Raw genomic sequence first — 53,366 nt, 5'->3', positions numbered from 1 at the left:
CCGGGGGCCGAGGCGCGGATCCCGGGGGCGGGGGGACGCACCCGGGGGTTGGGCCCCCCCACCCCCCCGGTGAGGGGGGGGGTGGGGGGGGCCCCCCCCCCCCGGCGGGGGGGGGCGCCCCGGGGCCCCCCGCCCCCGCCCGTCACGCTGCCGGTCTCGTCACCCGTGAGCCGTCCGAGGCCGTTGTAGCCGAAGGTCAACTCGAGGAACGAGTTGGTCTGCGAGCCGCCGACGTACGGCCGCATGCCCGCGGGCACCAGCTCGACGAGGGCGACCCACCAGCCGGCCGACACCACGACCGCACCGAGCGCGGCCAGCAGGTGCAGCAGCCGCTTGCGCAGCAGGACGGGCGCCGCGACGAGGTACACCCCGGCCAGTACGGGCAGGATGACGAACGCCTGCAGTTGTTTGGTCAGGAAGCCGAAGCCGATCGCCACGCCCGCCCAGACGACCCAACGGACGCGGCCCGTCTCGACGCCGCGCAGCGTCAGGTACGTGGCGAGGGTCAGCAGCAGCACGAGCAGCGCGTCGGGGTTGTTGAAGCGGAACATCAACGCGGCGACCGGGGTCAGCGCGAGGACTCCACCGGCGACGAACGCGGCGACGCCCGAGAAGTGCCGCCGCACTGTGGCCCAGACGAGTCCGACGGTCGCGACGCCCATCAGGGCCTCGGGCAGCAGGATGCTGAACGACGACAGTCCGAACACCCGGACCGACAACGCCATGACCCACAGGCTCGCGGGCGGCTTGTCGACCGTGATCGAGTTCGCGGCGTCGGACGAGCCGTAGAGGAACGCCTCCCAGTTCTGCGAACCGGCCTGCACCGCGGCCGAGTAGAACGAGTTCGCCCAGCCGTTCGCCGACAGGTTCACCAGGTAGAGAGCCCCCGTGGCGACCAGCAGCGCGAGGAACGCCGGTCGCTCCCACCGTGCCGCGTCCTCACGCCCGCGCGCCAGGCGACGAGCGAGCGGACGGAGGCGCGGGCCGGCCGACCCGGACGGCGAGCGTCGATCGGTCAGCGGCACCGGCGTCGTCCCGGCGCTCATCGACCGACCACCGTGACGTCGTCGTCGGCGGCGACGCGGGTGGCGAGGTCGGACACGGGGTCGGCGACACCGACCCGCTCGTCGGCCGGTCCCGGCGTCACGTGCGTCGCCTCCGACCGGAACACCCAGACGCGCAAGAGCACGAAGCGCAGGACGGTCGCGACGAGGTTCGCGGCCGTCAAGACCAGCAGCTCGGCCTGCGCGTCGGCCGCGGGAGTCGCGGCGTGCAGCACGACGAGCGACCCCGAGGTCAGCGTCCAGGCGAGTACGAAGACCATCAGCCCTTGCAGTTGGTGTCGCGCCACGCCCGACGCCCCCCGTACCCCGAACGTGAACCGCCGGTTGGCGGCCGTGTTGACCACGGCCGTGACGAGCAACGACACGAAATTCGCCGCCTGGGCCGGCATCACCTGCTGCGCGCCGAGGTAGAGCAGCGCGTACGCGGCGGTCGAGGCGACCCCGACGACGCCGAACCGCACGACCTGCGAGAAGAACGTCGGAGGCGCGGGCGGCTCGAACGGACGCCTCCCGATCGCGTCGTACACCGCTTGGACCGGGACCGCGCCCCGGGCGATGCCCGTGCCCACGCGCAGCATCCCCTTGAGGTCGGCGGCGGCCGTGGAGACGATGTCGACCGAGCTGTCGGGGTCGTCGACCCAGTCGACCGGCACCTCGTGGATGCGCAGGCCCGAGCGCTCGGCGAGGATCAGCAGTTCGGTGTCGAAGAACCACCCGGTGTCCTCGACGAGGGGCAGCAGTCGCTCGGCGGCCTCGCGCCGGATCGCCTTGAAGCCGCACTGGGCGTCGCTGAACCCCACCCCCATCGTGCGACGCAGCAGGAAGTTGTAGCTGCGCGAGACGAATTCCCGCGTGCCGCCGCGCACGACCCGCGACGACCGGCTCAGCCGGGTGCCGATCGCGAGGTCGGAGTGGCCGGAGAGCAACGGTGCGACGAGCGGGCCGAGCGCAGAGAGGTCGGTGGAGAGGTCTTCGTCGAGGTAGACCAGCACGTCGGCGGGCGAGGCCGCCCAGACCTGCTTGAGGGCACGGCCTCGGCCCTTCTCGGCGAGGTGGACGGCGGTCACGCACCGCAGGCGTCGGGCGAGGTCGTCGGCGAGGGCCGGCGTGCCGTCGGTGCTGGCGTTGTCGGCCACGGTGATGCGCCAGGTCTCGGTGACGTGGCGGGTCAGATGGTCATGGAGGCTCGTGATGCTGGCCTCGAGGGTGGCGGCCTCGTCGAAGACGGGCACCACGATGTCGAGACGCAGGATGTCGGTGTCAGGCATGGGACCACGATCGGTCGCCACGCCATCAGCGGCCTCGCATCAGTCGATGGCGACGCCGCGGAGATCCTATGGGCCTTCCATGACGGGGGTCCCGCGGTTCAGACCGCCAGGGCCAGGGCTCCGAGCAGACGGTCGAGGGTCGGCACTCCCGGTGAGCGGAAGACGACCTCGCCGTCGTCCCGCGTGACCACGATGGTGGGCGTGCTGCGGACGTCGCGCCGTTCGGCGTCGGCGGGCCGGGCGGCGACGTCGGCCTCGTCGACGACGAGCGAGGGCACGAGGCCATTCGCCTCGGCGACGACCGCCCTGGCCGCGTGGCAGGGACCGCAGAAGGCCGACGTGTAGAGCTCGAGCATCATGCCGGGGACAACGAGGAGGCGCGAGGGAATCTTCCCCCGCGCCTCCTGCGGTCTGGTGAGTCGGTGCGGCCGGGGCCGCCGACGTCAGTTGTCGCGGTCGTCGTTGCGGTCTTCCGGGTCGACGACGGGGTCGCTGTCCTTCGCGTCGAGCGAGTAGTGGACCTGCAGTTGTTCGCCGACCATCTTGGCCTCGGTGGCGGTGTAGACGATGCCGGTCTCCATGCCGTCGACCAACACGAAATCGGTGATCTGCTCGTCGTACGAGCCGTCGGTGCTGATGCGGGTGTCGGTGGAGCCGTCGCTCGGACCGCCGTCGAAGAAGACGACGTACTCGGAACCCTCGGCCACGGTGGGCTTGCTGTCTGTCATGTCCACAGGTCTACCAGGAGGCACGGAGTCGGCGCCCAGCTTCGTTCGGCGAAACCGCATAGCCACGCTATATAGCTTGGCTATACACTTGAGGGATGACTCCCCAGCCGACAGACATCTTGGAATCCCTCCTGACGTCGACCCATCGCCTGACGCGCATCGCCGCGCAGGAGACCGGCCGCACCACCTCACCCGCCGTGTGGCGCACGCTCTCGATCCTGACGACCGACGGCGAGCTCCGCGTCGGAGACCTCGCCCGGGCCAGTCGCGTGTCGCAGCCCACCATGACCAAGCTCCTCCGAGGCCTCGCCGAGGACGAGCTCGTCAAGCGCATCGCCGACACCGACGACTCCCGAGCGTGGCTCATCGCCATCACCGACAAGGGCACGGCGGCGCTCGTCGAGTGGCGGGGGCAACTCGCCGACTCGCTCGGCGGCCTCTTCGCCGACCTGGACGACGACGAGTGGGCCGTGCTCGAGCACGCCACCCGCCTCCTGGCGTCACGGGTCGGCCATCGCGCCGCCGGCCACGCCGACGTCCACTCCGACGCCGAGGCGGTGTTCGCGTGAGCGCCTCCGCCTCGAGCTCCTCGTCCTCTTCCGGCACCGCGCACGGAGCCGGGCCCAGCATCCTGAAGCAGCCGACCGCCGTGTGGGCCATCGCCTTCGCCTGCGTCGTCGCCTTCATGGGCATCGGGCTCGTCGATCCGATCCTCCCCGCCATCGCCGAGTCGCTGAAGGCCAGCCCGACCCAGACCGAACTGCTCTTCACGAGCTACCTCGCCGTCACGGGCGTGGCGATGTTCTTCACGAGCTGGGTGTCGAGTCGACTCGGCGCCAAGCGCACCCTGCTGATCGGGCTCGCCCTGATCGTGCTCTTCGCCCTGCTCGCCGCCACCAGTGGCGACGTCTGGTCGATCATCGGCTTCCGTGCCGGCTGGGGGCTCGGCAACGCCCTGTTCATCTCGACCGCCCTCGCGACGATCGTGGGCGCGGCATCCGGCGGCACGGCCTCGGCGATCATCCTCTACGAGGCGGCCCTCGGACTCGGCATCGCCATCGGCCCCCTGATCGGCGGCCTGCTCGGCTCGGTCAGCTGGCGCGGCCCGTTCTTCGGCGTCACCACCCTGATGGCGATCGCCTTCATCGCGATCGTGCTGTTCCTCAAGGGCGGCGCCATGGAGAAACCCACGCCCACGACGCTGTCGGCCCCGTTCCGCGCCCTGGGCCGCCCGGCCCTCGGCGCCCTCGCAGCGACCGCCCTGTTCTACAACATCGGATTCTTCGTCCTGCTCGCGTACACGCCGTACCCGCTGGGCTTCGGGGCTCTCGGCATCGGGTTCACCTTCTTCGGCTGGGGCGTCGGCCTCGCGATCACCTCGGTCTGGGTCGCCCCGCTGCTGACCGCGCGCCTGCGTCGGACGACCGTGCTGCGCATCGCACTCCCCCTGCTCGCGCTCGACCTCGTCGCCGCCGCGGTCGTCGTCCGGACGCCGGCCGCCCTCGTGGTCTGCGTGGTGGTCGGCGGCCTGGTGCTCGGCGTGCTCAACACGGTGCTGACCGAGTCCGTCATGGAGGCGACCGACCTGCCCCGCTCGGTGGCGTCCAGCGCCTACTCGGGCGTGCGCTTCCTCGGCGGCGCCGTGGCCCCGCCCGTCGCGACGCTGCTCGCCGACACCATCGACCCCAGTGCCGCCTACGTGTTCGCCGCCGCGAGCGTCGCCATCGCGTTCGTCGTCGTGGTCGCCGCCCGAGGGGCCCTGCGCCGGGTCGACGACGGCCCCGAACCGGCTCGCGTCGAAGCCGAGGCCATCGGAGCCGGCGAGGCGATCTGACCGCACCGCACCGCGCCTCCTGCCCTGGTCCCGTGCAGGAGGCGCGGTGCCGGAAGGGCACCGGACTAGACTCGCGGAATGGCTACGAGCAACGACCGACTGGTCTGGATCGACTGCGAGATGACCGGGCTCGACCTCTCGGTCGACGAACTGGTCGAGGTGGCCGTGGTCGTGACCGACTTCGACCTGAAGCCCGTGCACCCCGGCTTCGCCATCGTCATCAAGCCGGACCAGTCCGCCCTCGACAACATGGGCGAGTTCGTCACCGAGATGCACCGCTCGTCCGGCCTCATCGACGAGATCCCGGACGGCGTCAGCCTCGCCGAAGCCGAGTTCGAGGTGCTCGAGTACATCCTGAAGTACGTGCCCACCGAGCAGCACGCGCCCCTCGCCGGCAACACCATCGGCACGGACCGCGCGTTCCTCGCCAAGTACATGCCGCGCGTCGACGGCCACCTGCACTACCGCAGCGTCGACGTGTCGTCGATCAAGGAGCTGGCCCGCCGCTGGTTCCCCCGCGTGTACTTCAACGCTCCGCAGAAACACGGCGGACACCGGGCCCTGGCCGACATCCTCGAATCCATTCGCGAACTCGAGTACTACCGCCGTGCCGGATTCGTCGCCGACCCGGGTCCCACCACCGAGGACGTCCAGGCGATCTCGAAGGCCGTCGTGGACGAATGGGCCCCCCGGCTGTAGTAGAGTCTTCTCGTTGCGATCGCCTCGGCAGTCGACAGCATCGTCGGAAACGACACATGGTGGGTATAGCTCAGCTGGTAGAGCGCCTGGTTGTGGTCTAGGAGGCCGCGGGTTCAAGCCCCGTTACTCACCCAAAATGAAATCCCCTGCCCTCCGATGGGCAGGGGATTTTTTGGGTTCTGGGGCTTTTTGGTCTCTGATGCGCGAGCGCATCCGAGACGTCGAGGGTCAGGACTTCGCTGCGCTCGTCACGTTCAGGGCGGTGCGATGGCGACTCAGCTTCGCTCGTCGGCTCAGGGGGCCAGGACGTCGGCGTGGGAGGGTGGTGACGTGGACGACGAACGACCGGCAGCAGGCATCGACCCGGCGGAGGTGAGCGCGGAGGCGTTCGACGCGATGGTGGTCGACCAACTCGATCTGCTGCCCGACGACATGGTCGACGGGCTCGACAACGTCGTGTTCGTCACGGAAGACCGCCCCGAGGACGGCACGCTCGACCTGCTCGGCCTCTACGACGGCGTCGCCCTGACCGAGCGTGGACAGTACGGCTTCGGCGAACTACCCGACCGGATCATCCTCTACCGCGAACCGCACCTCGCCGCCGTGGACGACCTCGACCAGCTCGCCGACGAGATCCACGTCACGCTCGTCCACGAGATCGCCCACTTCTACGGGATCGACGACCACCAACTGCACGAACTCGGCTGGGCCTGACGGAGGCCGCCGTCAGCCGATGATCTGGTACGTGAACCGGTAGGCGTCGGCCGGGAGGCCCTCGTCGAGGTCACCGACCATCTCGACGTCGAAGGCGTCGGGTCGCGAGACGACGAAGAACTGGGACGACGCAGCCGTGTTCGACGCCGGACAGATCGAGACCACCGGCGCCGTGGTGAAGGGCTTCGAATAGCGGACCCGCACCTGCGTTCCGGGACGACGGGCCCGACCCGAACCGAAGCCGAGCGTTCCCCTCAGATCGGACCCCGACAGGGTGGGAGCCGGTGCGCCGTCGCCGTTCCGCCCCATGGCCGACGCCACGGGCGAGGGGCCACCGAGGGCACCCAGCAACCGACGTCCCACCGCGAGGTCGCCACCCCAGGCCCAGAGCGGCCGAGCCTCGACCTCTCGTCGGTCGACCACGTCGACGGCCGAGCCGGTCGTGGCGATCCGTGTCGTCGGATCGACGGCGAACCGCGAGCCGTACCCGGCCCCCAACTCGACCCCTGCCTGCGTGAAGCGACCGAGACGGGTGCCCACCAGGGCGAAGTCGTCGCCCTTGGTCAGCCGCACCAGCACGGTCGACGCTCCGACCTGGGCAGGGTCCGCGCCGAGCAGGGCACCGCCGAGCAGTCGGATGCCGCCGTCGATGTCGACGCCACGACGTCGCCTCTCGTCGTGCTCGATCAGGGGACCCGGGCCACCGTAGATCGTCGGGGCGACGAACTCGATCTGCCGGACGTTGCCGATGCGCACGGTCGCGTCACCGTCCGATCCAGCCCGCTGCAACGTCTCGATGTGCGGGGCGATCAGCCTCACGAACTCGACGAAGTACTCGGCGGTCGAACCCCAGGCGAGGTCGAGGGAGACGTTCGCACTGCCCTCGATGTGCAGGTTCACGCAGGTGAACGTGTTCGTGTTCGACCCACCCGACGCCGGTGACCGCACGACGACCGCGGCCGCGTCGGCCGACCCGCAGTTGTTGACGAAGAGATCCGACCAGAGGTTGTTGTTGACGCGCTCGACGAGGAGGGCCGTTCCGGCCACGCCGGCCAACTGCACCCTGTCGAAGCGCGACTCGAACCCGTTCACGACCTGGACGAGGGGTGCCGCCGAGCCGTTGCCCTGCAGGGTCAGCCCCTCGAGCGTGACACCGTTCCCGTCGACGACGAGCATCGGCCTCGTCGAACGGGCGAGGTGCCGGATGGTGACGCCACCGTCGGTGGAAGCCCCGTACCGACTGACGTCGGCCCCCGTGCCCTGGATCGAGACCAACAGGGGCACCGTGACGGAGTCGACGACGTACGTGCCCGCCGGGACGAGCACACGCCCCCGGACCACCCTGGCCGCCTCGACGGCCGCGGCGAAGGCGGCGGTGTCGTCCGTCAGACCGTCGCCGACGGCACCGTGGTCACGGACGTCGACCCCCGTGCGGTCGTCCGACGTCCCGACCTCCGCAGCCGGTGCCGCCCCGGAACCGTCGGCGGATGGCCCGTCGGAGGGCGGCCCGTCGTCGGCGCGAGCGACATGGGCGCCGGGGGCGACGGCCGCGACACCGGCCGCCGCGATGCCCGCCGCACCGACGAGCAGGAAACCGCGACGCGATCGGTTCGGCGTCTCGTCGAGTGGATCGGTCATGACGGCAGGGTACACGAGCGTGGGTAATATATGCCTCACCACATGTCGTCAGAAGATCGGGTGCACACCATCGACCAGAACATCGCCTCTCGCCGTCCCGCCCCCGCCCACCGTCTCGACATCCAGGCCCTCCGGGCCCTCGCCGTGACGATGGTGGTCCTCGAGCACGTCACGGGGCGGCCCGCCGGCGGATTCGTCGGGGTCGACGTGTTCTTCGTCGTGTCGGGGTTCTTGATCACGGGGCTCCTGCTGCGCGAGGCCGATCGTCACGGACGGATCTCGATCGCGGCCTTCTGGCGACGACGCATCCGCCGCATCGTGCCGGCGAGCGTCCTGGTGCTCGTCCTGGGCACGGCGGCCACCTGGCTCGTCGTCGGCTCGTCCCGCGGGGCGTCGGCGGCGATCGACGCGCTCTGGTCCGTCGCGTCCCTCGCGAACTGGCACTTCGCCGCCACCGGGACCGACTACTTCGCCGCCCAGGGCCCCGAGTCGCCCTTCCAGCACTACTGGTCCCTCGCCGTCGAGGAGCAGTTCTACCTGGTCTGGCCCGTCGTGGTCGTCGCCGCGGTCGCCGTCGCCCGGCGACGGAAGGGGCCGACCGTCCCGAGGGTCGCCCTGGGGGTCCTGCTGCTGGTGCTCGTGCTCGGATCGCTGGCGTGGGCCTGGCACCAGTCCACGACGTCGCCGACCGTCGCCTACTTCTCGAGCCTGACCCGCGCATGGGAGCTCGCGCTCGGAGCGCTCCTCGCGACGGCGGCCCCCACGATGACCCGGCTCCCCGCCGTCCTCCGTCCGGCCCTGGCGTGGGTCGGCCTCGTCGGCGTCGTGGCCTCGGCCTGGGTCACGACGAGCACCGTCCCGTTCCCGGCCCCCGGCGCCCTGCTGCCCGTGGCGGCCACGCTGCTCGTCCTCGCCTCGGGCACGGGGTGCGCCGGCACACCGTGGCTCGGGCCCCTCGCCGGCCGGCCCGTGATGATCGTGGGAGACCTCTCGTACTCGATCTACCTCTGGCACTTCGTCGCCCTGGTCGTCGGCACGTCGTTGCTCGGCGACGAACCGGCCCGGCTCTGGCCTGCCGTCCTCGTGTCCACCCTCGTCCTGTCCGCCCTGACCTACCACTTGGTCGAACGGCCACTCATCACCTCGCCCCTCCTCGAGCCGGGACCACCCGGGCACGCCTGGCGACGGTGGAGACGAGACCATCGATCGACCTACCGGCGCGGAGGGGCTGCGCTGCTCGCGGTGGCCGCCCTCACGGCCACCGTCCTCGCCGTGGACGCCGTCCGCCCAGCCGCCGCTCCACCCGTCCTGCCCTCCGCGGCGAGCGACGGGGGCACCGACGGCGCCGCAGGGGGGACGACCGGCGAGCCCGGCGAGCCCGGCGGGACGGACGGTTCCGACGGCCTCGACGTCCCGTCGGTCGACGAGTGGTCCGGCGAGGTGGGCAGGGCGTTGTCGGCGACCTCGTGGCCCGAGCTCGACCCGAGCATCGAGTCGGTCCTCGACGGGACGCGGACCGGCAGCCCGCACCTCGCCTGCGGCGACGCCGAGGCCCAGGGCCTCACCCCGGACGACTGCTCGTGGACCTCTCCCTCGGCGAGCACCACCGTCGTGCTCGTCGGGGACTCGACGGCGATGCACCACCTCGACGCGCTCGTCCCCCTGGCCGAGTCGGCCGAGAACGGGTTCACCCTCGTCAACCGGGCCAAGTTCGCCTGCCCGTTCGTCGACATCCGCGTCCAGAACGACGTCACCGGCATCCTCGAGTCCTGCCGGGCGCACAACGACGAGACCCTCGCCCTGATCGACGAGACGCACCCCGACGTCGTCCTCGTGACCAACTCGTACCAGACGCTCTCCGAGGACGGAGGCGGCACGATCACGCCCGATCGGTGGTCCGAGGGCTTCGGCGCCTACGCCCGGCGCCTGGCCGACGCCGCAGGGTCCGTCGCCGTCCTCACGCCGCCGCCGGACGACGCCGACATCGCGTCGTGCTTCCGGCGCGGGGGCAGTCCCGTCGACTGCATCTCCCGGACGTCCCGGACCTGGATCGACCGCGCGGCCGCCGATCAGGACGTGCTCGAGTCGGTCGGCGGCGTGCTGGTCGACCTGCGTGTGCTGACCTGCGTCAGCGACCTCTGTCCGGCGTTCGTCGGCGACGTCCCCGTGAAAGAGGATCGCGTCCACCTCACGACCGCGTTCGCGGTGGCCGTGTCACCCGTCCTGGGCGACCTGCTCCGAGCCCGGGGCGTGCTCTGAGGTCGGCGACCACCCGGCCGAGACGACCACGTCAGCGAGCTCCCGGGGCGACCAGCGCGCGAGGTGCCGATCCTCCTGAGCGGCCCACACGTCCCACCACGGTTCGAAGGCGGCACCGTCGCGGTCGAGGGCCCGCCGCCGACGGGTGTCGGCGTCGAGCTCCAGCCAGACGCGGACGTCGGCGAGCGACGAGGAGGCGCGGGTCACCGCCCCGGCCCCTTCGACGATCAGCGAGACGGCCGGGTCGAGCACCTCCCACGCCCCCGCGCGGTCGTGCTCCCAGTCCCACCGCTGCCATCCCGGAGCGACCGGCGACAGGATGGACGTCTCGAGCGCCCGGGAGGCCGTCTCGAGCCCGTACCAGCCCGGGTAGACGTCGTCGAGGTGCACGAGCCGTGCAGGGCCCAGCCGGTCGTCGGGCCACGCGGCGGCCACCGCACGGCCGAGCGTGGTCTTGCCCGAACCCGAGCGGCCGTCGATCAACAGGACCACGCGACGCGAGCCGACCCGCGCCTCCTCGGCTCGGCGGAGCAGGACGTCGACGGCCTCGTCGACGACGACGTGCTCAGGCAAGGACGAACTCCCACGTGCCGGCCAGGACGGCCGCGGTCACCGAGGTGGCGGCGATGACGACGCCGACGGCGACGAGGACGACGTCCCGCAGGCCGAACGACGACGGACGCGCCCAGGTGCGCGGGGCGTCGCTGCCGAAGCCCTTGGCCTCCATGGCGGTGGCGAGCTTGCTGCCGCGTCGGACCGACAGCACGAGCAGCGCGAACGCCTGCTGCCCGAACCGCCGCAGCGCACCGATCGGACCGCCCGAGTCCGCGACGCCCCGGGCCCGTCGGGCCAACGCGAGCTGGCGCCAGTCGTCCATGAACAGCCCGACCAGACGCAACCCGGCGAGTCCCCCCAGCACGAAACGCGCCGGCAGCCGCAACACCTGCCCGAGACCGTCGGCCAGGTCGGTCGGGTCGGTCGTCGCGAACAGCACGATGCCCGGCACGCCGACGGCGAGGATGCGCAGGCCGATCGCTCCGGCGAGGGCCAGCGACCCCTCGGTCACCGAGAGGAACCCCCACTCGACCACCGACGCCCCGCCGTCGCGTCCGTAGAGGGCGATGGCGACGACCGACGTCGGGGCGGCGATCCAGAGCGGCGCCGTACGGGCGAGCAGCTGCCGGGCCGACAGACCGGCGAAGGGCAGCAACAGCCCCTCGAGCAGCAGAGCGGTGCCGGCCGAGACCCAGTCGATCGACAGCAGGAGGGCGAGCGCGAGGACGACGGCGGCGAGCAGCTTCGCGACCGGGTTGACGCGCCCGACCACGCCGGTCGCCACGACCGGGGTGAGCACGCTCATCGACGCGCCTCGACGGGGTCGGCGCGGCGGGCGTGGGCGCTCAGGTCGAGCACGTCGTCGGCGAGGGCCGCCACGAACTCCGCGTCGTGGGTCACGGCGACGACCGCGCGGCCCTCGTCGAGCAGGTCGGCCAGCAGGACCACGAGCTCGTGCCAGGTGCGGGCGTCCTGCCCGAAGGTCGGTTCGTCGAGCACGAGCACCGACGGGCGCGAGGCGAGCACGGTCGCGACCGAGAGCCGGCGCTTCTCGCCGCCCGAGAGCGTGAACGGGTTCGCACCGGCGAGGTGGTCGAGCCGCAGGCGGTCGAGGAGGTGGTCGACGCGCGACGCGACCTCCCTCGGGGACGCGCCCAGCGCCTCCGGCCCCACCGCCAGCTCACGACGGACGGTCGCCGTCAGGAACTGGTGCTCCGGGTCCTGGAAGACGGTGCCGACGCGGGTGAGCAGCTGTCGGGGCTTCCATCGGATCGGAGACGGACCGGCGCCGTCGGCGAACGACGGCGTGGCCTCGAGGACTCCGGCGACGGGGGCGAGCAGCCCCGCGACGGTGAGGGCGAGCGTGGACTTGCCCGAGCCGTTCGTGCCGGTCACCGCGAGCGCCCGCCCCTCGACGACCGTGAGGTCGATGCCCGTGGCCACCGCGCGGCCCTTGGGCCCCTCGTGCCCCACGTCGAGACCCGACGCCGTCACCAACCGGTCACCGGTCGTGCGCGACCGGACGGGCGCAGGAGGCGCGGCGCCGGGCACCCAGACCCCGGCGGCGACGAGGCGGTCGCGTTCGGCACGCAGCACGTCGTCGGGGCGACCGTCGGCCAGGACTCCCCCACCGGAGTCGAGCACGACGACGCGGTCGACGACGGGCAGCCAGACCGACACGCGGTGCTCGACGACGACGAGCGTCGCCTGCGTGTCGGCGACGACGCGGGCCACGGCGTCGCGCACCTCGACGACGCCCTCGGGGTCGAGGTTGGCCGTCGGCTCGTCGAGGAGCAGGAGGCCAGGACGCATGGCGAGGGCCCCGGCGAGCGCCAGTCTCTGCTTCTGGCCACCGCTCAGCTCGGACGTGGACGCGGACGGCGGCAGGTCGAGCCCGACGGCGTCGAGGGCGTGCCCGACGCGGCGCCAGATCTCGTCGCGGGGCACGCCGAGGTTCTCGCAGCCGAACGCGACGTCGTCGCCTACGCGGGCGAGGACGACCTGCGAGTCGGGGTCCTGCAGGACGAGGCCGACCCGGCCGCGCTGCTCGGCGGGGGCGCGGCCGTCCACCAGCAGGTCGCCGGCCTCGTCGCCCTCGTCGTCTCCGCCCAGCACCCCGGCGAGGCCGGCGAGCAGCGTCGACTTGCCGGCGCCGGACGCGCCGAGCAGCAGCACGCGCTCACCGGGGGCGACGTCGAGGTCGAGCTGCGAGACGGCCGGCAGGCGACGACCGGCGTGCCGCCACCCCCAGCCCCGGGCGGTGACGCGGGCACCCGCGTCCACCGCCGGTCGTCGGCCGCTCGTTCCGCTCACAGGAAGGACCACGAGGAGGCGCGCCTAGATCCTGGCGTCCGCCGAGCGTCCCGAGGCGAACCGCGAGAGCGCGCCCGTGCGGGCGAGGCCGCGGGCCGCGAGCCACGAGAGCAGGCCGGCGATGACGGTGCCCGAGACGACCGAGGTCACGACGTAGATCGTCTTCGAACCGGCGGCGTAGGCGGCGGCCGAGGCGAAGCTCGTGTCCATCAGGCCGACGGCGAGGCCGGCGACGGCACCCGCGAGCAGCACCGTGCCGATCCGCCACGACTTGTAGAGGAAGACCGCGAGCACGATCTCGGCGCCCAGGCCCTGGACGATGCCCCAGATGAGCACCGAGAAGCCCCACTGGGTGCCGATCAGCATCGAGACGACCGCCGCGACGACCTCGGTGTAGACGGCGGCCCCGGGCTTGCGGATGACGATGCCGCCCAGGACGCCGGCGAAGAGCCAGCCGCCGTTGAGGATGCCCTCGAAGCCGCCCGAGAAGCTCAGGACGCTGTCGATGGGCGTGTAGGCCAGGCCCCAGGCCCAGAAGACGACGCCGGCGGCCACGCCGATGACGCTGGCCACCACGATGTCAACGACGCGCCAGCGCCGGGTGGGGGTGGTGCGAGCCTTCGGCGTGAAGCCGGTCGACCTGTCGCGAGCCGCCGTGGAACGGTTTTCGGGCGTGGACGTGGACATCTGTTCTTCTCCTCCCTGCGCTGGCATGACCCAGATCAGGTTCGACGGTCGAAGCGTGGTTCGCTTCCTCTCAGCCCGGCTCACCGGACTCCCGTGTGTTGTGGGGACGATCATAGCGCCGGGCCGAGGGACGCGTCCGCGACGGCGTCGACCGAACGGTCCGCCTAGGGTGGCGGCATGAGTTGGCCTCCCGTCGCACCGCCCGCGCCTCCGGCTCCGCCGCCGGGCCCGGCCCGCCCTCGGCCACGCCACCCCGCCCAGCTCGTCCTGCCGATCACCTCGGTGGTGCTCGTGGTCGTCACCGGGGTCGTCCCCTTCGTCGTCCTCCAGCCGATGATCCACTCCTACCGCGGCGAGGCGGCGGCGTACGGCATCCACGCCTTCGGCGTCGCGACGGTGGCGTCGGTGCTGTGCTGGGTCCTCGCGGTCGTGACGGTCGTCGTCGGCGTGGTCTCCCTCGCCCTCCGACAGCGCCTGATGGGGTTGCCGATCACCGCCGTCACCCTGGCGGTGCTCCTCGCCTTCGCCGGGCCGGTCGCCTACCTGCTGATCGCCCTGTCGGCCGACGCGTACTGACGCGTCAGAGTCCGGCGGCCTTCCGGACGAGGGCGGCGACGGAGGCGCGGGTCGCGTCGTCGGCGCCGGTCACCGCGTACGAGGTGGCCCAGAGCGTGCCGTCGTCGAGCCGGGCACCGTCCTGGAACCCGAGGGTCGAGTAGCGCGTGCCGAACTTGGCGCCGGGCTGGAAGAACACGACGGCCTTGCCGTCCTCCCGGGCGTAGGCGGGGAAGCCGTACCAGGTCTTGGGGGCGAGGTTCGGGGCGTGCTCGGCGACGACCTCGTGCACCATCTGGGCGATGGGCCGCTCGACATCGGTCATGGCCGCGATGGCGTCCGTGGCGTCCTGCGCCTCGGCGGCCGACTTGTCGGCCAGCTTCTGACGCTTCGCCTCGGCCCGCAGTTCGGCGGCGCGCTGCTTCATGGCGGCCTTCTCTTCTTTGCTGAACCCGGCGTCGGCCATGATCGTGCCCTTCTCGTGCGTGCGTGCGTCGGCTCGGTCGGGTCGGCGTACGCCCCATGGTGACAGGCAGGATGGTCGCCATGCACCTGAATGTCACGACCACCGGCGACGGCGACCGTCACGTCGCCCTCGTCCACGGGCTCGGCGCCGACGGTGCGACCTGGAAGCCGATCGTCGACCGGTTCGTCGCGACCGGTTCGTACACGGTCACCACCCTCGATCTACGGGGTCACGGTCTGAGCGACCGGGCGTCGTCGTACCGGCTCGACGAGTTCGCGGACGACGTCGCCTCGGCCCTGCCCCGGGGCCTGCACGAGGTCGTCGGGCATTCGCTGGGTGGCTCGGTCCTCGTCCGTGCCGTCGACCGGCTGCAGCCTCGGACGGCCGTCTACCTCGACCCGGGGTTCTCCCTCGCCCTGCCGACGACGGGTCTCGCCGGCCGGCTCTTCTGGGCCGCGCCCACCGTGACGATGGGTGTCGCGGCCCTCGCCCAGGCGCGGAAGGGCGCCCGACTTCGCGCCGGGTACGACGACGCGACCCGCGCCTCCTCGGATCAGGCCCGTGCCCGGTTCGACTCGGGCATGGCGACGGGCGTGTTCCGCGACGTGGCCTTCCACCCGGTCGCGACGACGGAGCCCGCGGTGCCCTCGGTCATCGTGCTGTCCGACGACTCCCCCGCCGTCCTGCCGGAACGGCTCGTGTCGGGCTACCAGCAGGCCGGCTGGCGGATCCGCCGCCTGCCGGGCGTGCACCACGACATGCAGCTCGAGGCACCAGACCGTACCTTCGCCCTGCTGGCCGAGCTGCTCTGACGCTCGTCGGCGGTCAGGCCTTCGGCAGGGCGTGACCCTCGGTGTCGAGGTGGTCTCGCCAGGAGCGCTTCGCCCTCCAGCCGAGCATGCGGGCCGCCTTGGCGGTCGAGATGCCCGACGCGTCGGCCCGGGCGAGTTCGCGCAACTCGATCCGGTCGCCGTGGTGCTGACGGAGCGTGGCGGCGAAGTCGTGGCCGCCGGCGTTGTCGGCTGCTGCGATGTAGAAGACCTCGTGACCCGGCAGGTCGGACTCTGCGGCGAGCAGGAGGGCGTCGGCGAGGTCGTCGGCGTCGACGTAGCTGCCGAAGTTCGCACTGTCGGGGTCGGCCTCGCGCACCTGAGGGCCGAGGTTGGCCTCGTAGTTGCCGTCGTCGTGGACGGTGCTCGGGCGGATCGAGATCGCGCGCAGGTCGGAGCGGCGGACGGCGGCGTCCATCAGCTGTTCGCCGAACGCCTTCGAGAGGGCGTAGGGGTCCTGCGGGTGGAGGGGGTGCTCCTCGTCGACCGGCACGTAGTCGGGCAGGAAGGGCCGTTCGGGGAAGAAGTTGCCCACGATGCTCTCGCTCGACACGTTGACGAAGCGGGGCACGCCGAACCGCACGGCCGCCTCGACCAGGTTGAACGTGGACATCAGGTTGGTGTGGAACACGACGTGGGCCGGGTTCGCGGTGGGCTGCGGGATGGCCGCGACGTGGACGACGACGTCGGCCCCCGCGACGACCGAGAAGGCCGTCCCCGCGTCGGTCAGGTCACCCATCACGTACCGGCCGGGCTCGTCGACGCCCGTGTCGAAGACGGGCCGGACGAGGTCGACGCCGAGGACGTCGTGCCCGGCCTCGACGAACCGGCGGACGGCGGCACGGCCGACCTTGCCTCGTGATCCCGTGATGACGACCTTCACGACGCGCTCCCTCGATCGAGGGATGCGCCGAGGGCCGGAGCATCCACCGGGACGACGCTACGCCGCGCGGCCCCGAGGAGGCGCGCTCAGTCCTTCACGCGGCGTGCGTGCGTCCGCGCCTTCATCCGGTTGCCGCAGGTCGCCATGGAGCACCACTTCGCACTGCCCGGACGGCTGTGGTCCACCAGGAAGAGGTTGCACTCGTCGTTCGCGCAGGCCCGGAGGCGCCCGGGGAGCCGCGAGGTCACGCTCGACCACGCCGACACGGCTTCGGCGGCGAGGCGGTCGTCATCGGCGACCCGGAGCTCCCAGACGACGCCATCCCGGGTCGTCCGGGGGATCTGCACGGCCCGGTCCATGACGTCGGCGAGCTCGGCGACGGCCCCGTCGTCACCACCGCGGACGACGGCGTGCAGGGCCTCCCGCACGCGCCGGAGCTGGGCGACCTCGCCCGAGGAGCCGGTACCACCCCAGGTCCGCGCCAGATCTCGCCCTGCCGCGCCCTCGAGGGCGTCCGTCGGGACACCGTCGACCACCGGTGCGCTGTTCAGCACGGCCAGCAGCAGCTCTTCGTCACGCAGCACGTCTCCCCGCTCTCTCGCACCGTCCGGCGCATCTCGACCATGCTACCGTCGGAATAACCGCTAAAACAATCCAAAGGGGTTAGACATGCACATCGTCCACCACCGCACCGCCTCCGTCGACGGGCTCGACGTCTTCTACCGCGACGCCGGGCCCGCCGACGCGCCCGTCCTCGTCCTCTTGCACGGCTACCCCACGAGCTCGCACATGTTCCGCCACCTCATCCCCGCACTGGCCGACCGATACCGCGTCATCGCCCCCGACCACATCGGTTTCGGCCGCTCCTCCGCCCCGTCGGTCGACGAGTTCGACTACACCTTCGAGGCCCTGGCGCGGGTGACCGGTCGTTTCCTGTCGATCATCGGCGTCGCGCGGTACGCGATTTACGTGCAGGACTACGGCGCCCCCGTCGGGTGGCGCCTCGCGCTGGCCGAGCCCGACGCGGTGACCGCCGTCGTCTCGCAGAACGGCAACGCGTACGAAGAAGGCTTCGTGCCGAGTTTCTGGGACCCGATCTGGGCCGACGCCGCCGAACGGACGCCCGAGACGCGCGACGCGCTCCGGCCCGCCCTGGGCCGCGAGGCGGTCGAGTGGCAGTACACCCACGGTGTACCGGACCCCACGTCCGTCGACCCCGATGCCTGGGAGCACGACCTCGCGCTCCTCGCCCGACCGGGACAGGACGACGTCCAACTGGCGCTCTTCCGCGACTACGCCACCAACCGCACCCTGTACCCCGCCGTGCACTCCTGGCTCCGCGCCTCCCGCGTCCCGGTCCTCGCGATCTGGGGGCGCAACGACGAGATCTTCGATGCCACCGGTGCGGGTGCGTTCACCCGCGACTCCCCCGACGCTCGCGTCGAGCTCGTCGACGGTGGACACTTCCTGCTCGAGTCGCACCTCGATCTGGTCGCGGCCACGATCCGGGAGTGGCTCCCGAACACGTGATCCGGACCACCCGCGGCCGCTCGCTCAGGACCGGAGGTCGAGGCGGCCCGGGTTCAGGGCGGCCCACTGCAACAGCATGATCGTCTTGCCGTCCACGATGCGCCCGTCGGCGATCATCTCGAGGGCGTCCCGGAACGGCAGCTCGAGGACCTCGATGTCCTCCCCTTCCTCCTCCACGCCACCCCCGTCACCGGTGCGGTCGGCCACCGAGTACGTGGCGGCGTAGAAGTGCACGCGCTCGGTCACCGACCCCGGGCTCATGTAGGCGTCGAACACGTGGATCAACCCGCCCACCTCGACCCCGAGTTCTTCGCGCGTCTCTCGGCGGATCGCGGTCTCGGGATCGTCCTCGTCGAGGAGTCCCGCGGCGGTCTCGACCAGCATCCCGTCGGGATGGTCGTTCACGTAGGCGGGGAACCGGAACTGCCGGGTCAGGAGCACCGTCCCCCGCCGCGGGTCGAACAGGAGGATCGTCGCCCCGTTGCCGCGGTCGTACGTCTCGCGCTGCTGGGTCGACCACCGCCCGTCGCGACCGCGCACGTCGAAGGTGGTGCGGCGGAGCACGTGCCAGCCGTCCGAGGTCACCTCGACGTCGCGGACCACGACGTCGGGGTTGCGGGCGAGGTCGCGGCCGGTGAGGTCGAGGCCCGTCCGTCCGCGACCGTCGGGGGAACGGGAGCCACGAGAGTTCATCACCCCACGAAAATAACGGAGGGCGACGACCCGCGAGGGCGGGAACGACCGGTGATGACATCCGTCACACGATGTGGTGACGCCTCGGCACTTGTCGAGGACGTCACCCTCTGGTGTGCTTCCGGAGGAGCGTCCGGACCCGACCCGGACGCCCGGAGAGAAGACCCCGTGCGTACATCCCTGAAGGTGACCCTCTGGACCGTCGGTGCCCTGGTGGCCCTGCCCGTCCTGACGCTGGCGACCACGTCGATCGTCGACGTCGTCGCCACGGGGTCGGAGCTGGCCGCCATCACCTCGTACGGCGAGCTCGTACCCGTCGACGGGAGGGAGATGAACGTCGTCGTCAGCGGGTCCGGAGCGGACACGATCGTCCTGCTCCCGGGCCTCGGGACGGCGGCACCCGGCCTGGACTTCCAGCCGCTGATCTCCGAGCTCGACGACACCCATCGCGTCGTCGCCGTGGAGCCGTTCGGCACCGGGCTGAGCGACCAGACCGACTCCCCCCGCACGGCGGAGAACATCGCAGGCGAGGTGCACGAGGCGCTGCGCCGACTGGGCATCGACCGCTACGCGCTCATGGGGCACTCGATCTCGGGCATCTACGCCCTCGAGTACAGCAGGCTCTTCGGGGACGAAGTCACGGCGTTCATCGGGATCGACAGCAGCGTCCCCGACCAGCCCGGCGCGGAGGACCCCGTGCCGACCGACGGACTGGCCACGCTTCGCGGCCTGGGTCTGATCCGCGTGGCGAACGCACTCGCCGGCGACGCCTACGCCGGACTGCCGTACGACGAGGGCACGAAAGAACAGATGCGCTTCCTCACCACGAAGAACTCGACCGCTCCGACCCTGCTCGACGAGATGGACCACGCAGCGATCAACGTCGCGTCGGTCAGCGGACGGACGTTCCCGGCGGACCTGCCGGTCCTTCTCTTCGTGGTGCAGAACGGCGCCGACGACGACGGGTGGCTCGAGCTGCACGAGGCCCAAGCGGCGAGCGTCGACCGCGGCCAGGTCGTCGCGCTCGACGGAGACCACTCCCTGCACCACACGCAGTCGACTCGGATCGCCGACGACACCGACGAGTTCCTCGCCGGGTGAGGCAGCACGGGAAGGGTGGAGGTCACGGCGGGGTAACGAAGATGATGCGTTCCAATCCTTTTCGGGCCCGGTGGCGAACCCAGTACATCCCCACCGGGACCAACTGACAAGGAGCTTCACCATGAACGCTTTCACTCGCAAGAACATCACCAAGACCACCCTCGGCCTCGTCGCCTCGGGCGCCCTGCTCTTCTCCCTCGCCGCGTGCTCGATGGACTCCGGCACCTCGACCGACACGTCCTCCTCGTCCAGCTCGTCGTCCTCCGAGCCCAGCGCCGCGTCGACGCCCGCCGCGTCGATCGCCGACCTCAGCAACGGCGTCGACACCCAGGTCGCCGTGGACGCGTCCTTCGTCGACGCCCTCACGAGCCTGGGCCTGACCCCCGGCGTCGTCGGCACCGCGACCTTCACCGACGGCACCTTCGCCTTCCCCATCACGGGCGGCAACGTCGACTACTACGGCCCCGACAGCGACGTGCGACCCTACGTCCAGGGCGAGATCGACCACGACGGCTCCGGCCTGTCGCTCACCTCGGCCGACGGCACCGTCGTCGAACTCACCGACTTCCGCATCGACCCGGGTGAGAGCAAGCTCTACGGCACCGTCACCGCCAACGGCACCGTCGCCGCCGAAGACGCCTACCTCTTCAACCTCTACGGTGGCACGCTCAAGCCCATCCAGATGGAAGGCTCCAACGCCGTCCTCGAGGGCACCACGGTGCACGTCAGCCCCGACGCCGCCGCCCTGCTGAACCAGACCTTCAAGACCGACGCCGTCCAGGACGAGATGCTCGTCGGCGTCGCGAAGATCACCGTCGCCACCGAATAAGCAACACCCCCGCCTGCCGGCCTCCGGGTCGGCAGGCCCCCGGGTCGTCTCCGTGGCGACGCGCCGGCCCTCACCTTCCGTCGAGGACCGGTCATCCCGGTGGCCCCCCTCGCGCTCCCCTGCGCGAGGGGGTTTCCTCGGCCCTGGCCACGCCGCCGACCGACGAACGGAACCCCATGGTCCCCACCGCCTCTCCCCTGACTCCCCCGATGCTCCTCGGGCACCTCCCGACGCATCCCCACGCCGAGCCCGTCGAGGTGCACCTGCCCCGTTCGCGCTTCCCCGTGGCGATCAGCTTCGAGTCGTCGGACACGTGGTCGATCGCCGAGCGCTTCGGCGAGCAGCTCGTCAGCCACGGGCGACTGGCCTACCGCGCCGGCGCGTTCGTCGTCCGCACCGCGGCCGGCACCACCCGCTACGGCCACTCGTGGCAGGCCGCCGTCACCGCCCACCTGCTCCGCCGCGGCTGACCACGGCCGCACGTGTGGTTCCGCCCGGGAAACCCCGGCGGATGGCCCGGGTGTCGGCGATCGGAGCGGCCCCGTCCGCCATGACGGCAGACCATCACCACCCGGGTCAGCCCAGCGTCAGCTGCCCGTCGGCCTCGAGCCACTCCAGGCCCTCGACGACGGCCTGGACCGAGGTGTAGCGCGGCGAGTAGCCCAACAGACGGCGCGCCTTGGCGATGCTCATCGAGTGGCTGCGCGATGCGTGCTGCCAGGACGCGTCCGCGTTCTCGTCGGACGTCTGGTCTCGGAACTCGGCCCACGAGACGAACCGCAGCCGCGCCTCCTGCCCGTGGTGCCGAGCGATCGCCTCGGCGAGACCGCGCAGCGTGATCGCCCGCTCGCTGACGACGTGGAAGGCCTCACCGACCACCTGCGAGTGCCGCTCGGCCGCGAGCTGGAACGCCTGCGCGACGTCGTCGGCGTGGACGTGGTGGACGGTCTCGAGCCCGAGGCCCGGCATCGCGATCTCGCGCCCGGCGGCGAGGGCCTCCCAGACGGAGAGGTCGAGGTTGCCGACCGCGTTGATCATCGGCCAACCCGGGCCGGTGATGTGCCCGGGGTGCAGCACGATGCTCTGCACTCCGCCCGGGCGCCGTGACTCGCGAAGCAGCAACTCTTCGATGGCGGCCTTCTGCGTGCCGTACTCGCCGAACGGGGTGCGCTCGTCCTCTTCGGTGATCGGCACCTCACGCGACGGACCGTGCACCCAGACCGTGCCGCAGTGCACCAGCACGGTGCCCGTGCCCTGCAAGGCGTCGACCATCTGCCGCGCCGACGCGACCGTGAAGCAGATCATGTCGATCACGACGTCGGCCCCGAGCCCGGCGATCTCGCCCGCGAACGTGCCGTCGGCGTCGCCCGCCTCGCGGTCGAGCAGGAGGCGCGTCACGCGTGACCACGCCGCGTGCGACCGATAGGGCTCGGACTCCCCCCGGCTGACGGCGACCACCTCGTGGCCGGCCTCGACGAGACGCGGGACGAGGAATCCGCCCACGTGGCCGGTGGACCCGATGACGACGATCTTCACGACGCCACCCCCGACACGGTCGAGAGGGCCGGGAACGGACGGCGGGGACGAAGGGTGGCAGCTCTGCGCACGGCATCGGAGGACATGGCTCGACGCTACCCGGCGCCCCCGACACCGGTGTACCCCGCATGGGGGTCACGCGGCGTCCCCTCAAGTGCCCACTGCGCCGTGGCCCCGGATTCTTCAGACTTCCTCTGAGGAGCACGGCGGCTCGTCGGATCATCGGGCACGGCCCGCGACGAGCCATCCGCTCCGCGCGTCCCATCCGGCACGCGCGACCCGACGAGGAGAACCATGACCTTCACCGACCCCCGCGCCCGCGGCACCCGCCGCCGCGTCACGACCGTCTGTCTCGCGGCGTCCCTGACCCTGGGACTCGTCGCCGTGGGCTCCGGCGCCGCCGTCGCCGCGCCTCCCACGGCCGCGCCCGGTGCACCCGCCGCACCCGGCAAGCCGGGTCCCGCCCCGACGCTGCCGGTCGTCGAGGGGCCGGTGATGAACTACGTCGTCAACGCGGGCAAGGCCAACCCCGGCGCGACCAAGCAGGTCGAGCGGGCGGTCGCCGCGGCCGGCGGCAGCGTCATCGCCGCGTACGCCGAGCTCGGCGTGGTCGTCGCGCAGTCGAGCAACGCGAACTTCGCCCCCTCGGTGCGGAGCGACAAGGCCGTCTCGTCGGCCGGTGCCACCCGCACCGCCGCGGTCGCCGAGACCGACCCGACCTACGGCGTCGGCACGACCGCCCCGGGCCCGGGCAAGCCCGTCAGGCCCGGCCACCCGGGCGGTCCAGGCAAGCCCGGTGGTCCCGGACACCCCGGCAAGCCGAAGGCCGCGACCTCGCCCGAGCAGCGGCTCGAAGAGGCCACGACCGTCGTCGCCGACCCCCTCGAGGCGCAGCAGTGGGACCTCACGGCCATCGGGGCCGACCAGGCGCACCAGGTCACCGACGGCAGCCGCGACGTGCTCGTGGCCGTGCTCGACTCGGGCATCGAGGGCGACCACCCCGACCTGCAGCCGAACATCGACGTGGCCGCCTCGGCGAGCTGCCTGACCGGGACGCCCGACTCGAGCTACGCCGCCTGGCAGCCCACGACGAGCGACCACGGCACCCACGTGGCCGGCACGATCGCCGCGGCCCGCAACGGCGTCGGCATCGTGGGCGTCGCCCCGGGCGTGACGATGTCGGCCGTCAAGGTCGTCAGCGACGACGGCTTCATCTACCCCGAGGCCGCGATCTGCGGCTTCATGCAGGCCGCTGCGACCGGTGCCGACATCACGAACAACAGCTACTACGTCGACCCGTGGCAGTTCTGGTGCGGCTCGGACGTCGACCAGGCGGCCGTGCTGACCGCCGTCGACCGCGCCGTGCAGTTCACCCAGAAGAAGGGCATCGTCAACGTCGCGGCGGCCGGCAACTCGTCGATCGACCTCGCGAACAAGACGGTCGACACGGACAGCCCGAACGACACCACGCCGACGACCCGCCCGATCGACTCACGCTGCCTCGACATCCCGACCGAGCTCGACGGCGTGGTCACCGTGTCGTCGACCACCTCGGCCGGGGCGAAGTCGGGCTTCTCGAACTACGGCGAGGGCGTCGTCGACGTCGCGGCCCCCGGTTCGGCCATCCTCTCGACCGTGACCGGCGGGGGCTACGGGACCAAGTCGGGCACCTCGATGGCCTCGCCGCACGTCGCCGGCGTGCTGGCCCTGCTGAAGTCGACCCACCCGCGTCTCGGCGGCACGGCCCTCGTCGGGTTGCTCGAGCGACAGGCGACCGACACCCCGTGCCCGACCGGCACGACCACCTGCACCGGCACGCCGGCCGACAACGGCTGGTTCGGTGAGGGGATCGTCGACGCCCTCGCCGCCGTGACGAAGTAGCCGACCCAGCAGGAGGAGCAACACAGAGCGAGCACCGCCCCGACGGGGCGCCCGCCCGGCCCGTGCGGCCCGGCGGGCGCCCCGTCCTCGCGCGGACGGGGCGCCCGTTCGCCCCTAGGCTGAGCGAGTCCCAATCGGAGGTTCGATGCACACCTGGCCCGGCAACCCCTACCCCCTCGGCGCGACCTACGACGGCAGCGGCACCAACTTCGCGATCTTCAGCGAAGCCGCCAGCAAGGTCGAGTTGTGCCTGTTCGACGACGACGGCACCGAGACGAGGGTCGAGTTCACCGAGGTCGACGCCTACGTCTGGCACGCCTACCTGCCCACCGTGCAACCCGGTCAGCGCTACGGCTACCGCGTGCACGGCGAGTACGACCCCGCGAACGGCTCGCGTGCCAACCCGAACAAGCTCCTCCTCGACCCCTACGCCAAGGCCACCTGCGGCGAGATCGACTGGGACGAGGCGCTGTTCGCCTACACGTTCGGCGACCCCGACTCGCGCAACGACAAGGACAGCGGCCCGCACATGATGCTGGGCGTCGTCATCAACCCGTTCTTCGACTGGCAGGGCGACCGCGCCCCCAAGTACAGCTACGACGAGACCGTCATCTACGAGGCGCACGTCAAGGGCCTCACCGAGACGCACCCCGACATCCCCGAGGAAGAACGCGGCACGTACGCCGGCGTCGCGAACCCGGCGATCATCGACCACCTGAAGAAGCTCGGCATCACGACCCTCGAGCTGATGCCCGTGCACCAGTTCGTGCAGGACAACACCCTGCTCGAGAAGGGCCTCAGCAACTACTGGGGCTACAACACCATCGGGTTCTTCGCCCCGCACGCCGCCTACTCGGCCACCGGCGACATCGGCCAGCAGGTGCAGGAGTTCAAGACGATGGTGCGGGTGCTGCACGACGCCGGCATCGAGGTCATCATCGACGTCGTGTACAACCACACGGCCGAGGGCAACCACCTGGGTCCGACCCTCTCGTTCAAGGGCATCGACAACGCCGCCTACTACCGGCTGATGGACGGCGACCAGCAGCACTACATGGACTACACGGGCACCGGCAACAGCCTGAACGTCCGTCACCCGCACTCGCTGCAGCTCATCATGGACAGCCTGCGCTACTGGGTCACCGAGATGCACGTCGACGGCTTCCGCTTCGACCTCGCCGCGTCGCTCGCCCGCGAGTTCTACGAGGTCGACCGTCTCTCGACCTTCTTCGAGCTCGTGCAGCAGGACCCGATCGTCTCGCAGGTCAAGCTGATCGCCGAGCCCTGGGACGTCGGCCCCGGTGGCTACCAGGTCGGCAACTTCCCGCCCCAGTGGACCGAGTGGAACGGCAAGTACCGCGACACCGTCCGCGACTTCTGGCGCGGCGAGCCCTCGACGCTCGGCGAGTTCGCCAGCCGGATCACCGGCTCCGCCGACCTGTACGAACGCGACGGGCGACGCCCGGTCGCGAGCATCAACTTCGTCACCGCTCACGACGGCTTCACGATGCGCGACCTCGTCAGCTACAACGACAAGCGCAACGACGCCAACGGCGAGAACGGCAACGACGGCGAGAGCCACAACCGTTCGTGGAACTCCGGGGTCGAGGGCGAGACCGACGACGGAGAGATCCGCGCCCTGCGCGAGCAGCGTCAGCGCAGCTTCCTCGCCACCTTGCTGCTCAGCCAGGGCGTGCCGATGCTGCTGCACGGCGACGAGCTCGGTCGCACGCAGGGCGGCAACAACAACACGTACGCACAGGACAACCAGATCAGCTGGATCGACTGGCCCAACGCCGACCGCGAGCTGATCGAGTTCGTCGCCGAGGTCATCAAGCTGCGCCACGACCACCCGACCTTCCGCCGCCAGCGGTACTTCAACGGCCGTCCCGTCACCCGTGGCGAGGGCGAGCCCCTGCCCGACATCGTCTGGTTGACGACCGAGGGCGACGCCATGCAAGAGGGCGAGTGGAACGAGTCCTACGCCAAGGCGATCGGCATGTTCCTCAACGGCAACGGCATCCGTGGCCGTGACGCCCGAGGCGGTCGCATCACCGACGTCAACTTCGTCCTGTACTTCAACGCCAGCGCCGAGACGGTCACCTTCGTCCTCCCGCCCGACGAGTACGCCCAGGGCTGGGAGGTCGTGGTCGACAGCACCGTGACGGCGCCTCCGCCGCCCGCCAGCGCCGCCCCCCGCACCCCGACGGCCACCCGCGCCGCCACCACCACCCAACCGCCCTCGACCCCGCAGGCCCCCGCGGCCCTGCGGGCCGGCGATCGACTCCCCGTGGCGGGTCGCTCGCTCGTCGTCCTGCGTGCCACGGCCGAGGAAGAACTGTGACCCGACACGAACCGACCATGCACCCGCGCTCGACGTACCGCCTGCAGGTGCGCGCCTCCTTCGATCTCGACGCGGCAGCCGAGCTGGTGCCCTACCTGCGCGACCTCGGTGCCGACTGGGTCTACCTGTCCCCGATCCTCGCCGCCGAACCGGGCAGCGACCACGGGTACGACGTCGTCGACCACAGCCAGGTCGACCCCGAGCGGGGCGGCGCCGAGGGGCTCGACGAGCTGTCGACCAGCGCCCACGCCGCAGGACTCGGCGTCCTGGTCGACATCGTGCCGAACCACGTCGGCGTCGCCACCCCGAAGGCGAGCGTCTGGTGGTGGGACCTCCTGACCCACGGCCGCGCGTCCCGTTACGCCGACGCGTTCGACGTCGACTGGGCCGCCGGCGGCGACAAGGTGCTGCTGCCGGTGCTCGGTGAGCCCGCCGCGGCGGACGGCTCGATCGAGGGCCTCACGGTCGACGGTGACGAGCTGCAGTACTACGACAACGTGTACCCGATCGCCCCGGGAACGAGCTCGCCCGGCGACGACGCCGCCACCGTGCACTCGCGGCAGCACTACGAGCTCGTGCACTGGAAGCGCGCCGACACCGACCTGAACTACCGCCGCTTCTTCGCGGTCAACACCCTCGCGGGCATCCGCGTCGAGGACGAGGGGGTCTTCGCCGAGTCCCACGCCGAGATCGGCCGCTGGTTCTCGGAGGGCCTGGTCGACGGCCTCCGCGTCGACCACCCGGACGGACTGGCCGACCCGAAGGGCTACCTCGACCTGCTCGCGGCCCTGACGGGTGACGCCCACGTGCTCGTCGAGAAGATCCTCGAGGGGGACGAGCGCCTGCCCGAGGACTGGGCGACGGCCGGCACGACGGGCTACGACGCCCTCGCCGACCTCGACCGCCTCTTCGTCGACCCGAACGGCGCACCCGCCCTCGACGCCCTCGACGCGCGCCTGCGCCGGGCCCGAGGCGTGGACGCCGACGAGCACGCCGCCGGGGCGGACGAGACCACCGGCGACGAGCCCGTCGACTGGCACGAGATGATCCTCGGCACGAAGCGCGGCATCGCCGACGGCATCCTCGGCAGCGAGATCAACCGCCTCGCCCGGCTGATCGCCGAGGGCGACACCGTCGACCCGTCCGTGGTCGACGCTCTGGCCGAGCTCGCCGCCGCCTTCCCGGTGTACCGCAGCTACCTGCCGCAGGGTGCCGAGTGGCTGACCGAGGCCGCCGAGGTCGCCACGACCCACCGCCCCGACCTGGCCGACGCCGTCGGACGCGTCGTCGCCGTGCTGCGCGACGAGTCGCACCCCGCCTCCGTGCGCTTCCAGCAGACGAGCGGCATGGTCATGGCCAAGGGCGTGGAGGACACCGCCTTCTACCGCTACAGCCGCCTGGCGACGCTGACCGAGGTGGGCGCCGATCCGAGCGAGTTCTCCGTCACTCCTGACGAGTTCCACGCGCGTCAGCAGGTCCGCCTCGCCGAGCGTCCCTTCGGCATGACGACCCTCTCCACGCACGACACCAAGCGCAGCGCCGACGTCCGCGCCCGGGTCTCGGTGCTGGCCGAGGTCGCCACCGAGTGGGCGGCGACCCTCGAACGCCTGCGCGAGCTGGCCCCGGTCGGCGACGGCCCGTTCGAGAACATCCTCTGGCAGACGATCGTCGGCTCGTGGCCCGCGTCGCGCGAGCGCCTGCACGCCTACGCCGAGAAGGCGTCCCGCGAGGCGAGCACGTCGACCACGTGGACCGACCGCACCGCCGAGGCCGAGGCCTTCGAAGGGCGGATGCACGCCGCCGTCGACTCCGCGTTCGACGACGACGAGGTGCGTCACGAGGTCGAGCGCATCGTCGACGTGCTGCGTGCACCCGGTTACAGCAACTCCCTCGGCGTCGCGCTGATGCAGCTGACCGGCCCCGGCAGCCCCGACGTCTACCAGGGCGGCGAGCTGTGGGACTTCTCGCTCGTCGACCCCGACAACCGACGCGAGGTCGACTTCGCCCTCCGCCGGCGCCTCCTGGACGAGGTCCGCGGCGGCGCGACGCCGGCGATCGACGACACCGGTGCCGCCAAGCTCGTGGTGACGCACCACGCCCTGACGCTGCGCCGCGACCGACCCGACCTGTTCACGCGCTACGCCGCGTTGCCGGTCTTCGGCGAGCAGGCCGCGTCGGCCGTCGCCGTGGACCGCGGCGGGGCGCTCGCGATCGCGACCCGCCTGCCCGTGGCCCTCGAGCAGGCCGGCGGCTGGGACGACACCGTGGTCCTGACCGCAGGAGGCGCGTACCGCGACGTGCTCACCGGCCGTCGGCACGAAGGCGGTCGCCTCCGGCTGGCCGACGTGCTCGACACGTACCCCGTCGCCCTGCTGATCCCCGCAGAGGACTGACCCCGTCGGGTCGCGCCCCGTCGCGCCCGACTACCGTCGCCCCCGGGCGAGACGTCACGACATGCCGCTCACCTCTCGACGTGAGCGGCATGTCGTGCCTTCTCGGCCCCCTCCCCCGCCCCTTCCGAACCCGAGGAGACCGATGAGCGTCTACGACGTCTGGGCCCCGAAAGCGACCACCGTCCACCTGCACCTCGACGGCGAGCTGCTGCCGCTGTCCGCCGAGCCCGAAACCGGCTGGTGGCGCGCCCCCGCCGACCTCGACCGGGGCCCGGGGCACCGCTACGGCTTCGTGCTCGACGGCGGCGACTCCCCCGAGGGCGAGACGCCGCTGCCCGACCCCCGCTCGCGTCGCCAGCCCGACGGCGTGCACGGCCTGAGCGAGACCTACGACCCGGGCGCCTTCGCGTGGACCGACGACGCGTGGACCGGCCGCCAGCTGGCGGGCTCGGTCGTCTACGAGCTGCACGTCGGCACCTTCACGCCCGGGGGCACGCTCGACTCGGCGATCGAGAAGCTGCCCCACCTGGTCGACCTCGGCGTCGACCTGGTCGAACTGCTGCCGGTGAACGGCGTCAACGGCCGCTGGAACTGGGGCTACGACGGCGTGGACTGGTTCACGGTGACCGACAACTACGGCGGCCCCGAGGCGTACCAGCGCTTCGTGGACGCCGCGCACGCGGCGGGTCTCGGCGTCGTGCAGGACGTCGTGTACAACCACCTCGGCCCGTCGGGCAACTACCTGCCGCTGTTCGGGCCGTACCTGTCGAGCAAGCACGCGAACACCTGGGGCGACAACGTCAACCTCGACGACGACGGTGCCCACGAGGTGCGCGAGTTCATCCTCGACAACACGGCGATGTGGCTCGACGACTACCACGTCGACGGCCTGCGCCTCGACGCCGTGCACGCCCTCAAGGACGACAGCGAGGTCCACCTGCTGCAGGAGCTCGCCGAGCGGACCGCCGCGCTCAGCAGCCACCTGCGTCGGCCGCTCTCGCTGATCGCCGAGAGCGACCTGAACGACCCGCGCCTCGTCACGCCGCGCGACGGCGGCGGCTTCGGCCCCGACCACCGCCAGGGCTACGGCCTCGACGCACAGTGGAGCGACGACTTCCACCACGCCGTGCACGTCGCCCTGACCGGCGAGACGACGGGCTACTACGCCGACTTCGAGCCGCTCGGCGCCCTGGCCAAGGTGCTGACCAAGGGCTTCTTCCACGACGGCACCTGGTCGTCGTTCCGCGAGGCGACGCACGGGTACCCGGTCGACACCGAGCACATGCCGACCTGGCGCCTCGTCGTGGCCAACCAGAACCACGACCAGATCGGCAACCGGGCGATCGGCGACCGCCTGGCCGCGACGCTCGACGACGGGCAGCTGATCATCGCCGCGGCGCTGACCCTGGCCGGTCCGTACACGCCGATGCTCTTCATGGGCGAGGAGTGGGGCGCCTCGACCCCGTGGCAGTTCTTCACCTCGCACCCCGAGCACGACCTCGGCGAGGCGACGGCGAAGGGCCGCATCGAGGAGTTCGCGAAGATGGGCTGGGACGAGTCGTCCGTGCCCGACCCGCAGGAGCCCTCGACGTTCGAGGACAGCAAGCTCGACTGGTCCGAGCTCGAGACCGGCCGCCACGCGGTGTTGCTCGACGCGTACCGCCGTCTGGGGGCGCTGCGCCGCAGCGAGCCCGCCCTGACCGACCCCCGCTTCGGCGAGACGGGCGTCGAGTACGACGGCGACGCCCGCTGGCTCGTGCTGACGCGCGGTGACCTGAAGATGGCGATCAACCTCGCCGGCCAGGAGGCGCGGGTCGCGGTGAGCGCCGAGACCGTCCTGTTCGCCAGCGACGCGTCGATCGCCGCGGGGTCGAGCCTGCTGCTCCCGGCGCACTCGGTCGCGATCGTCCGCTGACGCGGGCACGGCCGACGCGCACTCGGCCGACGCGGGCCCGACCGGGGCCAGGACAGATGACGCGCGCCCGGGGCTGACCACCCCGGGCGCGCGCGTGCCGCCTCCCTGCTAGCGCGTCGACACGCCGCCACGCACGGGCCCGACCCGGTGCGAGGTCGCGCGGACGCTCGGCAGGCGACGGTGTCGCACGACCAACTCGACGACGGCGCGGGACCGTCGACGCAGACCCCACAGGGTCACCTTGGTCAGCGACTCCCGGACGATCGAACCGCTCATCTTCGAGGCGCCGTGGATGCGCTCGGTGAACGTGATCGGAGTCTCGACGACCCGCAGGCCCGCCTGCAGCGCGCGCCAGAGCAGGTCGACCTGGAAGCAGTACCCCCGCGACTCGACCCGGTCGAGGTCGATCCGGCGCAGCGCGGACGAGCGGAACACCCGGAACCCACCGGTCGTGTCGGCCACGCGGATGCCCAGGGCTCCCCGCGTGTACCAGCTGCCGCCACGGCTGAGCAGCTCCCGGCGGAGGGGCCAGTTCTCGACGGCGCCGCCGGGCACCCACCGTGAGCCGAGCACGAGGTCGTTCTCGCGGAGCAGCTCGAGCATGCCGGGCAGGTACTCGGGGTGGTGCGAGCCGTCGGCGTCCATCTCGACGAGGGCGTCGTAGCCTCGCTCCAGCCCCCAGGCGAAGCCGGCGAGGTAGGCGGCGCCGAGGCCGGCCTTCTCGGTGCGGTGCATCACGTGCACGCGGGGATCGCGGTCGGCGTAGGCGTCGGCCAGCTCTCCGGTGCCGTCGGGCGAGCCGTCGTCGACGACGAGGACGTCGACCGCGGCGCCGGAGGCGAGGGTGCGCCCCACGATCCAGTCGAGGTTCTCGCGCTCGTTGAAGGTCGGGATGATGACGAGGGCGTCGTTCATGGTGGGGTCCTTTCCCGTCGGGTGGGAGTCGGAGGTGTCGGGTGTCGGAGGAGTCGGAGGTGTCGGGTGTCGGGTGTCGGGTGTCGGAGGCGTCGTTCGGGCGTCAGGTCACGAGGTCCGCGAACACGATGAGGTTGTCGACGTAGTGCCCGGTCGACCGGTCGAAGGTGCCGTCGCAGGTGATCAGCCGGAGGCCGGGGGTCGGACTGGCCCCGTAGACGTCGCTCGTCGGGAACGTCGCCTTCGGGGTGCGCTCGCTGCCCGTGACGCGGAAGGTCTCGACCGAGCCGGACGACAGCGTCACCTGCACCTCGTCGCCGGGCACGAGCTTCGCGAGGGCGACGAACACCGCGGGGGCGTCACCCGAGTCGACGTGTCCGGCGATCACGGCCGGTCCGACCGCGCCGGGGACGACGCCGTCCTGGTACCACCCGGCCGACAGCCACTCCTTCGGAGGGTCGAGCTCGCCCTGGGCGCCGAGGCCGAGGTCTTCGAGGCCGGAGTCGACCCCGATCGAGGGGATCTGCAGGCGGACCGGCGTCGCGTCGGCCGGGGGCGAGGTGTACGACGGGGCCGCCGGGTCCTGGAAGGCACCGGCCGCTCCGCTCGCCGCATCCGGCGTCGCACCGGTGGTGGCGGGGGCCGTGGCGACGGAGCCGGGTGCGTCCGCGTCGGTCCGGGCGGCGACGGCGGCCACCGTCACGCCACCGGCCACGAGGACGACGGCGGCGACCGCGGCGAGGACCGCCGCGCGGTGACCGGCGACGAACGTCGAGAGGCTCATCCGTTCACCACCAGGGGGGTGCAGGCGCCGAGGCTCGAACCCTCGAGTTGCAGGGCGGCGAGCGCCGCCCAGGCGCTGCCGTAGTAGGTCGGCGTCGACTGTGACAGCGAGTCGGCGGTCCGCAGGTCGGCCGTCGCCCGCTCGTGCTGGCCGTCGCTGGCCTCGGCGGCGGCACGGGCGGCGTAGGCGAGGGGGCTCTGGTCCGAACCGACCGACTGCCCGCCGAGGTCGAGTTGCATGGGCAGTTCGTCGTAGCGCTGCAGCACGCCGGCCATCTTCGAGGCCAGTGCCACGTCCTCGGGCTGGCACGACTCGGCGTAGCGCAGGGCGAGCCGACCGGCGTCGTAGCTGTACTGCACGGTGCCCGACGACCCGTCGGCGCTCGGCAGCGGGACCGTCGTGCCGTCCTGCTGCACCTGGGCCCAGTCGCTCGGGAGGGCCGTCGAGGCGAGGATGTTCGTGGTCACGGCTCGCGAGCCGGTCTCGAGCTCGGCCCATCGGGGGTCGCCGCTGGCCTCGCCGAGCTGCGCGAAGGTCGCGGGCGACGCGTACGAGGGGTTGTACGACCACGGGCCGGAGCCCATCGCCCACGGTCCGGGCAGCAGGATGCGGCCGACGTCCGTCGAGACCGTCATCTCGTCGAGCACGTCGGTGCCGAGGTCGACGCCCTCGGTCGTGAGGTCGGAGCGGTCGAAGGTCGAGCCGGCGAGCACGAGGGCCCGCGCCGCGTCGACGTCGGCGTCGCTGGCCGGCATGTCGTCGACGACCTCGCCGTCCTTCCACTGCCAGGCCAGCAGGCCGTCCGGGCGCACCAGGTTGCTCTTCGTCCAGTCCCAGATCGCGTCGAAACGGTCCTCGTCGCCCACTCCGACGGCGACGAGCATCCCGTAGGCCTGCCCTTCGCTGACGGTGTCGTCGCCCTGGTCGCGACGCACGACGCGGCCGTCGTCGTCGACGTACCCGTCGAGGAAGTCCTTGCCGATCTCGGCGGCCGTTCGGGCCTGAGGAGTGGCCGTACCCGTCCCGGGGGTGCCGGTCGCGTCCGCGCCCGCCTGGTCCGTCGACGGGCCGCCGGCCCCTCCGACGACGAGGGAGGCGATGCCGGCGGTGATGGCGAGGGCCACCACGACGGCCGCTGCGAGCAGCGCCTTCGTCTTCTTCGTCATGTCGTTCTCTTCTCCTGCTCGGTGCTGCGGTCGGTCGACCCGGTCGACGCTCTGGACGCGATCGGGGCCGGGGAGGCGCGGTGCGACGGGTCGCTCACCGCGCCTCCTCGTCCTGTCGGGTGGTGCCGGGCGTCAGGCCCCGAACCAGCCGAGCACGGTGGCCCAGAGGCCCTTGGTCTCGCTCTTCTGCGGGTGCTCGGCGAGGTAGCCGCCACCGGTCTGGACGCCACCGACGGGCGCCTGCGCCGTGGCCGCGCTGTCGACGACCGGGACGACGGTCAGACCGCCGGTCGAGTTGTCGAGCACGAACAGCGTGTTGATGCTGCCGGCCGCGAGGTCGACGTCGCTCGTGCCGGTCACCTTCTTGCCGGTCAGGTCGAGGGTCCAGGGGCCGGCCGCGACCTGCGCGTAGCCGCTGGCGCTGCCGAAGGGCGCGTCCTCGGCGATGGTGGTGCCCGTGCTCGTCGCGACCGTCACGGTCTTGCTGACGTTCGCGGCCTGCACGAGGCGGACCTTGGCCTGGCCGTCGGCCGGGGCCGTCAGGTCGTCCGTGAAGACCTGGGTCTTCAGGTCGTCGTTCGGGCCGTAGGCGACGGCGGTGATCGGCTGGCCGCTGTCGACCGTGATGTTCGACGTGATGACCGGCTTGGCACTGGTGGGTGCGTCCGCGGCCGTCATCGAGACCACGTAGGTGCCCGCGGCCAGCGCCTGGTAGGGGCTGACCTGGCCGTAGGTGACGTCGTCGAGGTCCATGACGACCTGCCCGCCCTTGAGCGAGGTCAGCGTGACGTCGACGGCCTTCGTGTCGGGCGAGAGGTGGCCGACGCGGACCCAGCCGTCCCCGTCGGCGGCGTGCGCGGGCGACGTGCCCACGAGGGCGCCGGCGAGGGCGACCCCGGTGGCGGCGGTGAGGGCGAGCACCGTCGCGAGGCGGCGGCGTCGGGACGGGACGCCGGTGACGGCGGCGGGTGCGGTGGTGGTGCGTGAGAGGGAAGCCACGATGGCTGGTCCTTTCCGGTCGGGTGTCCCACCCGGGACGGGTGGGACGCGGTGAGGAGGTGCCGGCGCCCGTGGGAGGACGGACGCCGGCGTGGCGATCAGTTCGAGAGGACGCCCGTCGGTGCGACGGCCGAGAAGGTCACGCGCAGTCCGTCACCCGAGGGGACGACCGACTCGGGGACGTAGACGCTGCCCAGGCCCTCGAGCGTGGTCTGCACCTCGTCGACGGACTGACCGCCCTGCGGGGTGACGTCGAACTGCCGGAACAGGGCGTCCTGTTCGCCCGGCAGGGCCGCGGGGTCGGCGACCGAGATCGGCCCGAGGGCGGCGAGCTGACCGAGCACGATGATCGCGCGCGGGTCGAGGCGACCGTCCGAGAGCGCCGTCGACAGGGTCGACGAGATCTGCAGGTTCGGGTTCTGGGCGAGTTCGGCACCGGCCTGCGAACGGGCCGACGCGGCGTCGTCCGCCTCGGTCTGCGCCTGCGCGGCCCCCTGGCTGTCGATCTGCCGGACGTTGACCTGCTGGTCGCCGTCGCCGAACGAGGCGATCACGGTCGAGTTCGCGAGGGCCTCGCGGATCTCGGGCGAGGTCGGCCCCGAGGTGCGGACCGACTCGGTCTCGAAGAGGTAGTCCGAGTCGCGCCAGCCGTTCGGCGACTGCGCCTGGACGGCACCGTCGGTGTCGATCTTGTAGAACCAGATCACGTTGTCGCGGGCGAAGCCGGCCTTGACCAGGTCGACCCAGACCGCGTCGTCGACCAGCAGGCGGCTGTCCTTCGGCACGTTCGTCTCGACCCAGCTCTCGGCGTTGCGCATGGGCGCGTCGAGGTCGCTGTCCAGGAAGCCGCGCAACTGCACGGCCCAGAGCGGGACGATCGCCACGACGGCCGCGAGGGTCAGGGCGAGCCAGGCCACCGAACCGGTGCGGGACGCCGCGGTCGAGAGCGCGCCGGCCCGACGGGCACGGAACGCCCGGACCGCGTGGTCGGTGACGGCCGCGACGAGGAGCGCCGCGAACGGCAGCAGCATGATCACGTAGGGCACCGGCAGGTAGCCGCCGGGACGGAACATGAAGGCGATCAGGAACACCATCATCACGCCGAGCGGGCGCAGCCTCTTGACGAAGACCGCGACGACCGAGGCCAGCGTGCCGAGCACGATGAGCACCTGGTCGAGCTGCCACCACTGCGACACGGTCGCGAAGAAGAGGCTGCCGGTGTCGAACACCGAGCCGCTCGCCTCACGGGTCGCGAGCTGGAACTGGATGCCCTCGAGCAGGCTCACCCTGCCGGCACCGGGCAGCAGCTCGCCCTTCACCGCGGCGAGCGCGACGTAGCCGAGGCCGACGAGCACGAGCAGGCTGCCCGCGATCGACAACGTGTACCGACGGGTCGACTTGTCGGCCCCGCGCCACATGATCCAGGCCAGGAAGGGCAGCGCCAGCAGGTACGTCTCCTTCGAGAGCACCGCGATGCCGAACGAGAGGGACGCCGCCGCGAAGCCGGCGAGCTGGTAGCGCTTGCTCAGGGCGAAGACGAACGCGGCCAGCAGCCACGGGGTGGCGACGTTGTCGAGGTAGACCGTGCGGTGGAACTGCAGGGCCAGCGGCGACACGGCGAACACGAGACCGGCCACGGCGGCCGCGGGACGGCTGAGGCCGAGCTTGCGGGCGAGCAGCCAGACGAGGGCCACCGAGACGACCGTGAAGAACAGCATCGCCTCGCGAGCGGCGAGCACGGCGACGTCGTACCGCGAGAAGGCGCCGGTCAGGGCCGTGTAGGCCGAGATCTGCAGCCAACCGACCGGCGGGTGGTCGTACCAGTAGGTGTAGTGGGTGATCTCGCCGAGGTTCTGGATGGCCCAGGCCTGGGCGGCGTAGGTGCCCTCGTCGTCGATGCGTTGCGGCGAGCCGTCCATGTTGAAGGCCATGACGACCGCGGCGATCGCGAGGACGGGCAGCAGCCAGGCGAGGCTCGCGCCGTGTCGACGCAACCACGACGCGGGCCGGGCGCCCCGCGGGTCCTTGGTGGGGACCACGCGTGTTCCCGGTCCGTTCGACACCGTGGTGTCGGCCGCGCGGGGGCGGTTCAGCGTGCTGGTCATCGGTCACCTCCGGTCATGGCCAGGGCGGGCTCCGTCGAGGAGGCGCGGGGCGCCTCCTGCGGTTCGGTCGCGACCTCGTCGCGGTGCGCGCCGGTGTGCTCGGTCTTCTCCCAGGCGTTGAGGCCGCGCAGCTGGCGGAAGACCGCCCGGACCGCGGCGAGCGCGAGGAAGATCTGGTACGGCAGCAGTCCCCAGACGAGGCGGAAGTAGTCCCGGGCCCGGACCTTCTGGCCGTAGACCCGCCCGAACTCGCGCAGGCCGGTGAACTCGACGGCCAACAGCACGAGCGTCGGCGCCAGGGGCACGAACGACACGAGTGCGATGGCGGTCGGCACCTTCGTGGTCAGGATCAGGACGATCGAGACGGGGATGAGCAGACCGGTGGCGGCCTGGATGAACGGCATGGTCAGCAGGTAGCGGGCCATGAGGCGCTGGCGCAGGCGGGGCAGCTTCTTCCACTCGCCCTTGCCGTAGACCTGCATGAAGCCCTGGTTCCAGCGGGTGCGCTGCTTGAGCAGCGACACGAAGGTGCCGGGGGTCTCCTCGCGGGTGACGACCTCGGGGCTGTAGGCCACGACGACCTTGGCCCCGGCGCTCGAGAGGCGGACGCCGAGCTCGCAGTCCTCGGCGAGGCACTCGGCGTCCCAGCCCTCGGACCAGTCGAGCCAGTCCTTGCGCACGAAGACGGTGTTGCCGCCGAGCGGGATGAACTTCTCCTTGGCGTGGAAGTGGAGGCGCGACCGGAACCAGAAGTAGTACTCGAGCACGTTCCGCAGGCTCCACCAGCTGCTCTGGAAGTTCATCAGCTGGACGCCGCCCTGCACCACGTCGGCGTCGGTCTCGGTGAACCGGGAGTCGACGAGCGTCAGGAGGCGGGGGTGCACCTCGTCCTCGGCGTCGAACACGCCGACGATCTCGCCACGCGACGACTGGAGGGCCAGGTTCAGCGCCTTGGGCTTGTTCTTCGGCACGCTCGAGTCGACCACCACGCGGATCAGCTCGGGGTGACGGGCGGCCGCCTCACGGGCGACCCGCTCGGTACCGGGGTCGTCGTGGCCGACGATCGCGATGATCTCGAAGTCGGGGTGGTCCTGCTGGGCGAGGCGGTCGAGGGTCTGGCCCATGACCTCCTCCTCGTGCCGGCCGGGCACGAGCAGGGTGAACGAGTGGGCGGCGTCGAGGGGGTTCTCGCTGAACTGGCTGTCGTCGAGGTTGTCCTTCGACCGCCAGGCGTGCAGCATCCACCAGAGGGTCGACACGGCGACCGCGGTCAGCAGGATCGTCACGACGATCAGCGACGAGTAGCCGATCCACTCGAGGGGCGACCAGTCGGGTAGCTGGAAGCCGATCATCGAGTCGGCGGCACCGGTCGAGCCACGGTTCGGGACGAACTGCGACGGGTCGGCGGGGGCTTGCGGGGTGAGCAACGGGGCGGGTTCGCCCGCTGCGAGATGTGATGTCGGGATCTGGGTCGGGTCAGTCGACACAGGATCACTCTCCAGTCAGGGGGTCGGGTGCAGGTGGGCCTGCGAGGTGGTCTGCGGGATGGGGTCGTCGGTCGGCCGGGGGCCGATGACGGTGGCGAGCGCGGCCGACGGGTCGGGGGTGTCGGCCGTGGTGGTGACCGCGGGCGAGCCGCGGAAGACGAGGTGGCGGTAGGCCAGGTAGCGGAAGGCGGTCCCGAGGACGAGACCGACCCCGTTGGCCGCGACGTTGTCGGCGAGCTGGCTCGTGAAGCCCAGCAGGTAGTGCGAGACGAAGAGGCAGGCCGAGGCGATCAACAGGCCGCCCACGTTGACGAGGCCGAAGGTGACGGCCTCGCGGACGACGGCCTGGTTGCGTCCTTCCCGGAAGGTCAGGTACCGGTTGCCGAGCCAGGCGACGGCCGTCGCGACGATCACCGAGACGACCTTGGCCCCGATGGGCTTGTCGTCGAGCAGGGTGGCGCGCAGCAGGTTGTACACGCCGACGTCGACGACGAAGGCGATCCCGCCCACGGCGCCGAACGTCGCGAGTTCCTTCACCCGTGCGACGAGGCGCAGGGGTGGCGTCGGGTGCGTCGTGGCGGCACGGTCGGGACGTGCCCCCTGGACGGGGGACTCTGGTTCGGGCATGACACCGGTTCGGGGGACGTCGCCGGATCGGTTTGGTCGGGGTACGCAGATCTGGGCCAACTGCCAGACAGGCGACATCTGCCGGTCATCCGACGGCGGATTCGTCGAGCCCGACGGGTCGCCCGGCGAGGACCGGGGCGCTCGTCGACGGGCCGACGACCCGCGGGCGGACGATCGCGAGTTCCGCCGCGACCGCCGTGACGACCGCGCAGAGAGTGACCAGCCGGTCCGGCACCGAACCGACGACGACCAGGAGGCGCTCCCGGCCCGTCGCGCGCCGCCCCTGTTCCGCAGCCGCCTCCGTCGTGGCCCCGACGTCCAGGAGCTGCGAGAGCATCCAGGGCAGCACCGGGAGCGCCGCGAGCGCGACGACGAGGACGGGTGCACCGACCAGGACGGTCGAGGCGACCGTCGTGGCCGTGAGGACCGTCACGGCGGCGTCGACCAGCGGCTCGGTGAGGACGCCGAGGGCGCGGCGCCGCGCGCCCGGCCGGAGCCGACGCCAGTCGCCCTGCCCCAGCACCTGCAGGCAGCCGCGGATCCACGTCGCCCGGGCACGGGCCAGGTCGCGGAGCCCACCCGGCGACCGCTCGACCGTGGTCGCCTCGGCCGAGGTCGCGATGACGATCCGGGCACCGGCCGCCGTCATGCGCACGCCGAGGGCCAGGCCCGCCTCGACGCGGGAGGCGTCCCAGCCTCCCGCCCAGGCAAGCCACGCGTGACGCACGAAGAGCGTGCTGTCCGACAGCGGCACGAAGCCCGCGCGACCGTGGGAGCGGACCACCGACCGGGACCACCACCAGCGGTCGACGGTCGACCGGGGCGTCCACCAGGGGGTCGCCGCGAGCGCCGGGCGGCTGGCGTGCTGGACCGCGTCGGCGCCCGTGCGGGTCAGGACCGAGTCGACCAGGGCGAAGAGGCGGGGGTGCGGCCGGTCGCCCGCGGAGAAGACGCCGACGATGCCGTCACCGTCGGGGGCGAGTTCGTCCGCGAGGGAGGAGGCGGCCACGGGCGTCCGCGCGGCGAGCGGGCCGGTCCTGACGATCCGGACCCGCTCCGGGTGACGCCGGACGGCGGAGGCGGCGACGTCGAGGGTCAGGGCGTCGTCCGCGTCGACGGCCACGAGGACGCGCACGTCGGGGTGCCGCTGCCGGGCCAGCAGGTCGAGCGTCACGGCCAGGCCGGCCGGCCCGTGCGCGGGCACCAGGGCCGTGAACGCGTGCGCCGGGGGCAGCACCGGGCCGTCGAGGTCGCCGTGGCCGAGCTCCTCCTGCTCGCGGACGAGGTAGAGCCTGCGCACGATGCGACCGATGGTGACGGTCAGGACCAGCGCGACGAGCACGGCCAGCAGCACCGTCCCGGCCCACTGCAGGCTCGACCAGTCCGCCCACGGCAGGGCGGCCGAGACGTCCTCCCCCGGGACGGAGGGCAGGCCGCCCCGGTTCGGCACGAACGGTGTCGGCGTCGCGGGCAGCGTCGGCGTCAGGACGGGGCCGGGCGCCGCGAAGGCGGGTGCGGAGGTCACGGTGGTGATCCAGTCGGGTCGGGGCAGCGGGAGCCTCGGACGCCCGGTCCCGCAGGGACCGCGGCGTCCGACGGATCGTGTCCCCCAGCCGGGGGACATGATCTGATGAATCGTCACTGTACGCCTCCTCAGTCGACCGCACAGGCCTTCGTCGCGTCCCCTGCGACGCGTAGCGTGGGGTCATGGAATTCAGACACCTCGGCGACAGCGGACTCAAGATCTCGGAGATCACCTACGGCAACTGGCTGACGCACGCGTCCCAGGTCGAGAACGACGTGGCGACGCAATGCGTCCGTGCGGCCCTCGACGCCGGCATCTCGACCTTCGACACCGCCGACGCCTACGCGAACACCGCGGCAGAGCAGGTCCTCGGCGACGCCCTCAAGGGTGAGCGTCGCGAGGGACTCGAGATCTTCACGAAGGTCTACTGGCCCACCGGCCCCCGCGGGCACAACGACGTCGGCCTCAGCCGCAAGCACGTGCTCGAGTCGATCGACGGGTCGCTCCGCCGCCTCGGCACGGACTACGTCGACCTCTACCAGGCCCACCGCTACGACCACGAGACCCCGCTCGAAGAGACCATGCAGGCGTTCGCCGACGTGGTCCGCGCCGGCAAGGCGCTCTACATCGGCGTCAGCGAGTGGACCGCCGAGCAGATCCGGGCGGGCCATGAGCTCGCCGTGAAGCACGGCGTGCAGCTGATCTCGAACCAGCCCCAGTACTCGATGCTCTGGCGCGTCATCGAGTCCGACGTCGTGCCGGCGAGCAAGCAGCACGGCCTCGGCCAGATCGTCTGGTCGCCCGTCGCCCAGGGCGTCCTGACCGGCAAGTACAAGCCCGGAGCCGAGCTGCCCGCGGGCAGCCGCGCGACGGACGACAAGGGAGGCGCGGACACGATCAAGCGTTTCCTCACCGACGAGGTGCTCACCGGCGTCGCGAAGCTCGAGCCGATCGCCGCCGACCTCGGCCTCTCGATGGCCCAGCTGGCCATCGCATGGGTGCTGCAGAACGACAACGTCGCCTCCGCGATCATCGGGGCCTCGCGTCCCGAGCAGGTGGCCGACAACGTCAAGGCGGCGGGCGTCACGGTGCCCGCCGACGTCATGGCCCGCATCGACGAGGCGCTCGGCGACCTCGCCGAGAAGGACCCCGGCAAGACGGTCTCCCCCGAGCGCCGCCCGGCCTGACGCCCGTCCGGCCTGACGCCCGTCCGGCCCGACCCGGGCCGGTCCGCAGGACATCCCCTCGACATCGTCCGGACACCCCGGGAATGTTGTCCCGCTGGATGCGCTTGCATATACTCGTACCAGCTTCGATGACACGTCATCGACCTCGACCTCACAGATTCAGGAGAACACCATGACCATCACCGCAGAGAAGATCCCCGCCGGCACCTGGAACCTCGACCCCACCCACAGCGAGGTCTCGTTCAGCGTCCGCCACCTGGCCATCAGCAAGGTCAAGGGCTCGTTCGAGTCCTTCGACGCCTCGCTGGTCACGGCCGAGGACCACACCGCCTCGAAGGTCACCGCCTCGATCGACGTGGCCTCGGTCAACACCAACCAGAAGGACCGCGACGGCCACCTGCAGACCGGTGACTTCTTCCTCGCCGAAGAGCACCCCAAGATGACCTTCGTGTCGACCAGCATCGAGGAGAAGGGCGACGACGCGTTCCTCGTGCACGGCGACCTCACCCTCCGCGGCGTCACCAAGCCCGTCACCCTGAAGAGCGAGTTCGGCGGCCTCGTCGTCGACGGCTACGGCCAGACCAAGCTCGGCTTCTCGGCGACCACCAAGATCGACCGCACCGAGTTCGGCGTCACCTGGAACGCGGCCCTCGAGGCCGGCGGCTTCACGCTGGGCAACGACGTCACCGTCACGCTCGAGATCCAGTTCACGCTCGCCGCGTAGGCACCGGCACCACGAAGGGCCCGCTCTCGCTCGGCGAGGGCGGGCCCTTCCGCGTCATCCCGCGAGGACGCGCCGCAGCACGGCGCGCTCCCCCAGCGTCCAGGCCGCGCTCGTCACGAGGTAGAGAGCGGCCGCGAGCGGGGCGAACGCCGCGAACAACACGCTGACGAACGGCAGCCAGCGCACCAGGCCCGCCATGCCCGGGAGCGCCTCCTGCCCCGGCCCGGCCGTCGGGACGGTGACCGTGCCGGTGAAGCGCAGCGTGGCGCGCCGGCTCGTCTCGACCACGACGGCGAGCAGCGCGAGCAGCACCAGGTACGGCCAGACCGCCGGGAGCCCCACCGCGAGAGAGGCGAACAGGTTGGCGCCGAGGGCGGCCCCGCCGAGGGTGTGCGTCAGCAGGGCGTTGGCGTGCCCGGCGATCTCGGAGTGCGCGAACAGCGAGTAGACCGCCGTGAGCACGGGTGCCTGCGCGAGGGTCGGCAGGCAGCCGGCCAGCGGGGACGCCTTCTCGGAGGCGTACAGCGCCATCAGCGCCGTGCTGCGGGCCGCGGGGTCGGTGATCCGGCGGTTCAGGTCGGCGATCGCGGGGGCCAGGCGGCGGCGGGCGACCTCGGCGCGCACCTGCGAGACGCCCACGGGCACGAGCACGAGCCGGACGAGCAGGGTGAGCAGCACGACGCCGAGGGCGGCGGCGGACGACCCGGCCACCGGTTCGACGAGCACGCCGAGGGTGGTGACGAGCGACTGCAGACCGCCGAGGACGACGGCGATCGGGGGGAAGGTGGACAGGTCCATGCGGACTCCTCGGTCAGAGAGACGGTGGGTGTCTTCTGGCCGCCGAGGGGCGTCGGGTCGACGCGGGCGCGGGTGCGCTCAGGCGGCCGGGACGGCCCGCCCGGGAGCCCGGGACCGCACGTGCCCGCGGGCGTCGGGGTCGCGTCGCCAGACGAGGAGGCGCGTGCCGGCTTCTTCACGGAGCGTCACCTCGGGCACCGCCCCGGCCAGCCCACAGAGCGTGAGCACGACCCGGGCCACGCCGAGCGCGACCACCGCGGTGGCCGCACCGAGCAGGCCGACGAGCACGACCGCGGACAGCGGCGCTCCGCCGGACGAGAGCACGGCCTCGACGAACGCCGCGAGGGGCGCCAGCATCGAGAGGCCGAGGGTCATGCCGACGACCCTAGCCGACGGTCCTACCATCGGGGCAGTGCCCTCGGGAACACCGTGCCGTCCCACGCGGTTGACGCCGAGAGCCACCGCCCCGCCCCGAGAGGACTCCCGATGACCGTCGACTGGATCACCCTGCAGAAGACCGCCCACGACGAGTTCGCCCGTCGCGTCGAGGCCGTGGCCGACTGGGACGCCCCGACGCCGGACACCGAGTGGAAGGTGCGCGATCTCGTGCGTCACGTCACGCGCGAGCAGCAGTGGGTGCCGCTGCTGCTCGAGGGCGGCGACCCCTCCGAGGCGGAGAACTCCATCGAGCCGCTCGGCGACGACCTCGTCGAGGCCTGGCACCGGTGGTCCGGTGCCGCCACCGCCGCCTGGAGCGCGGCCGACCCCCACGCCGAGGTGCGGTTGAGCGCCGACGTCGTGCCCGTCCACGAGTACCTCGCCGAGCAGGTCGCCGACGTGACGATCCACACCTGGGACCTCGCCCGCGCCGTGGGGACCGACGAAGAGCTCGACGACGCGCTCGTCGAGGCCGTCTGGGGCGTGTTCGCGCCGCAGAAGGACGCCCTCGAGGCCTCGGGCCTGTTCGCGTCCCCCGTCCCGGTCGACGACGACGCGCCGCTGCGCATCCGCCTGCTCGCCCTCACCGGGCGCGACGCCCGCTGAGCCGTCCGCCCACCCGGGTGGGCGTCCTCGGCGACGCGACCCGCGCCTCCCGGGGGTTCATCACCCGGCCCTGCCAAGGTGGGGGCATGACCGCCCCGATCGATCGCCCGTGGCTGCACAGCTACGCCCCCGACGTCCCCGCCGACATCGAGCCCGTGACGGGCAGCCTCGTCGACCTCATCGACGACGCCGTGTCGACGTACCGGCAGAAGCCGGCCCTCGAGTTCTTCGGCCGCGAGACGAGCTACCGCGACCTGGGCGACCAGGTCGCCCGCGCGGCCGAGGGCCTCAGGAGGCTCGGCGTGGGTCGCGGCGACCGGGTCGCCCTGATCCTGCCGAACAGCCCGCAGCACGTGGTGGCGTTCTACGCCGTGCTGCGCCTGGGCGCGGTCGTGGTCGAGCACAACCCGCTCTACACCGACCGTGAGCTGCGGCACCTCTTCGAGGACCACGGCGCCACGATCGCCATCGCCTGGGACAAGCTGGTCGACCGACTGCGCTCCCTGCCCGCCGACATCGGCTTCTCGACCGTGGTCTCGGTCGACGTGACGAAGGGCATGCCCCTCGGCACGCGCCTCGCCCTCAAGCTGCCGGTGCCCGCCGCGAAGAAGAGCCGCGCGGCCCTCACCGACGGAGCCGAGGGCGACGTCACCTGGCAGGGGCTGCTCGCGAACCGTCCGCTGCGCAAGAAGCACCCCCGACCCGAGGTCGACGACATCGCCCTGCTGCAGTACACCAGCGGCACCACGGGCTCGCCCAAGGGCGCGATCCTCACCCACCGCAACCTGCGCAGCAACGCCGCGCAGGGTCGCGCCTGGGTGCCGGGCCTCGTCGACGGCGACGAGACGGTCTACGGCGTGCTGCCGTTCTTCCACGCCTACGGCCTCACGCTCTGCCTGACGTTCGCGATGAGCATCGGGGCGCGCCTCGTCCTCTTCCCCAAGTTCGACGTCGACCTCGTACTCAAGGCCGCGAAGAAGCACCCGCCGACCTTCCTGCCGGCCGTGCCGCCGATCTACCAGCGCCTCGCCGACGCGGCCCGCGAGCGCGGCGTCGACCTGTCGTCGGCACGGTTCGCGATCTCGGGCGCGATGAACCTGCCGACCGCCGTCGTCCAGGCCTGGGAGGGCGTCACGGGCGGCATGCTGGTCGAGGGGTTCGGACTGACCGAGACCTCGCCCGTCGCCCTCGGCAACCCGATCGGCCCGACCCGTCGCGTCGGCACCGTGGGCGTGCCGTTCCCGTCGACCGAGGCCCTGGTCGTCGACCGCGACGACCCCGATCCGAGCCGCCCGGTCGTCGCCGGGGCCGCCGGAGAACTGCTGCTGCGGGGCCCGCAGGTGTTCCGCGGCTACTGGAACCGACCCGACGAGACCGCCGAGGCCTTCCTCGAGGGCGGCTGGTTCCGCACCGGCGACATCGTCACGATGAGCGCCGACGGGTACGTCACGATCGTCGACCGCATCAAGGAGCTCATCGTCACGGGTGGCTTCAACGTCGCCCCCTCCGAGGTCGAGGAGGCGGTCCGCAACGCCCCCGGCGTGGCCGAGGTGGCCGTGGTCGGCCTGCCCCGGTCGGGCGGCGGCGAGGACGTGGTGGCGGCCGTCGTGCTCGAGCCGGGTGCCGCGTTCGACGCCGAGGCCATCCGCGACGCCTCACGCGGCCAGCTGGCGGCCTACAAGGTGCCGCGGCGGGTCGTCCGGCTCGACGAGTTGCCCAAGTCGCTGATCGGCAAGGTGCTGCGGCGCGAGGTGCGCGACCGGCTCATCGCCGCGGGCTGACCCTCCGGGCGGGGCCTGCCGACGGGGCCCCGTCGGCAGGCCCCGTCTGCGGGTCCGGTCGGCGTGTCCGGTCGGCGTGTCCGGTCGGCGTGGTCAGAGGCCCTGCCACCGGTCGACCGGCCAGCTGACCACGAACGCCCGCCCTATCACGTCGTCGACGGGCACGAAGCCCGCGTAGGGCCCGGTCTGGTGTGCGCGCGAGTCCGCCGACCGGTCGCGGTTGTCGCCGAGCACCCAGAGCGCCCCCTCGGGCACGGTCACGTCGAAGTCGGTCGCCGAGGCGCGGGGTCCGCCGTCGGCGAGCGTGAGGTACGGCTCGTCGAGGGCCCGGCCGTTGACGAGCACGTGGCCGTCCGCGTCGCAGCAGCTGACGTGGTCGCCCGGCAGGCCGATGACGCGCTTGACGAGGTCCTGACCGGCGTCGTCGCCGTAGCCGAGCCACCCGCCCGGGTCCTCGAAGACGACGATGTCGCCGCGGTGCAACGGCAGGAGTCCGGGTGCCAGCTCGTTGACGATGATCCGGTCGCCGATCATCAGCGTCCGTTCCATCGATCCCGACGGGATGGAGAAGCTGCGCACGAGGAAGGTCCGCACGCCCCACGACAGCAACAGCCCCACCAGGACGATCGCGAGCAACTCGAGCAGCCACCGGCCCGTGGGGTTCCGGCGGACCCCGGAGGCGCGGGTCCCCTCGCCCTCGTCGGTCGCGTCCGCGAGGGGGCTGCTGTCGGTCACCGGCTCATCCTGTCAGCGCGTGCCCGCGCCCGCCCTCCCCGGTCAGGGGGCCGTGGGCCACGGTCCCGCTGCCCCGGGTCGTCCGTCAGGCGGCCGTCCACCCGATGCGGTCGAGCCGGGCGAGGGCGTGCTCCTCGGCGACGGGTCGCTTGCCGAGGACTCCCCCGACGCCCGCGAGCATGGCCTGCGCCGGCGCCCGGGTCGGGATGCCGATCGGGCCGACGTGCGGCGCGCGCAGCCCGAGCAACTCGCGGAATCGCGGCTGCAGCGTGCCCACCGCGCCGTTGAAGAGCACGGGATAGCCGACCTTCAGGGCGGGGAAGAGCGGGGGCCGCTTGATGAACTTCACGACGTCGTCGGTGCGCGCGGTGCGCTCGAGCACGCCCCGGCGGTCGAAGTCCATCAGCTGTGACTGCATCTCGGCGACGCTGCGCGGCGGGTTCGGCACGCCCATCAGCTCGCCGGCCGTCGCCCACTCGCGGACGTAGGCGTCGGGTCCCCCGGGGATCGGCTCGTGGCCCCACTCGAGGTAGGCGGCGAGGAACGAGTCGGCGAAGGCCATGTGCACCCAGCTGAGCAGCTCCGGGTCGTTGGCGGCGTAGTCGTGGGTCACGCCGTTCCGGTCGTCGTACGTGCCGACGACCTTCGTGTGCAGGCGTGACACCCAGTTCGACGCGTGGGTGGCGGCCTCGCGGCTGCCGTACGAGACGGTGTAGATCCAGCGGATGGTGCCGGCGAGACGGCCGAGCGGGTCCTCGCGGAAACGCGAGTGGTCGTGGACGCCGGCGAGCGCCCCCGGGTGCAGCGCCTGGACGAGCAGTGCCCGCACGCCGGCGGGGATGGTCGACATGGCGCCGTGCACGGCCCACACCGCCGAGCCCGGCAGGAAGAACCCCTCGTCGTCGCCCTTCTCGAGGTCGGTGACCCACTCGGGCGTGCCCGTGTACTGCCCGTTGAAGGTGTACTGCAGGCGGGCGCGGAGGGGTTCGGTCAGTGCGGGCATGCCTCGATCATGCGCCGCGGTGGCTGGACGCTCGCGGCGGACGCCGTCGGCGGTCCCGCCGGACGCACGCCGCGCCTCCTGCGTCCCGGGGAGGGGCAGGAGGCGCGGCGTGCGACTCGGGGTGGGTCTCAGTTCCCGTGCGCCTCGATCGAGACGGGCTGCCACTCGTTCCAGGTCGCCAGACGCGACTCGTAGTCCTTCGTGGCGATCTCGAGCGGCGCCTTGCCGAAGAAGACGCGCAGCGGCGGCTCGTCGGCGTCGACGACCGTGAGGATCGCCGAACGGGTGGCCGTGGGGTCGCCGGGGTCGGCGGCCGAGGGACGCTTCGACGCGGCCTCACGGACGTCGGCGTAGGCCTCGAGTTCGTCGCTGCGCGAGGCGGAAGGGCCCGACCAGTCGGTCGAGTAGCCGCCGGGCTCGACGAGGGTCACCTTGATGCCGAAGCCCGCGACCTCCTGGGCCAGCGACTGGCTGAAGCCCTCGAGCCCCCATTTCGAGGCGTGGTAGATGCCGACCGTCGGGAAGGCGCTGATGCCGCCGATGCTCGACACCTGGACGATGTGACCCGAGCCCTGCTCGCGCATGATCGGGAGCGCCGCCTGTGACACCCAGAGGGCGCCGAACAGGTTCGTCTCGAGCTGGGCACGGGCCTCGTCCTCGGTGATCTCCTCGATCATGCCGAAGTGGCCGAAGCCGGCGTTGTTCACGACGACGTCCAGTCGTCCGAAGTGCTCTGCGGCCTTCTGCACCGCGGCGACGTCGGCCGCACGGTCGTCGACGTCGAGTTGGAGGGGCAGGAAGGAGTCGCCGTACGCGTCCACGAGGGGCGTGACGTCGTCGATCTTCCGTGCGGTGCCCGCGACCTTGTCGCCGCGTTCGAGGGCCGCCTCGGCCCACTCGCGGCCGAAGCCCTTGGATGCACCGGTGATGAACCAGACCTTGCTCACGATGTGTCGTTCCTCTCTTCGTGATGTCGAGGACCATGCTGCGCCGCGCCTCCTCGTCCACGGTCAGGTTGCCAGTCGGCACCGAGCCCACGGGGTACGCCCGGCGGTCGATAGAGTGGCCCGGTGACCACCGACAGCGCTCGTCCCTGGCTCGACTCCTACGCACCCGGCGTGCCGCACGACCTCGAACCGGTCGACGGCTCGCTGCTCGACCTGGTCGAGGCCTCCGCGGCGCGGTACCCCAGGGCGGTGGCGCTCGAGTTCTTCGGGGCGACGACCACCTATTCCGAGCTCGTCGACCAGATCGCGCGGGCGGCCGAGGGGCTGCGCAAGCTCGGGGTCGGCCACGGCGACACCGTCGCGATCGTGTTGCCGAACGGTCCGCAGCACGTCGTCGCGTTCTACGCGGTGCTGCGCCTCGGCGCGATCGTCGTCGAGCACAACCCGCTCTACACGCCGCGCGAGCTGCGTCACCAGTTCGAGGACCACGGCGCCAAGGTGGCCATCGCCTGGAACAAGGTGGTCGAGACCATCCAGGCCTTCCCCGACGACGTGGCCGTCGAACACCTCGTCTCGGTCGACGTCACCCGGGCGATGCCGTTCACCACGCGGGCGGCCCTGGCCCTGCCGATCAAGAAGGCCCGCCAGTCCCGTGAGCGCCTCACGACGACCGTGACGGGCACCACGCCGTGGGAGAAGGTCGTCGGCTCGTCGCGCATCAAGGCGAGGCACCCCCGACCGACCACCGACGACCTGGCGGTCATCCAGTACACGAGCGGCACCACGGGCGCGCCCAAGGGTGCCCAGCTGACGCACCACAACCTCCTGTCGAACGCCGCGCAGGCCCAGGCCTGGGTGCCGACGATCGAACGCGGCACCTGCGTCGTCTACGCGGTGCTGCCGATGTTCCACGCGTACGGCCTGACGCTCTGCCTCACCTTCGCGATGAGCATGGGCGCCCGACTCGTGCTCTTCCCGGCCTTCGACCCGGCGCTGGTGCTCAAGGTCATGAAGAAGCACCCGCCGACCTTCCTGCCCGCGGTCCCCCCGATCTACGCCCGTCTGCAGAAGGCCGCCGACGACGCCGGCGTCTCGCTGAAGGGCGTCGACGTCGCGATCTCGGGGGCCATGCCGCTCTCGGCCGACGTCGTCGAGCCGTGGGAGGCCGAGTCCGGCGGCTGGTTGGTCGAGGGCTACGGGCTCTCCGAGTGCTCGCCCGTCCTCATGGCCAACCCCGTCGGTCCGACGCGCCGCGCCGGCACGGTCGGTCTGCCCCTGCCGGGCACCGAGGTGCGCGTCGTCGACCCCGAGAACCCCACGGTCGACGTGGCGGCCGGTGAACGCGGCGAGCTGATCGTCCGTGGCCCGCAGGTCTTCAGCGGGTACTACCGCAAGCCGAAAGAATCGGGCAGGGTCTTCGTCGACGGCGACTGGTTCCGCACCGGCGACATCGTCACCATCGACGACGACGGGTTCGTCCGCATCGTCGACCGCATCAAGGAGCTCATCATCACCGGCGGCTTCAACGTCTCGCCGTCCGAGGTCGAAGAGGTCCTGACCCGGTTCGAGGGCGTCGCCGAAGCCGCGGTCGTGGGTCTGCCCACCCCCGGCGGCGAACAGGTGGCCGCCGCGATCGTCGTGAAGCCGGGCGCCCACGTCGACGTCGCGGCCCTGCGCTCGTTCGCGCGCAAGCACCTCACGCCGTACAAGGTGCCGCGGCGCATCGTCGTCGTCGACGACCTCCCCCGGTCGCTCATCGGCAAGGTGTTGCGCCGCAAGGTACGCGACTCGCTGGCCGAGCGCTGAGACCGGACCCGCGCCTCCTCGACCGGACGACGGTCGGCAGGTGCGGGTCGGTCCACCCGCGGCCGCGGCTCAGGAGGCGCGGCTCAGCTGGGCGAGACGCGATCCGTCATGCGCCCCTCGGCCAACCAGGCCAGTCGCTGCAGCGCTTCTCTGTTGCGCCAGTGCAGCGGCGGGTCCATCAGGGCCTTCGGCACCAGCCGACCGGGGCCCGCGACGGCGTACTCGGTCATCGTGACGAAGCAGCCGCCCATGCGGTTGCGCACGTCGATCTCGACCCGGGCCTCGCCCATCGGCCAGCCCCTGGCGTGGAACACGGCCCGGACCGGAGGGTCCCACTCGAGGATGGTCGTCACGTCGTCGATGACCAACGGCCAGACCCCGAACGAGTGGTGGACCCTGGCCTCGACGCTCGGCCAGGTCAGTTCGACCTCGCGGATGCGCGCCGACCCGACGACCCAGCTCGTGAAGAGCCACCCGTCGCTCAGCACGTCGAAGACGTCGTGGGGTGAGGCCTCGATGAAGCGGTGCGTGGTGCTCATCCGTCGATCCTGGCACGGTCCCCGCGCGCCGCGCACCCCGTTGACGCGCCCCTGCCGCCGTGGATCAGATCGGGCGTCGGGCGCCTCCCCCGTCGGGAGTCGACGCGATCAGGAGTCGACGCCGAGGTACGGCAGCCGATCGATGCCGAACTCGTGCTTCAGGGCGCTGCGCGCGGCGTAGGCGCCACCCAGCCCGTGCACCGAGGGGCCCGGCGGGGTCGAGGACGAGCACAGGTAGAAGCCCGGCGTCGGCGTGCGCCACGGTTCGGTCGACAGCGTCGGCCGTGCCGCCAGCTGCCAGACGCTCGGGGCCCCGGCGGCGATGTCGCCGCCGATGTAGTTGGGGTCGTGCGCTTCGAGGTCGACCGCCGTCCGGCTGTTCGTGGCCAGGATCGTGTCACGGAACCCCGGCGCGAAGCGCTCGATGCCGGCGATGACGGTCTCGGTCTGGTCGACCGTGGACCCGCGCGGGACGTGCGTGTACGCCCACAGGGCCTTCTGACCGTCGGGGGCGCGCGTGCCGTCGACCACGCCCGCCTGGGCCACCAGGACGTACGGCGTGCGGGCGTGTCGACCCGAGGCGACGTCGTGCTCACCCGAGGCGATCTCGGCCCGCGTCCCCCCGAGGTGCAGCGTGGGGCTGCGCCGGGCCTCGTCGTTCGCCCAGGGCACCGGCCCCGACAGCGCGAAGTCGACCTTGGCCGCCGCGTTCCCGTACCGGAAGCGCCGCAGGGCGCGCTCGTACCGGTCGGGCAGACGACTGCCCGCGATGTCGGCCAGGGCACGGGCGCTCGTGTCGAAGATCGTGGCCTTCGCCCTCGGCAGCTCGTCGATCGACGTGACGTCCACGCCCGTCGTGATGGTGCCTCCGTGGGCCAGGACGTCGTCGGCCATGGCGTCGACGATCGACTGGCTGCCACCGGTCGGCACCGGCCAGCCCCGGGCGTGCGCGTGCACGGCCAGGACGAGCCCGGCGGCCGAGGTCGACAGGCTCGGCATCGGGCGGATCGCGTGGGCCATCACCCCGGCGAGCATGGCGGGGGCCGCGTCACCCGAGAACCCGGCGTTCCACCAGGGGCCGCTCTGTGACAGGGCGGCCAGACCGAAGCGCGCGAGGGTCACCGGGTCGTCCGGCACCCGGACGAGCTCGCGCATCGTGAACTTCGCCATGCGGGGCTCGGTCTCGACCAGACCCCGGAGGAGGCGCGCCCAGGCGGCCCCGTCGGCACCGAGCCCGTCCGCCGTCCGGTCGAGGTCACGGTAGGCGATGCCGGCACGTCCGCCGTCGAGCGGGTGGGCGTACGAGATGTCGGGGACCGTCAGCTCGATCCGGCGGTCGAGTTGGAACCGCTGGAAGAACCCCGAGGCGAGGGCCATGGGGTGCACGGCCGAACAGATGTCGTGGCGGAAGCCCGGCAGGGTCGCCTCCTGGGTGCGCGCTCCCCCACCGATCGTGTCGGCCCGTTCGACGACCTCGACGCGGAGACCGGCCCGAGCGAGCACCACGGCCGCCGCGAGACCGTTGGGCCCCGCACCGACGACGACCGCGTCCACCTCGGGCGCGGCCCTCATGCCCGACGCCCGCGGGTCACCCGACCCACCACGGCGGCGGTGGCGGCCGCGGACGCCCCCACCACGGCCCCCACGGTCAGGGCGCGGTTGCGGGTGTACCAGACCTGCGGACTCGTGGTGCGCGCGCGGTCGCTGAAGATGCCGCGAGCCCCGTGGTCACCGGCCGTGGGCTCGTAGAGGTTGTCGGGCAGCATGGGCTCGCTCTTGTCGGGAGCCTGCTGGCCGGAGTACCCGCTCTTGGCGAGGTAGACGTCGAGGAAGTTCGCGACGAACCGGTTGCCGAGCACCGTCATGACGGTGGGCTCGCCGAGCCAGGTCCGGCGACGCGGCTTGTCGGCGACGTCGGCGATCGCCCGGGCCCCGACCTCGGGTTCGAAGATGGGCGGCACGGGCTGGGGGTGCTCGGGCAGGGTCGAGCGCACCCAGTTGAACTGGATGGTGTTGAGGGCCGGCATGTCGACCGTGCTGATCCGCACCGAGCTCTTGTTGTGGATCAACTCGGTCGTCACCGACTCGGTGAAGCCCTGGACGGCGTGCTTCGCGCCGCAGTACGAGGCCTGGAGCGGGATGCCTCGGTGGGCGAGCGCCGATCCCACCTGGATGACCTGCCCGCGGTCGCGGGGCACCATGCGCGACAGGGCCGCACGAGTGCCGTTGACGAAGCCGAAGTAGTTGACGGCCGTGGCCCGCTCGAAGTCGTCGGGGTCCGTCTCGAGGAACTCGCCGAACACACCGACCATCGCGTCGTTGACCCAGAGGTCGATCGGCCCGAGCTCGGCCTCGACGCGATCGGCGGCCGACTCGACCTGGGCGCGATCGGCCACGTCGGTCGAGATGCCCAGCGCACGGCGACCGGCGGCCTCGACGTCGCGGACGGCCCCGTCGAGGCCGTCCTGTCCCCGAGCGA

At 72.0% G+C, this 53,366-nt stretch carries 50 protein-coding genes, 1 tRNA gene, 1 pseudogene and 1 riboswitch (1 of these 53 only partly in view); of the genes and pseudogenes, 21 read left to right on the top strand and 31 right to left on the bottom strand.

The window, feature by feature from the left end:
- From ACVJ1F_RS06105 to ACVJ1F_RS06090, 4 genes are all read right to left on the bottom strand, one after another.
- A partial coding sequence (locus ACVJ1F_RS06105; RefSeq protein WP_456885240.1) for an ArnT family glycosyltransferase occupies positions 1–1,046 on the bottom strand: 1,046 nt, incomplete at its 3' end.
- Positions 1,043–2,332, bottom strand: a complete 1,290-nt coding sequence (locus ACVJ1F_RS06100) for a glycosyltransferase (protein WP_456885238.1) — start codon at positions 2,330–2,332, stop codon at positions 1,043–1,045. The genes ACVJ1F_RS06105 and ACVJ1F_RS06100, both read right to left, overlap by 4 nt.
- Before the next feature lie 98 nt (positions 2,333–2,430).
- Positions 2,431–2,691: a thioredoxin family protein gene (locus tag ACVJ1F_RS06095; protein WP_277959952.1), complete on the bottom strand. Its 261-nt coding sequence runs from the start codon at positions 2,689–2,691 to the stop codon at positions 2,431–2,433.
- Positions 2,692–2,775: 84 nt separating this feature from the next.
- Positions 2,776–3,060, bottom strand: a complete 285-nt coding sequence (locus tag ACVJ1F_RS06090; protein WP_157485491.1) for an oligoribonuclease — start codon at positions 3,058–3,060, stop codon at positions 2,776–2,778.
- Positions 3,061–3,155: 95 nt separating this feature from the next.
- Between ACVJ1F_RS06090 and ACVJ1F_RS06085 the strand changes: the two genes are divergently transcribed.
- From ACVJ1F_RS06085 to ACVJ1F_RS06065, 5 genes are all read left to right on the top strand, one after another.
- The gene (locus ACVJ1F_RS06085; protein ID WP_056048448.1) at positions 3,156–3,629 is read left to right on the top strand and encodes a MarR family winged helix-turn-helix transcriptional regulator; all 474 of its coding nucleotides are present in this window, start codon (positions 3,156–3,158) and stop codon (positions 3,627–3,629) included.
- The gene (locus ACVJ1F_RS06080) at positions 3,626–4,894 is read left to right on the top strand and encodes an MFS transporter (RefSeq protein ID WP_456885235.1); all 1,269 of its coding nucleotides are present in this window, start codon (positions 3,626–3,628) and stop codon (positions 4,892–4,894) included. Before ACVJ1F_RS06085 ends, ACVJ1F_RS06080 begins: the two co-directional genes overlap by 4 nt.
- 78 nt (positions 4,895–4,972) lie before the next feature.
- Positions 4,973–5,593 carry an oligoribonuclease gene (gene orn / locus ACVJ1F_RS06075; RefSeq protein ID WP_056048454.1) on the top strand — a complete coding sequence of 207 codons (621 nt, stop codon included), beginning with the start codon at positions 4,973–4,975 and terminating at the stop codon, positions 5,591–5,593.
- Positions 5,594–5,652: 59 nt separating this feature from the next.
- A tRNA-His gene (locus ACVJ1F_RS06070) sits at positions 5,653–5,725 on the top strand.
- Between the two features lie 264 nt (positions 5,726–5,989).
- A complete protein-coding gene (locus tag ACVJ1F_RS06065; RefSeq protein WP_056049129.1) occupies positions 5,990–6,307 on the top strand; it encodes a metallopeptidase family protein in 318 nt (105 codons plus the stop codon).
- Positions 6,308–6,319: 12 nt separating this feature from the next.
- Here ACVJ1F_RS06065 and ACVJ1F_RS06060 read toward each other — a convergent pair whose 3' ends face one another.
- Positions 6,320–7,945, bottom strand: coding sequence for a glycosyl hydrolase family 28-related protein (locus tag ACVJ1F_RS06060; RefSeq protein ID WP_456885233.1), 1,626 nt, complete (start codon positions 7,943–7,945; stop codon positions 6,320–6,322).
- A gap of 42 nt (positions 7,946–7,987) precedes the next feature.
- Here ACVJ1F_RS06060 and ACVJ1F_RS06055 point away from each other — a divergent pair, with 42 nt between their 5' ends.
- The gene (locus ACVJ1F_RS06055) at positions 7,988–10,204 is read left to right on the top strand and encodes an acyltransferase family protein (RefSeq protein ID WP_456885231.1); all 2,217 of its coding nucleotides are present in this window, start codon (positions 7,988–7,990) and stop codon (positions 10,202–10,204) included.
- On the opposite strand, the gene ACVJ1F_RS06050 is transcribed toward ACVJ1F_RS06055, so the two are convergent.
- From ACVJ1F_RS06050 to ACVJ1F_RS06035, 4 genes are all read right to left on the bottom strand, one after another.
- The gene (locus tag ACVJ1F_RS06050) at positions 10,160–10,777 is read right to left on the bottom strand and encodes an ATP-binding protein (protein WP_456885229.1); all 618 of its coding nucleotides are present in this window, start codon (positions 10,775–10,777) and stop codon (positions 10,160–10,162) included. The genes ACVJ1F_RS06055 and ACVJ1F_RS06050 overlap by 45 nt on opposite strands.
- Positions 10,770–11,564, bottom strand: coding sequence for an energy-coupling factor transporter transmembrane component T family protein (locus ACVJ1F_RS06045; protein ID WP_456885227.1), 795 nt, complete (start codon positions 11,562–11,564; stop codon positions 10,770–10,772). The genes ACVJ1F_RS06050 and ACVJ1F_RS06045 overlap by 8 nt, the downstream gene beginning before the upstream one ends.
- Positions 11,561–13,072, bottom strand: a complete 1,512-nt coding sequence (locus tag ACVJ1F_RS06040) for an ABC transporter ATP-binding protein (RefSeq protein WP_456885226.1) — start codon at positions 13,070–13,072, stop codon at positions 11,561–11,563. Before ACVJ1F_RS06040 ends, ACVJ1F_RS06045 begins: the two co-directional genes overlap by 4 nt.
- 24 nt (positions 13,073–13,096) lie before the next feature.
- Positions 13,097–13,759: an ECF transporter S component gene (locus ACVJ1F_RS06035; RefSeq protein ID WP_123571879.1), complete on the bottom strand. Its 663-nt coding sequence runs from the start codon at positions 13,757–13,759 to the stop codon at positions 13,097–13,099.
- A riboswitch (TPP riboswitch) is annotated at positions 13,755–13,863 on the bottom strand. It overlaps the preceding gene by 5 nt.
- Positions 13,864–13,936: 73 nt before the next feature.
- Between ACVJ1F_RS06035 and ACVJ1F_RS06030 the strand changes: the two genes are divergently transcribed.
- Positions 13,937–14,335 carry a hypothetical protein gene (locus ACVJ1F_RS06030; RefSeq protein WP_456885224.1) on the top strand — a complete coding sequence of 133 codons (399 nt, stop codon included), beginning with the start codon at positions 13,937–13,939 and terminating at the stop codon, positions 14,333–14,335.
- 4 nt (positions 14,336–14,339) lie between these two features.
- Here ACVJ1F_RS06030 and ACVJ1F_RS06025 read toward each other — a convergent pair whose 3' ends face one another.
- Entirely contained in the window at positions 14,340–14,780 is a 441-nt protein-coding gene (locus ACVJ1F_RS06025) for a hypothetical protein (RefSeq protein ID WP_456885223.1), read from the bottom strand.
- Positions 14,781–14,860: 80 nt separating this feature from the next.
- On the opposite strand from ACVJ1F_RS06025, the gene ACVJ1F_RS06020 reads away from it, so the two are divergent.
- Positions 14,861–15,592, top strand: coding sequence for an alpha/beta fold hydrolase (locus ACVJ1F_RS06020; RefSeq protein WP_456885221.1), 732 nt, complete (start codon positions 14,861–14,863; stop codon positions 15,590–15,592).
- Between the two features lie 13 nt (positions 15,593–15,605).
- Here the strand turns inward: ACVJ1F_RS06020 and ACVJ1F_RS06015 are convergent, their stop codons facing one another.
- From ACVJ1F_RS06015 to ACVJ1F_RS06005, 3 genes and pseudogenes are all read right to left on the bottom strand, one after another.
- A complete protein-coding gene (locus ACVJ1F_RS06015; RefSeq protein WP_159826970.1) occupies positions 15,606–16,493 on the bottom strand; it encodes an NAD-dependent epimerase/dehydratase family protein in 888 nt (295 codons plus the stop codon).
- An 86-nt stretch (positions 16,494–16,579) separates the two neighbouring features.
- A complete protein-coding gene (locus ACVJ1F_RS06010) occupies positions 16,580–16,741 on the bottom strand; it encodes a CGNR zinc finger domain-containing protein (protein ID WP_456885259.1) in 162 nt (53 codons plus the stop codon).
- Positions 16,742–16,762: 21 nt separating this feature from the next.
- Positions 16,763–17,080: pseudogene (locus tag ACVJ1F_RS06005) on the bottom strand (ABATE domain-containing protein); the annotation flags it as partial.
- 82 nt (positions 17,081–17,162) lie between these two features.
- Between ACVJ1F_RS06005 and ACVJ1F_RS06000 the strand changes: the two are divergent.
- Positions 17,163–18,023 carry an alpha/beta fold hydrolase gene (locus ACVJ1F_RS06000; protein WP_456885219.1) on the top strand — a complete coding sequence of 287 codons (861 nt, stop codon included), beginning with the start codon at positions 17,163–17,165 and terminating at the stop codon, positions 18,021–18,023.
- Positions 18,024–18,047: 24 nt separating this feature from the next.
- On the opposite strand, the gene ACVJ1F_RS05995 is transcribed toward ACVJ1F_RS06000, so the two are convergent.
- Positions 18,048–18,716 (bottom strand): NUDIX domain-containing protein, encoded by a 669-nt coding sequence (locus ACVJ1F_RS05995; protein WP_123571883.1) that lies wholly within the window; start codon positions 18,714–18,716, stop codon positions 18,048–18,050.
- A gap of 168 nt (positions 18,717–18,884) precedes the next feature.
- Here ACVJ1F_RS05995 and ACVJ1F_RS05990 point away from each other — a divergent pair, with 168 nt between their 5' ends.
- From ACVJ1F_RS05990 to ACVJ1F_RS05980, 3 genes are all read left to right on the top strand, one after another.
- On the top strand, positions 18,885–19,817 hold the full coding sequence (locus ACVJ1F_RS05990) for an alpha/beta fold hydrolase (protein WP_456885217.1): 933 nt from the start codon (positions 18,885–18,887) through the stop codon (positions 19,815–19,817).
- A gap of 121 nt (positions 19,818–19,938) precedes the next feature.
- On the top strand, positions 19,939–20,646 hold the full coding sequence (locus ACVJ1F_RS05985; RefSeq protein WP_456885215.1) for a hypothetical protein: 708 nt from the start codon (positions 19,939–19,941) through the stop codon (positions 20,644–20,646).
- Between the two features lie 209 nt (positions 20,647–20,855).
- The gene (locus ACVJ1F_RS05980; protein WP_456885213.1) at positions 20,856–21,116 is read left to right on the top strand and encodes a hypothetical protein; all 261 of its coding nucleotides are present in this window, start codon (positions 20,856–20,858) and stop codon (positions 21,114–21,116) included.
- 106 nt (positions 21,117–21,222) lie between these two features.
- Here ACVJ1F_RS05980 and ACVJ1F_RS05975 read toward each other — a convergent pair whose 3' ends face one another.
- Entirely contained in the window at positions 21,223–22,182 is a 960-nt protein-coding gene (locus tag ACVJ1F_RS05975; RefSeq protein ID WP_173152613.1) for an NAD-dependent epimerase/dehydratase family protein, read from the bottom strand.
- Between the two features lie 294 nt (positions 22,183–22,476).
- Here ACVJ1F_RS05975 and ACVJ1F_RS05970 point away from each other — a divergent pair, with 294 nt between their 5' ends.
- From ACVJ1F_RS05970 to treZ, 4 genes are all read left to right on the top strand, one after another.
- Positions 22,477–24,063, top strand: a complete 1,587-nt coding sequence (locus tag ACVJ1F_RS05970) for a S8 family serine peptidase (RefSeq protein WP_173152616.1) — start codon at positions 22,477–22,479, stop codon at positions 24,061–24,063.
- 145 nt (positions 24,064–24,208) lie between these two features.
- The gene (gene glgX, locus ACVJ1F_RS05965; RefSeq protein WP_082460561.1) at positions 24,209–26,407 is read left to right on the top strand and encodes a glycogen debranching protein GlgX; all 2,199 of its coding nucleotides are present in this window, start codon (positions 24,209–24,211) and stop codon (positions 26,405–26,407) included.
- Between the two features lie 17 nt (positions 26,408–26,424).
- Positions 26,425–28,800 carry a malto-oligosyltrehalose synthase gene (gene treY / locus ACVJ1F_RS05960; protein ID WP_456885257.1) on the top strand — a complete coding sequence of 792 codons (2,376 nt, stop codon included), beginning with the start codon at positions 26,425–26,427 and terminating at the stop codon, positions 28,798–28,800.
- A 142-nt stretch (positions 28,801–28,942) separates the two neighbouring features.
- On the top strand, positions 28,943–30,715 hold the full coding sequence (treZ, locus tag ACVJ1F_RS05955) for a malto-oligosyltrehalose trehalohydrolase (RefSeq protein WP_456885211.1): 1,773 nt from the start codon (positions 28,943–28,945) through the stop codon (positions 30,713–30,715).
- A 108-nt stretch (positions 30,716–30,823) separates the two neighbouring features.
- On the opposite strand, the gene ACVJ1F_RS05950 is transcribed toward treZ, so the two are convergent.
- The 8 genes from ACVJ1F_RS05950 to ACVJ1F_RS05915 all read right to left on the bottom strand — a co-directional run bounded on the left by ACVJ1F_RS05950 (position 30,824) and on the right by ACVJ1F_RS05915 (position 40,323).
- Positions 30,824–31,630 (bottom strand): polyprenol monophosphomannose synthase, encoded by an 807-nt coding sequence (locus ACVJ1F_RS05950; RefSeq protein ID WP_056048503.1) that lies wholly within the window; start codon positions 31,628–31,630, stop codon positions 30,824–30,826.
- 103 nt (positions 31,631–31,733) lie between these two features.
- Positions 31,734–32,414, bottom strand: a complete 681-nt coding sequence (locus ACVJ1F_RS05945) for a class F sortase (protein WP_456885209.1) — start codon at positions 32,412–32,414, stop codon at positions 31,734–31,736.
- The gene (locus ACVJ1F_RS05940) at positions 32,411–33,580 is read right to left on the bottom strand and encodes a glycosyl hydrolase family 8 (RefSeq protein WP_456885207.1); all 1,170 of its coding nucleotides are present in this window, start codon (positions 33,578–33,580) and stop codon (positions 32,411–32,413) included. The genes ACVJ1F_RS05945 and ACVJ1F_RS05940 overlap by 4 nt, the downstream gene beginning before the upstream one ends.
- A gap of 132 nt (positions 33,581–33,712) precedes the next feature.
- Positions 33,713–34,579, bottom strand: a complete 867-nt coding sequence (locus ACVJ1F_RS05935) for a DUF4397 domain-containing protein (RefSeq protein ID WP_056048509.1) — start codon at positions 34,577–34,579, stop codon at positions 33,713–33,715.
- 98 nt (positions 34,580–34,677) lie between these two features.
- The gene (locus ACVJ1F_RS05930; RefSeq protein WP_456885206.1) at positions 34,678–36,684 is read right to left on the bottom strand and encodes an ArnT family glycosyltransferase; all 2,007 of its coding nucleotides are present in this window, start codon (positions 36,682–36,684) and stop codon (positions 34,678–34,680) included.
- Complete coding sequence (locus tag ACVJ1F_RS05925; RefSeq protein WP_233568480.1) at positions 36,681–38,171, bottom strand: glycosyltransferase; 1,491 nt, start codon at positions 38,169–38,171, stop codon at positions 36,681–36,683. Before ACVJ1F_RS05925 ends, ACVJ1F_RS05930 begins: the two co-directional genes overlap by 4 nt.
- Before the next feature lie 15 nt (positions 38,172–38,186).
- Positions 38,187–38,798, bottom strand: coding sequence for a GtrA family protein (locus ACVJ1F_RS05920; RefSeq protein ID WP_456885203.1), 612 nt, complete (start codon positions 38,796–38,798; stop codon positions 38,187–38,189).
- Between the two features lie 85 nt (positions 38,799–38,883).
- Positions 38,884–40,323, bottom strand: a complete 1,440-nt coding sequence (locus ACVJ1F_RS05915) for a glycosyltransferase (RefSeq protein ID WP_456885202.1) — start codon at positions 40,321–40,323, stop codon at positions 38,884–38,886.
- 182 nt (positions 40,324–40,505) lie between these two features.
- On the opposite strand from ACVJ1F_RS05915, the gene ACVJ1F_RS05910 reads away from it, so the two are divergent.
- Together ACVJ1F_RS05910 and ACVJ1F_RS05905 are read left to right on the top strand one after the other, a co-directional pair.
- The gene (locus tag ACVJ1F_RS05910; RefSeq protein ID WP_056048517.1) at positions 40,506–41,510 is read left to right on the top strand and encodes an aldo/keto reductase family protein; all 1,005 of its coding nucleotides are present in this window, start codon (positions 40,506–40,508) and stop codon (positions 41,508–41,510) included.
- A 172-nt stretch (positions 41,511–41,682) separates the two neighbouring features.
- Positions 41,683–42,234, top strand: a complete 552-nt coding sequence (locus ACVJ1F_RS05905; protein ID WP_054144994.1) for a YceI family protein — start codon at positions 41,683–41,685, stop codon at positions 42,232–42,234.
- A gap of 54 nt (positions 42,235–42,288) precedes the next feature.
- Here the strand turns inward: ACVJ1F_RS05905 and yidC are convergent, their stop codons facing one another.
- Positions 42,289–43,032, bottom strand: a complete 744-nt coding sequence (yidC, locus tag ACVJ1F_RS05900) for a membrane protein insertase YidC (protein WP_456885199.1) — start codon at positions 43,030–43,032, stop codon at positions 42,289–42,291.
- Positions 43,033–43,110: 78 nt separating this feature from the next.
- Positions 43,111–43,407, bottom strand: a complete 297-nt coding sequence (locus ACVJ1F_RS05895) for a DUF6412 domain-containing protein (RefSeq protein ID WP_052505164.1) — start codon at positions 43,405–43,407, stop codon at positions 43,111–43,113.
- 111 nt (positions 43,408–43,518) lie between these two features.
- Between ACVJ1F_RS05895 and ACVJ1F_RS05890 the strand changes: the two genes are divergently transcribed.
- Positions 43,519–44,076, top strand: coding sequence for a TIGR03086 family metal-binding protein (locus ACVJ1F_RS05890; RefSeq protein WP_056048524.1), 558 nt, complete (start codon positions 43,519–43,521; stop codon positions 44,074–44,076).
- An 86-nt stretch (positions 44,077–44,162) separates the two neighbouring features.
- Positions 44,163–45,857 (top strand): long-chain-fatty-acid--CoA ligase, encoded by a 1,695-nt coding sequence (locus ACVJ1F_RS05885; protein ID WP_456885197.1) that lies wholly within the window; start codon positions 44,163–44,165, stop codon positions 45,855–45,857.
- A 93-nt stretch (positions 45,858–45,950) separates the two neighbouring features.
- On the opposite strand, the gene lepB is transcribed toward ACVJ1F_RS05885, so the two are convergent.
- From lepB to ACVJ1F_RS05870, 3 genes are all read right to left on the bottom strand, one after another.
- Entirely contained in the window at positions 45,951–46,592 is a 642-nt protein-coding gene (lepB, locus tag ACVJ1F_RS05880; RefSeq protein ID WP_456885195.1) for a signal peptidase I, read from the bottom strand.
- 85 nt (positions 46,593–46,677) lie between these two features.
- Positions 46,678–47,595: an oxygenase MpaB family protein gene (locus ACVJ1F_RS05875; RefSeq protein ID WP_200412292.1), complete on the bottom strand. Its 918-nt coding sequence runs from the start codon at positions 47,593–47,595 to the stop codon at positions 46,678–46,680.
- 128 nt (positions 47,596–47,723) lie between these two features.
- The gene (locus ACVJ1F_RS05870) at positions 47,724–48,542 is read right to left on the bottom strand and encodes an SDR family oxidoreductase (protein WP_456885194.1); all 819 of its coding nucleotides are present in this window, start codon (positions 48,540–48,542) and stop codon (positions 47,724–47,726) included.
- Between the two features lie 123 nt (positions 48,543–48,665).
- Between ACVJ1F_RS05870 and ACVJ1F_RS05865 the strand changes: the two genes are divergently transcribed.
- Complete coding sequence (locus tag ACVJ1F_RS05865) at positions 48,666–50,348, top strand: long-chain-fatty-acid--CoA ligase (RefSeq protein ID WP_456885192.1); 1,683 nt, start codon at positions 48,666–48,668, stop codon at positions 50,346–50,348.
- An 83-nt stretch (positions 50,349–50,431) separates the two neighbouring features.
- Here the strand turns inward: ACVJ1F_RS05865 and ACVJ1F_RS05860 are convergent, their stop codons facing one another.
- The 3 genes from ACVJ1F_RS05860 to ACVJ1F_RS05850 all read right to left on the bottom strand — a co-directional run.
- Positions 50,432–50,887, bottom strand: a complete 456-nt coding sequence (locus tag ACVJ1F_RS05860) for an SRPBCC family protein (protein WP_056048541.1) — start codon at positions 50,885–50,887, stop codon at positions 50,432–50,434.
- 108 nt (positions 50,888–50,995) lie between these two features.
- Complete coding sequence (locus ACVJ1F_RS05855; protein ID WP_456885191.1) at positions 50,996–52,459, bottom strand: phytoene desaturase family protein; 1,464 nt, start codon at positions 52,457–52,459, stop codon at positions 50,996–50,998.
- A protein-coding gene (locus ACVJ1F_RS05850) for an SDR family oxidoreductase (protein WP_043594173.1) crosses the window boundary here: on the bottom strand, positions 52,456–53,366 show its 3' portion. 100 nt of this gene lie beyond the right edge of the window; the window shows 911 of its 1,011 coding nt (coding positions 101–1,011); its start codon lies off the right edge, out of view — the gene reads right to left on this strand; the stop codon is at positions 52,456–52,458. Before ACVJ1F_RS05850 ends, ACVJ1F_RS05855 begins: the two co-directional genes overlap by 4 nt.

This window comes from Frigoribacterium sp. 2355 (genome assembly GCF_054060695.1).
The sequence above is the reverse complement of the archived record's forward strand: the minus strand, read 5'-3'. Positions and strand labels throughout refer to the sequence as shown.

What these genes read in the sequence shown, in the direction of transcription:
- ACVJ1F_RS06100 (WP_456885238.1), bottom strand. Translation starts at nt 2,332, where the DNA reads ATGCCTGACACCGACATCCTGCGTCTCGACATCGTGGTGCCCGTCTTC.
- ACVJ1F_RS06095 (WP_277959952.1), bottom strand. Translation starts at nt 2,691, where the DNA reads ATGATGCTCGAGCTCTACACGTCGGCCTTCTGCGGTCCCTGCCACGCG.
- ACVJ1F_RS06090 (WP_157485491.1), bottom strand. Translation starts at nt 3,060, where the DNA reads ATGACAGACAGCAAGCCCACCGTGGCCGAGGGTTCCGAGTACGTCGTC.
- ACVJ1F_RS06085 (WP_056048448.1), top strand. Translation starts at nt 3,156, where the DNA reads ATGACTCCCCAGCCGACAGACATCTTGGAATCCCTCCTGACGTCGACC.
- orn (WP_056048454.1), top strand. Translation starts at nt 4,973, where the DNA reads ATGGCTACGAGCAACGACCGACTGGTCTGGATCGACTGCGAGATGACC.
- ACVJ1F_RS06065 (WP_056049129.1), top strand. Translation starts at nt 5,990, where the DNA reads ATGGTGGTCGACCAACTCGATCTGCTGCCCGACGACATGGTCGACGGG.
- ACVJ1F_RS06060 (WP_456885233.1), bottom strand. Translation starts at nt 7,945, where the DNA reads ATGACCGATCCACTCGACGAGACGCCGAACCGATCGCGTCGCGGTTTC.
- ACVJ1F_RS06055 (WP_456885231.1), top strand. Translation starts at nt 7,988, where the DNA reads ATGTCGTCAGAAGATCGGGTGCACACCATCGACCAGAACATCGCCTCT.
- ACVJ1F_RS06045 (WP_456885227.1), bottom strand. Translation starts at nt 11,564, where the DNA reads ATGAGCGTGCTCACCCCGGTCGTGGCGACCGGCGTGGTCGGGCGCGTC.
- ACVJ1F_RS06035 (WP_123571879.1), bottom strand. Translation starts at nt 13,759, where the DNA reads ATGTCCACGTCCACGCCCGAAAACCGTTCCACGGCGGCTCGCGACAGG.
- ACVJ1F_RS06030 (WP_456885224.1), top strand. Translation starts at nt 13,937, where the DNA reads ATGAGTTGGCCTCCCGTCGCACCGCCCGCGCCTCCGGCTCCGCCGCCG.
- ACVJ1F_RS06025 (WP_456885223.1), bottom strand. Translation starts at nt 14,780, where the DNA reads ATGGCCGACGCCGGGTTCAGCAAAGAAGAGAAGGCCGCCATGAAGCAG.
- ACVJ1F_RS06020 (WP_456885221.1), top strand. Translation starts at nt 14,861, where the DNA reads ATGCACCTGAATGTCACGACCACCGGCGACGGCGACCGTCACGTCGCC.
- ACVJ1F_RS06000 (WP_456885219.1), top strand. Translation starts at nt 17,163, where the DNA reads ATGCACATCGTCCACCACCGCACCGCCTCCGTCGACGGGCTCGACGTC.
- ACVJ1F_RS05995 (WP_123571883.1), bottom strand. Translation starts at nt 18,716, where the DNA reads ATGAACTCTCGTGGCTCCCGTTCCCCCGACGGTCGCGGACGGACGGGC.
- ACVJ1F_RS05985 (WP_456885215.1), top strand. Translation starts at nt 19,939, where the DNA reads ATGAACGCTTTCACTCGCAAGAACATCACCAAGACCACCCTCGGCCTC.
- ACVJ1F_RS05980 (WP_456885213.1), top strand. Translation starts at nt 20,856, where the DNA reads ATGCTCCTCGGGCACCTCCCGACGCATCCCCACGCCGAGCCCGTCGAG.
- ACVJ1F_RS05970 (WP_173152616.1), top strand. Translation starts at nt 22,477, where the DNA reads ATGACCTTCACCGACCCCCGCGCCCGCGGCACCCGCCGCCGCGTCACG.
- glgX (WP_082460561.1), top strand. Translation starts at nt 24,209, where the DNA reads ATGCACACCTGGCCCGGCAACCCCTACCCCCTCGGCGCGACCTACGAC.
- treY (WP_456885257.1), top strand. Translation starts at nt 26,425, where the DNA reads ATGCACCCGCGCTCGACGTACCGCCTGCAGGTGCGCGCCTCCTTCGAT.
- treZ (WP_456885211.1), top strand. Translation starts at nt 28,943, where the DNA reads ATGAGCGTCTACGACGTCTGGGCCCCGAAAGCGACCACCGTCCACCTG.
- ACVJ1F_RS05950 (WP_056048503.1), bottom strand. Translation starts at nt 31,630, where the DNA reads ATGAACGACGCCCTCGTCATCATCCCGACCTTCAACGAGCGCGAGAAC.
- ACVJ1F_RS05945 (WP_456885209.1), bottom strand. Translation starts at nt 32,414, where the DNA reads ATGAGCCTCTCGACGTTCGTCGCCGGTCACCGCGCGGCGGTCCTCGCC.
- ACVJ1F_RS05940 (WP_456885207.1), bottom strand. Translation starts at nt 33,580, where the DNA reads ATGACGAAGAAGACGAAGGCGCTGCTCGCAGCGGCCGTCGTGGTGGCC.
- ACVJ1F_RS05930 (WP_456885206.1), bottom strand. Translation starts at nt 36,684, where the DNA reads ATGACCAGCACGCTGAACCGCCCCCGCGCGGCCGACACCACGGTGTCG.
- ACVJ1F_RS05920 (WP_456885203.1), bottom strand. Translation starts at nt 38,798, where the DNA reads ATGCCCGAACCAGAGTCCCCCGTCCAGGGGGCACGTCCCGACCGTGCC.
- ACVJ1F_RS05910 (WP_056048517.1), top strand. Translation starts at nt 40,506, where the DNA reads ATGGAATTCAGACACCTCGGCGACAGCGGACTCAAGATCTCGGAGATC.
- ACVJ1F_RS05905 (WP_054144994.1), top strand. Translation starts at nt 41,683, where the DNA reads ATGACCATCACCGCAGAGAAGATCCCCGCCGGCACCTGGAACCTCGAC.
- yidC (WP_456885199.1), bottom strand. Translation starts at nt 43,032, where the DNA reads ATGGACCTGTCCACCTTCCCCCCGATCGCCGTCGTCCTCGGCGGTCTG.
- ACVJ1F_RS05895 (WP_052505164.1), bottom strand. Translation starts at nt 43,407, where the DNA reads ATGACCCTCGGCCTCTCGATGCTGGCGCCCCTCGCGGCGTTCGTCGAG.
- ACVJ1F_RS05890 (WP_056048524.1), top strand. Translation starts at nt 43,519, where the DNA reads ATGACCGTCGACTGGATCACCCTGCAGAAGACCGCCCACGACGAGTTC.
- ACVJ1F_RS05885 (WP_456885197.1), top strand. Translation starts at nt 44,163, where the DNA reads ATGACCGCCCCGATCGATCGCCCGTGGCTGCACAGCTACGCCCCCGAC.
- ACVJ1F_RS05875 (WP_200412292.1), bottom strand. Translation starts at nt 47,595, where the DNA reads ATGCCCGCACTGACCGAACCCCTCCGCGCCCGCCTGCAGTACACCTTC.
- ACVJ1F_RS05860 (WP_056048541.1), bottom strand. Translation starts at nt 50,887, where the DNA reads ATGAGCACCACGCACCGCTTCATCGAGGCCTCACCCCACGACGTCTTC.
- ACVJ1F_RS05855 (WP_456885191.1), bottom strand. Translation starts at nt 52,459, where the DNA reads ATGAGGGCCGCGCCCGAGGTGGACGCGGTCGTCGTCGGTGCGGGGCCC.